The organism is Streptomyces sp. NPDC005774 (assembly GCF_042871645.1).
Classification (GTDB): domain Bacteria; phylum Actinomycetota; class Actinomycetes; order Streptomycetales; family Streptomycetaceae; genus Streptomyces; species Streptomyces pratens.
Genome location: NZ_JBIAIV010000025.1, coordinates 1 through 55663 on the forward strand (window position 1 = coordinate 1; position 55663 = coordinate 55663).

At 71.9% G+C, this 55663-nt stretch carries 49 protein-coding genes and 5 pseudogenes (1 of these 54 cut by a window edge); 21 read left to right on the forward strand and 33 right to left on the reverse strand.

Translation table 11 applies throughout. The features are described 5' to 3' along the window. Positions 1-253 precede the first annotated feature (253 nt). On the forward strand, positions 254-1003 hold the full coding sequence (locus ACFYQA_RS22095) for a hypothetical protein (protein ID WP_388920373.1): 750 nt from the start codon (positions 254-256) through the stop codon (positions 1001-1003). Between the two features lie 133 nt (positions 1004-1136). Here ACFYQA_RS22095 and ACFYQA_RS22100 read toward each other — a convergent pair whose 3' ends face one another. Together ACFYQA_RS22100 and xylB are read right to left on the reverse strand one after the other, a co-directional pair. Further along, positions 1137-2375, reverse strand: a complete 1239-nt coding sequence (locus ACFYQA_RS22100; protein WP_388920376.1) for an ROK family protein — start codon at positions 2373-2375, stop codon at positions 1137-1139. 108 nt (positions 2376-2483) lie between these two features. Further along, the gene (xylB, locus tag ACFYQA_RS22105; RefSeq protein WP_388920379.1) at positions 2484-3929 is read right to left on the reverse strand and encodes a xylulokinase; all 1446 of its coding nucleotides are present in this window, start codon (positions 3927-3929) and stop codon (positions 2484-2486) included. Positions 3930-4043: 114 nt separating this feature from the next. Here xylB and xylA point away from each other — a divergent pair, with 114 nt between their 5' ends. Both xylA and ACFYQA_RS22115 read left to right on the forward strand, forming a co-directional pair. Next, positions 4044-5210, forward strand: a complete 1167-nt coding sequence (gene xylA / locus ACFYQA_RS22110) for a xylose isomerase (protein ID WP_388920382.1) — start codon at positions 4044-4046, stop codon at positions 5208-5210. 481 nt (positions 5211-5691) lie between these two features. Continuing rightward, positions 5692-6066 carry a hypothetical protein gene (locus ACFYQA_RS22115; protein WP_388920385.1) on the forward strand — a complete coding sequence of 125 codons (375 nt, stop codon included), beginning with the start codon at positions 5692-5694 and terminating at the stop codon, positions 6064-6066. A gap of 53 nt (positions 6067-6119) precedes the next feature. Here ACFYQA_RS22115 and ACFYQA_RS22120 read toward each other — a convergent pair whose 3' ends face one another. Next, positions 6120-7565, reverse strand: a complete 1446-nt coding sequence (locus ACFYQA_RS22120) for an SWF or SNF family helicase (RefSeq protein ID WP_388920387.1) — start codon at positions 7563-7565, stop codon at positions 6120-6122. Beyond that, positions 7562-10492 carry a DEAD/DEAH box helicase gene (locus ACFYQA_RS22125; protein WP_388920701.1) on the reverse strand — a complete coding sequence of 977 codons (2931 nt, stop codon included), beginning with the start codon at positions 10490-10492 and terminating at the stop codon, positions 7562-7564. Before ACFYQA_RS22125 ends, ACFYQA_RS22120 begins: the two co-directional genes overlap by 4 nt. A 389-nt stretch (positions 10493-10881) precedes the next feature. Between ACFYQA_RS22125 and ACFYQA_RS22130 the strand changes: the two genes are divergently transcribed. Beyond that, positions 10882-11064: a hypothetical protein gene (locus ACFYQA_RS22130; protein ID WP_055596247.1), complete on the forward strand. Its 183-nt coding sequence runs from the start codon at positions 10882-10884 to the stop codon at positions 11062-11064. A gap of 46 nt (positions 11065-11110) precedes the next feature. Here ACFYQA_RS22130 and ACFYQA_RS22135 read toward each other — a convergent pair whose 3' ends face one another. The 3 genes and pseudogenes from ACFYQA_RS22135 to ACFYQA_RS22145 all read right to left on the reverse strand — a co-directional run bounded on the left by ACFYQA_RS22135 (position 11111) and on the right by ACFYQA_RS22145 (position 13646). Beyond that, positions 11111-12499, reverse strand: coding sequence for a tannase/feruloyl esterase family alpha/beta hydrolase (locus tag ACFYQA_RS22135; RefSeq protein WP_388920704.1), 1389 nt, complete (start codon positions 12497-12499; stop codon positions 11111-11113). Between the two features lie 250 nt (positions 12500-12749). Then, positions 12750-13210: pseudogene (locus ACFYQA_RS22140) on the reverse strand (hypothetical protein); the annotation flags it as partial. A gap of 139 nt (positions 13211-13349) precedes the next feature. After that, positions 13350-13646, reverse strand: coding sequence for a hypothetical protein (locus ACFYQA_RS22145; protein WP_388920390.1), 297 nt, complete (start codon positions 13644-13646; stop codon positions 13350-13352). Between the two features lie 303 nt (positions 13647-13949). Here ACFYQA_RS22145 and ACFYQA_RS22150 point away from each other — a divergent pair, with 303 nt between their 5' ends. Next, a complete protein-coding gene (locus tag ACFYQA_RS22150) occupies positions 13950-14528 on the forward strand; it encodes a restriction endonuclease (RefSeq protein ID WP_388920393.1) in 579 nt (192 codons plus the stop codon). A gap of 189 nt (positions 14529-14717) precedes the next feature. Here ACFYQA_RS22150 and ACFYQA_RS22155 read toward each other — a convergent pair whose 3' ends face one another. Both ACFYQA_RS22155 and ACFYQA_RS22160 read right to left on the reverse strand, forming a co-directional pair. Continuing rightward, a complete protein-coding gene (locus ACFYQA_RS22155; protein ID WP_388920396.1) occupies positions 14718-15317 on the reverse strand; it encodes a class I SAM-dependent methyltransferase in 600 nt (199 codons plus the stop codon). Positions 15318-15494: 177 nt separating this feature from the next. Then, on the reverse strand, positions 15495-15923 hold the full coding sequence (locus tag ACFYQA_RS22160; RefSeq protein ID WP_388920399.1) for a PPOX class F420-dependent oxidoreductase: 429 nt from the start codon (positions 15921-15923) through the stop codon (positions 15495-15497). 88 nt (positions 15924-16011) lie between these two features. Here ACFYQA_RS22160 and ACFYQA_RS22165 point away from each other — a divergent pair, with 88 nt between their 5' ends. After that, entirely contained in the window at positions 16012-16425 is a 414-nt protein-coding gene (locus ACFYQA_RS22165) for a roadblock/LC7 domain-containing protein (RefSeq protein ID WP_388920402.1), read from the forward strand. 123 nt (positions 16426-16548) lie between these two features. Beyond that, positions 16549-17499 carry a DUF6397 family protein gene (locus ACFYQA_RS22170; RefSeq protein WP_388920405.1) on the forward strand — a complete coding sequence of 317 codons (951 nt, stop codon included), beginning with the start codon at positions 16549-16551 and terminating at the stop codon, positions 17497-17499. Between the two features lies 1 nt (position 17500). Here the strand turns inward: ACFYQA_RS22170 and ACFYQA_RS22175 are convergent, their stop codons facing one another. After that, the gene (locus ACFYQA_RS22175) at positions 17501-18367 is read right to left on the reverse strand and encodes an acyl-CoA thioesterase (RefSeq protein ID WP_388920408.1); all 867 of its coding nucleotides are present in this window, start codon (positions 18365-18367) and stop codon (positions 17501-17503) included. Positions 18368-18386: 19 nt separating this feature from the next. Continuing rightward, positions 18387-20900, reverse strand: a complete 2514-nt coding sequence (locus ACFYQA_RS22180; RefSeq protein WP_388920411.1) for a DEAD/DEAH box helicase — start codon at positions 20898-20900, stop codon at positions 18387-18389. 144 nt (positions 20901-21044) lie between these two features. On the opposite strand from ACFYQA_RS22180, the gene ACFYQA_RS22185 reads away from it, so the two are divergent. Then, positions 21045-21839 (forward strand): metal-dependent hydrolase, encoded by a 795-nt coding sequence (locus ACFYQA_RS22185; RefSeq protein ID WP_388920414.1) that lies wholly within the window; start codon positions 21045-21047, stop codon positions 21837-21839. Positions 21840-21895: 56 nt separating this feature from the next. On the opposite strand, the gene ACFYQA_RS22190 is transcribed toward ACFYQA_RS22185, so the two are convergent. The 5 genes from ACFYQA_RS22190 to ACFYQA_RS22210 all read right to left on the reverse strand — a co-directional run bounded on the left by ACFYQA_RS22190 (position 21896) and on the right by ACFYQA_RS22210 (position 27535). Continuing rightward, positions 21896-22150: a type B 50S ribosomal protein L31 gene (locus tag ACFYQA_RS22190; protein ID WP_388920707.1), complete on the reverse strand. Its 255-nt coding sequence runs from the start codon at positions 22148-22150 to the stop codon at positions 21896-21898. 162 nt (positions 22151-22312) lie between these two features. Next, a complete protein-coding gene (locus ACFYQA_RS22195) occupies positions 22313-22783 on the reverse strand; it encodes a DUF5709 domain-containing protein (RefSeq protein ID WP_388920417.1) in 471 nt (156 codons plus the stop codon). 350 nt (positions 22784-23133) lie between these two features. After that, positions 23134-24915, reverse strand: a complete 1782-nt coding sequence (locus ACFYQA_RS22200) for an ABC transporter ATP-binding protein (RefSeq protein ID WP_388920420.1) — start codon at positions 24913-24915, stop codon at positions 23134-23136. Beyond that, positions 24912-26750: an ABC transporter transmembrane domain-containing protein gene (locus ACFYQA_RS22205; RefSeq protein WP_388920423.1), complete on the reverse strand. Its 1839-nt coding sequence runs from the start codon at positions 26748-26750 to the stop codon at positions 24912-24914. The genes ACFYQA_RS22200 and ACFYQA_RS22205 overlap by 4 nt, the downstream gene beginning before the upstream one ends. A gap of 317 nt (positions 26751-27067) precedes the next feature. Next, positions 27068-27535, reverse strand: a complete 468-nt coding sequence (locus ACFYQA_RS22210) for a MarR family winged helix-turn-helix transcriptional regulator (protein WP_388920426.1) — start codon at positions 27533-27535, stop codon at positions 27068-27070. Positions 27536-27680: 145 nt separating this feature from the next. Between ACFYQA_RS22210 and ACFYQA_RS22215 the strand changes: the two genes are divergently transcribed. Together ACFYQA_RS22215 and mltG are read left to right on the forward strand one after the other, a co-directional pair. Further along, positions 27681-29483, forward strand: a complete 1803-nt coding sequence (locus tag ACFYQA_RS22215) for an ABC transporter ATP-binding protein (protein ID WP_388920429.1) — start codon at positions 27681-27683, stop codon at positions 29481-29483. 43 nt (positions 29484-29526) lie between these two features. After that, a complete protein-coding gene (gene mltG, locus ACFYQA_RS22220) occupies positions 29527-30402 on the forward strand; it encodes an endolytic transglycosylase MltG (protein WP_388920432.1) in 876 nt (291 codons plus the stop codon). Between the two features lie 81 nt (positions 30403-30483). Here the strand turns inward: mltG and ACFYQA_RS22225 are convergent, their stop codons facing one another. After that, positions 30484-31575 carry an NAD(P)-binding domain-containing protein gene (locus ACFYQA_RS22225; RefSeq protein WP_388920435.1) on the reverse strand — a complete coding sequence of 364 codons (1092 nt, stop codon included), beginning with the start codon at positions 31573-31575 and terminating at the stop codon, positions 30484-30486. A gap of 107 nt (positions 31576-31682) precedes the next feature. On the opposite strand from ACFYQA_RS22225, the gene ACFYQA_RS22230 reads away from it, so the two are divergent. The 3 genes and pseudogenes from ACFYQA_RS22230 to ACFYQA_RS22240 all read left to right on the forward strand — a co-directional run. Continuing rightward, positions 31683-32105, forward strand: a complete 423-nt coding sequence (locus tag ACFYQA_RS22230; protein ID WP_388920438.1) for a secondary thiamine-phosphate synthase enzyme YjbQ — start codon at positions 31683-31685, stop codon at positions 32103-32105. Positions 32106-32477: 372 nt separating this feature from the next. Beyond that, the gene (locus ACFYQA_RS22235) at positions 32478-33680 is read left to right on the forward strand and encodes a cytochrome P450 (protein ID WP_388920441.1); all 1203 of its coding nucleotides are present in this window, start codon (positions 32478-32480) and stop codon (positions 33678-33680) included. Between the two features lie 570 nt (positions 33681-34250). Further along, positions 34251-34475, forward strand: a pseudogene (locus tag ACFYQA_RS22240) (aldo/keto reductase); the annotation flags it as partial. 100 nt (positions 34476-34575) lie between these two features. Here ACFYQA_RS22240 and ACFYQA_RS22245 read toward each other — a convergent pair. The 3 genes from ACFYQA_RS22245 to ACFYQA_RS22255 all read right to left on the reverse strand — a co-directional run bounded on the left by ACFYQA_RS22245 (position 34576) and on the right by ACFYQA_RS22255 (position 36942). Then, entirely contained in the window at positions 34576-35052 is a 477-nt protein-coding gene (locus ACFYQA_RS22245) for an SRPBCC domain-containing protein (protein WP_388920444.1), read from the reverse strand. Positions 35053-35091: 39 nt separating this feature from the next. Next, complete coding sequence (locus ACFYQA_RS22250; protein WP_388920447.1) at positions 35092-35928, reverse strand: universal stress protein; 837 nt, start codon at positions 35926-35928, stop codon at positions 35092-35094. 114 nt (positions 35929-36042) lie between these two features. Beyond that, positions 36043-36942: a universal stress protein gene (locus tag ACFYQA_RS22255; protein ID WP_388920710.1), complete on the reverse strand. Its 900-nt coding sequence runs from the start codon at positions 36940-36942 to the stop codon at positions 36043-36045. A 366-nt stretch (positions 36943-37308) separates the two neighbouring features. Here ACFYQA_RS22255 and ACFYQA_RS22260 point away from each other — a divergent pair, with 366 nt between their 5' ends. Together ACFYQA_RS22260 and ACFYQA_RS22265 are read left to right on the forward strand one after the other, a co-directional pair. Beyond that, the gene (locus ACFYQA_RS22260; RefSeq protein WP_388920450.1) at positions 37309-37779 is read left to right on the forward strand and encodes a cation:proton antiporter regulatory subunit; all 471 of its coding nucleotides are present in this window, start codon (positions 37309-37311) and stop codon (positions 37777-37779) included. 4 nt (positions 37780-37783) lie between these two features. Continuing rightward, positions 37784-39058, forward strand: coding sequence for a cation:proton antiporter (locus ACFYQA_RS22265; RefSeq protein ID WP_388920453.1), 1275 nt, complete (start codon positions 37784-37786; stop codon positions 39056-39058). Positions 39059-39142: 84 nt separating this feature from the next. Here ACFYQA_RS22265 and ACFYQA_RS22270 read toward each other — a convergent pair whose 3' ends face one another. Then, the gene (locus ACFYQA_RS22270) at positions 39143-40267 is read right to left on the reverse strand and encodes a MerR family transcriptional regulator (RefSeq protein WP_388920456.1); all 1125 of its coding nucleotides are present in this window, start codon (positions 40265-40267) and stop codon (positions 39143-39145) included. A 790-nt stretch (positions 40268-41057) separates the two neighbouring features. Between ACFYQA_RS22270 and ACFYQA_RS22275 the strand changes: the two genes are divergently transcribed. After that, entirely contained in the window at positions 41058-41633 is a 576-nt protein-coding gene (locus tag ACFYQA_RS22275) for a hypothetical protein (RefSeq protein WP_388920459.1), read from the forward strand. Between the two features lie 85 nt (positions 41634-41718). Here ACFYQA_RS22275 and ACFYQA_RS22280 read toward each other — a convergent pair whose 3' ends face one another. From ACFYQA_RS22280 to ACFYQA_RS22295, 4 genes are all read right to left on the reverse strand, one after another. Then, positions 41719-41925, reverse strand: a complete 207-nt coding sequence (locus ACFYQA_RS22280) for a DUF397 domain-containing protein (RefSeq protein ID WP_388920462.1) — start codon at positions 41923-41925, stop codon at positions 41719-41721. Then, positions 41922-42779 (reverse strand): Scr1 family TA system antitoxin-like transcriptional regulator, encoded by an 858-nt coding sequence (locus tag ACFYQA_RS22285; RefSeq protein WP_388920465.1) that lies wholly within the window; start codon positions 42777-42779, stop codon positions 41922-41924. Before ACFYQA_RS22285 ends, ACFYQA_RS22280 begins: the two co-directional genes overlap by 4 nt. 176 nt (positions 42780-42955) lie before the next feature. Beyond that, on the reverse strand, positions 42956-43435 hold the full coding sequence (locus ACFYQA_RS22290; protein ID WP_388920468.1) for a hypothetical protein: 480 nt from the start codon (positions 43433-43435) through the stop codon (positions 42956-42958). A gap of 270 nt (positions 43436-43705) precedes the next feature. Beyond that, positions 43706-44098: a DUF5997 family protein gene (locus tag ACFYQA_RS22295; RefSeq protein WP_388920471.1), complete on the reverse strand. Its 393-nt coding sequence runs from the start codon at positions 44096-44098 to the stop codon at positions 43706-43708. 149 nt (positions 44099-44247) lie between these two features. Between ACFYQA_RS22295 and ACFYQA_RS22300 the strand changes: the two genes are divergently transcribed. Beyond that, the gene (locus tag ACFYQA_RS22300) at positions 44248-45027 is read left to right on the forward strand and encodes a LysR family transcriptional regulator substrate-binding protein (RefSeq protein ID WP_388920473.1); all 780 of its coding nucleotides are present in this window, start codon (positions 44248-44250) and stop codon (positions 45025-45027) included. An 85-nt stretch (positions 45028-45112) separates the two neighbouring features. Here the strand turns inward: ACFYQA_RS22300 and ACFYQA_RS22305 are convergent, their stop codons facing one another. The 4 genes and pseudogenes from ACFYQA_RS22305 to ACFYQA_RS22320 form a co-directional block, all read right to left on the reverse strand. Further along, positions 45113-45862 carry a DUF4142 domain-containing protein gene (locus ACFYQA_RS22305; RefSeq protein ID WP_388920476.1) on the reverse strand — a complete coding sequence of 250 codons (750 nt, stop codon included), beginning with the start codon at positions 45860-45862 and terminating at the stop codon, positions 45113-45115. A 188-nt stretch (positions 45863-46050) separates the two neighbouring features. After that, positions 46051-46713, reverse strand: a pseudogene (locus ACFYQA_RS22310) (glycosylase); the annotation flags it as partial. A 99-nt stretch (positions 46714-46812) separates the two neighbouring features. Continuing rightward, the gene (locus ACFYQA_RS22315; RefSeq protein WP_388920479.1) at positions 46813-47508 is read right to left on the reverse strand and encodes an HAD family hydrolase; all 696 of its coding nucleotides are present in this window, start codon (positions 47506-47508) and stop codon (positions 46813-46815) included. Then, positions 47505-47975, reverse strand: a pseudogene (locus ACFYQA_RS22320) (Lrp/AsnC family transcriptional regulator); the annotation flags it as partial. The gene ACFYQA_RS22315 and the pseudogene ACFYQA_RS22320, both read right to left, overlap by 4 nt. Between ACFYQA_RS22320 and ACFYQA_RS22325 the strand changes: the two are divergent. Further along, a pseudogene (locus tag ACFYQA_RS22325) lies at positions 47974-48288 on the forward strand (FUSC family protein); the annotation flags it as partial. The pseudogenes ACFYQA_RS22320 and ACFYQA_RS22325 overlap by 2 nt on opposite strands. A gap of 126 nt (positions 48289-48414) precedes the next feature. After that, positions 48415-49545 carry a lactonase family protein gene (locus tag ACFYQA_RS22330; protein WP_388920713.1) on the forward strand — a complete coding sequence of 377 codons (1131 nt, stop codon included), beginning with the start codon at positions 48415-48417 and terminating at the stop codon, positions 49543-49545. A 181-nt stretch (positions 49546-49726) separates the two neighbouring features. On the opposite strand, the gene ACFYQA_RS22335 is transcribed toward ACFYQA_RS22330, so the two are convergent. Beyond that, positions 49727-50650, reverse strand: a complete 924-nt coding sequence (locus ACFYQA_RS22335) for a sirohydrochlorin chelatase (RefSeq protein ID WP_388920482.1) — start codon at positions 50648-50650, stop codon at positions 49727-49729. Between the two features lie 84 nt (positions 50651-50734). Further along, entirely contained in the window at positions 50735-51769 is a 1035-nt protein-coding gene (locus tag ACFYQA_RS22340) for an N-acetylglucosamine kinase (RefSeq protein WP_388920716.1), read from the reverse strand. Positions 51770-51988: 219 nt separating this feature from the next. On the opposite strand from ACFYQA_RS22340, the gene ACFYQA_RS22345 reads away from it, so the two are divergent. Further along, positions 51989-52696, forward strand: coding sequence for a uracil-DNA glycosylase (locus tag ACFYQA_RS22345; protein WP_388920485.1), 708 nt, complete (start codon positions 51989-51991; stop codon positions 52694-52696). A 195-nt stretch (positions 52697-52891) separates the two neighbouring features. On the opposite strand, the gene ACFYQA_RS22350 is transcribed toward ACFYQA_RS22345, so the two are convergent. Together ACFYQA_RS22350 and ACFYQA_RS22355 are read right to left on the reverse strand one after the other, a co-directional pair. Beyond that, on the reverse strand, positions 52892-54046 hold the full coding sequence (locus ACFYQA_RS22350) for a WD40/YVTN/BNR-like repeat-containing protein (protein WP_388920488.1): 1155 nt from the start codon (positions 54044-54046) through the stop codon (positions 52892-52894). Between the two features lie 164 nt (positions 54047-54210). Then, positions 54211-55014, reverse strand: a complete 804-nt coding sequence (locus tag ACFYQA_RS22355) for a pectate lyase (protein WP_388920491.1) — start codon at positions 55012-55014, stop codon at positions 54211-54213. A 621-nt stretch (positions 55015-55635) separates the two neighbouring features. Between ACFYQA_RS22355 and ACFYQA_RS22360 the strand changes: the two genes are divergently transcribed. Beyond that, positions 55636-55663 carry the 5' portion of a DUF6214 family protein gene (locus ACFYQA_RS22360; RefSeq protein WP_388920494.1) on the forward strand. 608 nt of this gene lie beyond the right edge of the window, so only the first 28 of its 636 coding nucleotides appear in the window; its start codon is at positions 55636-55638; the stop codon falls past the right edge of the window.

A 55663-nucleotide genomic window follows, 5' to 3' on the forward strand; every position in this document is an offset into this window, starting at 1 on the left:
GCCCATCTGCCCGTGCCTGTTCCGCTTGCGCCCCTCCGACTGCAGAGGCATCGTTCGCACCGCGCCCTGCAGCTCGCGGTGCAGGGGCTCGGCGGGGGGGGGGGGGGGGGGGGGGGGGGGGGGGGGGGGGGGGGGGGCGCCGCCGCCCCCCCCCCCCCCCCCCCCCACCACGCCGTTGAAGGTGCGACAGGCCGCGGGGTTCGCCCGCACGCTCGGGGAACTGGCGGTTCGGCGGTGCGGTGGACCCGACCAGGTGACCGCTCTGGCGGCCCGGGCCCGCGCCGAGGGCGTGCCGCTGTGGATCGCGCGGCGGTTCGCGCAAGGGCCCGCCGGGCCGGTAACCGTCACTGTGGACCGACGGCTGGTGCGCGTGGACGTGTGGGGGCCGGGCGCTCCCGTGGTGCGGATTCGGGCACCGCACGGTTTCCACCCCGACAGCCCCGAACCCGACAAGGGCCTTCGGCTGACCGTCGGCCACGTTGCCGCGGAACTGGTTCTCCGGAGGAAACTGCGCAAGTCCAAGAGTTCCGTGGAAGTGCGACTGCCCGACCGGCACTGGGTGCTGTCGAGGAGGGACGCGGAGAGTTCGCGGCTCCTGCGCGACGAACGGCATGCGGCTCTCCTGACATGTCCTTCGCGCTGGCCGGTGCCGGAACAGGACACGGTACTGCTGCCGTTGGCCCCCGTGCGGTACGAGAGCCCCGACCCGCTGGACGCGATCATGGCGCAGGTCTTCGCCGTCGCCTTCGGGCTCGGGGACACGACCGGCTCGGCCCGGTTCCGGTCGGAACGCCGTCCGGCGGACGGACACGAGCCGGACGGCGCCGATGACGCGTCGTGGGACCGTCCCTGGCTCAGCAACCTCGGCAGGGGGAGGGACGACAACGAGCCCGGCGGCGGCGACGGCTGGGGCTCGGACGGAGGCGACGGCGGGAGCGGCGACGGTGGCGGAGGCGGCGACGGTGGCGGAGGCGGAGGTGACGGAGGCGGCGGCGGGGATTAGCCGCGAGGCCCCCGGCGGCATCGACGTCCCCCTCGCCCGCCCCGGCGACAGCAACCGGCAGCCACGCCCCACTGACAGCAGGCAACCGCGTCCCAGGCAGACCGAACGGCCGGGGCCGGCCGGACAACCCGGCTCAAGCCCGTTCGGCGACGGACGCGGGGTCGTCCAGGACTCCCCGGATCACCGAGTGGGCCGCGCCCAGCAGGGGGCCCTGGGGGCCCAGGGCGGACACCGAGACGGGGCAGGCCGGGCCCGCCGTGCGTCGGGCCAGTTCCGAGCGGAGCGACGGCAGTAGCCAGGGGGCGAGCCCGGACAGCGCGCCGCCCAGCACGACGCTCTCGGGGTCCAGGAGATTGACCGCCCCGGTCAGCGCGATGCCCAGCGCCGTTCCCGCGTCGTGCAGGGCACGTCGTACGGCGGGGTCGCCCTGCTCGGCGCGGCCCGCGAGCAGGCCCACGCGGTCCTCGCCGGGCTCCAGTCCGGCGGCGCGCAGCACGGCCTCCTCGCCGGCGTACTGCTCCAGGCAGCCGCGGCCGCCGCACGCGCACTCAGGGCCGTCGGGCCGGACCGGCACATGGCCCAACTCGCCCGCGAAGCCCCGGTTTCCGAGCAGCAGTCGCCCGTCCACGACCACCGCGGCGCCGATGCCGATCTCGGCCGACACGTGGAGGAAGTCGCGCGGGGTACCCTCGCCGAGCCAGAGCTCGGCCAGCGCACCGCAGTTGGCCTCGTTGACCACGGTCAGCGGGAACCGTGCCGGGAGCAGGGCGCCGAGGTCGGTGTCGTGCCAGCCCAGGTTCGGCGCGCGGACGACAGTCCGGGCGTCGCGTGCCACCAGGCCCGGTACGGCCACGGTCAGCCCGGCCGGCCACAGACCCTCGTCCTCGATCGCGCCGACGACCCGGAGCAGCAGCGCGGTCAGCTCCTCGCTCACGGCCGCGGGGGAGCGGCCGCGGTTCGGGACATGGCGCACGGCCCGCGTCCGGATCTCTCCGCGAAGGTCGACCGCGCAGACCGCGAGATGGTCGACGCCGACCTCGGCGCCGATCCCGGCCGGACCGCGCCCGCTGACGGCGAGTGCCGAGCCGGGCCGGCCCACGCGTCCGGGCCGCTCGGGACCCAGTTCCTCCAGCAGGCCCGAGCGGACGAGCTCGTCCACCAGGGTGGACACCGCCGCCCTGGTCAGGCCGATGCGGGAGGCGACGGCGGCCCGGGACAGCGGTCCCTCGGCGCTGACGGTGTGCATCACCCGCGAGAGATTGCGGCGGCGCATGCCCTGCTGGGTGTCGGGCAGTGCGCGCCGCTCCGGACCCGCCGAGGGCAGTGCCCGCCCCGGGCCGGGCGGGCGGGCCTCGTGCAGCGGTGCGCTCATGCCTCCGTCAGTCCTCGGTCGGGGCCGGGTCGTTCCCGGTCGGTCGTGAACCGGTCGTGAACCGGTCGTGAACCGGTTTCGAACCGGCCCGGAATCTGTTCCTGGCCGTCAGGCGGTGTCTGTGCCGCGCTCCAGGAGCGGGGCCGCGTCGGAGAGTACCCCGGCGATCCTGGCCAGCGTCTCCTCGTCCCGCTCCACCGCCTCCAGCACCGGCCCCGCGGCCGTGTCCCAGCGGCGGGCGACCGCGGCCGGGTCCTCGCCGGTGAGTAGACCGGCCGCCTGCGCCGCCGCCCCCAGCGCGACCAGCTCCCGTGCCTCGGGCACCTGCACGGGCCGCCCCGACAGCCGCCGTACGGTCTGCTGCCAGGCCGTGCCCCGCGAGCCGCCGCCGATCAGCAGCAGGGGCGTCGAGGGGTCCGCGTCCTCGTCGGCCACGCGGTCCAGCGCGCTCAGCAGCGAGTGCACGGCACCGTCGTAGGCGGCTTGGAGCAGCTGGCCACCGGTCGTGTCGTGGCGCAGCCCGTGCAGCAGACCGGACGCGTTCGGAAGGTTCGGGGTGCGCTCGCCGTCCAGGAAGGGCAGGAGCGTGACGCCGTGGCCCGGCTCGACGGCCTCGCGGTCCAGGCCCAGCAGCGTCGCGACCCGGTCCACGGCGAGCGTGCAGTTGAGCGTGCAGGCGAGCGGCAGCCAGTCGCCGCGCGCGTCGGCGAAGCCCGCCACGATGCCGGTCGGGTCGGCAGGCCGCCGTCGCGACACCGCGTACACCGTGCCCGAGGTGCCGAGGCTCATCACCGGCGTGCCGGGCCGTACCCCCAGGCCGAGCGCGGCGGCCGCGTTGTCCCCGGTGCCGCACGCCACCAGGGTGCCCTTGGAGAACGGCAGGTCATGGCCCGCGCGCACGGTCCCGGCCACCTCGCCGGGGCGCACGATCCGGGGGAGCAGCGCCGGGTCCAGCCCCACGTGCGCGAGGATCTCCTCGTCGTACGCCTCGGTGCCGGAGGCCCACCAGCCGGTGCCGGAGGCGTCGCCGCGGTCGGTCGTGCCCTGCCCGGTGAGCCGCTCGGTCAGATAGTCGTGAGGGAGGCGGACGGCCTTGGTGGCACGGACCACCTCCGGCTCGTGCTCCGCCAGCCAGGCCCACTTGGTGACCGTGAAGGACGCGGCCGGCACGCTTCCGGTGCGCTCGGCCCAGAACTTCGCGCCGCCCAGTTCCTCGGTCAGCCGGTGGGCCTGGGGCGCGGAGCGCACATCGTTCCACAGCAGCGCCGGGCGTACCGGCTCGCCGTGGGTGTCCAGGGTGACCAGCCCGTGCTGCTGGCCGCCGATCGACACCGCGGCGGCCTCGTGTGCCGCCTGACCACACTGGCGCAGGGCCTCCGTCAGGGCATCCCACCACTGACGCGGATCGCTCTCCCGGCCCGCTCCCGAGGTCACCGCGTGCGGTGCCTGGCCGCCGGCCACGACCCGCCCGGTGGCCACGTCGACGACCAGCGCCTTGGTGGACTGGGTGGACGTGTCCACACCGACGACGAGCGGACCCTCGGCTGCTGACATCGATTTCTCCCTCTAGCGCGACTCGGCGGGCTGACCATCTTCCCAGAGATGCTGCTGCATACTAATTTGTAAATCGCCATGACGAAATAGTCTCAGCGAGCAAGGAGCCGCAGCATGAACTACCAGCCCACCCCCGAGGACAGGTTCACCTTCGGCCTGTGGACCGTCGGCTGGCAGGGACGTGACCCGTTCGGTGACGCCACCCGACGCGCCCTCGACCCGGTCGAGTCGGTACAGCGCCTGTCCGAGCTGGGCGCCCACGGCGTCACCTTCCACGACGACGACCTGATCCCGTTCGGCTCGAGCGACAGCGAGCGCGAGGGACACATCAAGCGGTTCCGCCAGGCGCTGGACTCCACCGGCATGAAGGTGCCGATGGCGACGACCAACCTGTTCACCCACCCGGTGTTCAAGGACGGCGCCTTCACCGCCAACGACCGGGACGTGCGCCGCTACGCGCTGCGCAAGACCGTCCGCAACATCGACCTCGCGGTCGAGCTCGGCGCCGAGGTGTACGTGGCCTGGGGCGGCCGTGAGGGCGCCGAGTCCGGTGCCGCCAAGGACGTACGGGTCGCCCTGGACCGGATGAAGGAGGCCTTCGACCTGCTCGGCGAGTACGTCACCTCCCAGGGCTACGACATCCGCTTCGCCATCGAGCCCAAGCCGAACGAGCCGCGCGGCGACATCCTGCTGCCGACCGTCGGCCACGCCCTGGCGTTCATCGAGCGCCTGGAGCGGCCCGAGCTGTACGGCGTCAACCCCGAGGTCGGCCACGAGCAGATGGCCGGGCTGAACTTCCCGCACGGCATCGCGCAGGCGCTGTGGGCCGGCAAGCTGTTCCACATCGACCTCAACGGCCAGTCCGGCATCAAGTACGACCAGGACCTCCGGTTCGGCGCCGGTGACCTGCGCGCCGCGTTCTGGCTGGTGGACCTGCTGGAGTCGGCCGGCTACAGCGGCCCGAAGCACTTCGACTTCAAGCCGCCGCGGACCGAGGACCTCGACGGTGTGTGGGCCTCGGCGGCCGGCTGCATGCGCAACTACCTCATCCTCAAGGACCGTGCGGCCGCCTTCCGTTCCGACCCCGAGGTGCAGGAGGCGCTGCGCGCGGCCCGCCTGGACCAGCTGGCCGAGCCCACGGCGGCCGACGGACTCCAGGCCCTGCTCGGCGACCGGTCCGCCTTCGAGGAATTCGACGCCGACACCGCCGCCGCGCGCGGGATGGGCTTCGAGCACCTCGACCAGCTGGCGATGGATCACCTGCTGGGCGCCCGGGGCTGAGTTCCCCCGGCTTCGGGGGCCCGGAGACCTGCCAGAGTCTGCTGCGGGCGTGGGGGAGGGGCTGCGGGCGCGGCCGGCGCGGTGCTTTCACGTGTCGGCCGCGCCTCACCGCGCGGAGACGTCCGGCACCGCGCGGAGACGTCCGGCACCGCGCGGAGGCTGCCGGCACCGCGCGGAGACTGCCCGACGCCGATTTCCGGCCCCCGGCCCGGAATCAGGCGTCCCTCTCCGTGGCGAATTCCGCGCGAGAGGCTCGCGCGAGGGTGCGTCCGAGGCGACCATGGCCGGTATGGCCACGCCACCGGTACCGCCCCAGCCGCCCGGTCCGCCGGGTGACACGCCGCCCCCGGGCGGCGGCTTCGGACCTCCCTCGTACGGTGGCGCACCGCCGCCACAGGACCCCCCTCCGCCACCGGGCCCGCCCGACGACGGGGGAGGCCCGGGACGTGGTTCCGGCGGGCGCCGCAATCTCCTGCTCATCGTGCTCGCCGCGATCGTGGCCGTGGCGGCCGTCGCCGTCATCGTGCTGATGGCGTCGGGAGACGACGACTCGCCGGGCGACCGGCCCACAGGAAGCCGGACCGACGGCTCGCCGGAGCCGTCCTCGGGCATCCCGTCCGAACTCCCCAGTGACCTGGAGAGCCTGCTGCCGACCGGCTTCCCCACCGAACTGCCGTCGGACTTCCCGAGTGAGCTGCCCAGCGGTCTGGAGAGCCTGCTGCCGACCGAGTTGCCGAACCTGCCCACCGACCTGCCCACCGACCTGCCCACCGACCTGCCGAGCGGCGTGCCCAGCAACCTGCCGAGCGGCCTCGAGTCGCTCCCGCCGTCCCTGGGCGAGGCCGCGCTGCGCTGAACCGAGCGGAACGCGCGGCGTGCGAGGGCCGGCACGAAGCTGCTCCAGGAGGGCTACGTCCCGGGGGGCCGCCCCGCCGCCGCGTCCGGCTCCGCGCGGGCCTCCGTTCGCGCCTCCGAGTCCGCTGTGGCCAGGGCCGTCGCCGGGTCCTGGGCGGCGCCTCCGGCCGGGACCCAACGGCCGCGCTCCTTGCGGTACGGCCACCAGCGGCCGTCGCGCCCGAGCCGCAGCTGAATCCGCCCACCGTCGAGGGTCCAGCGGTTGGCGCGGGCCCGGAGCACCGGCCGCTCGGCTTCGTCGCTCTCGGCCCAGGCCGACTGGAGGGCGGCACGTGCGCGTGCGAGGGACTCGGCGTCCACCGCCCACTCCTCGTCGAGCACGGTAAGGGCCGCCGCCCCGCCCTGATGCCAGGCCCGTACCGCCACCGCCAGGCCTTCCCGACCACGGCCCGAACCGTCGGCGAGCCGAGCCGTCACGGCGCGCGGGGGCTCACCGGCGGCCAGCCGCACCGCGTCCCGCGCCACCGTTGGTTCCGGCGCGGCCGGGCGCCGCTCATGCCCGTCGTGGAGCGCCTCCGCCAGCAGACGGTGGGCCTGCACGGCGGTCCGCGCGGCGAGGAACTCCAGGGCGGACGGGTCGACTCCGGCAGAAGGCGGCTCATCCGTGTCCAGAGACGGCGGCACCCCCGGCTCCGCGGGGAGCGGGGAAACGCCGGGCAGCGCCGGCCGGATGCCGCCCGCCGCGAACGCCTCGGCCGCGTCCACACCCTCCGGCCGCGGCCGCTGCTCGGAGGCGGCCGGCGGCCCGCCACGCGACTGGAGCGCGTCCAGCAGGACACGCTCACCGCGTCCCCGCACCAGGAGCAGGACGAACGGGTCCTGGTCCAGCAGCCGGGCCACCTGGTAGCAGAGCGCCGCCGTGTGACCGCAGTGGTCCCACGCTCCGCAGTCGCACTCCGGCTCCAGATCGCCCAGGCCCGGCAGCAGCTCGACCCCGGCCAGCTCCGCGTCCTCCATCAGATGCGGCGGCATCTCCCGGTCGAGCAGCGCCGCCACATGCCCGGCCCGCTCGACGGCCATGTCCAGGAAGCGGTCCCACTGCTCGTCGGACAGTTCCTGCAACAGCACGTCCGCGCGGTACGCCGTGCGGTCACGGTCCTGCACGACGGCCGTGATTCGCCCCGGCCGTACGGACACGGCACCGACCGCTCCCGCGCGGGCGAGCCGGCGGCCCGCCTTGAGCTGTTGGGCGTCCAACGCCGTACCCTCCAGCGCCGTCAGCCAGGCTCGGCCCCACCAGGTCTGCGCGAAACCACGTCCCCGCGCGGGAGGCAGCGCGGGGAACGTCCGCTCCGCGCCGGCCCCGCCGCCGCTCCCCTGCGGGTGGGACCCCTGCGGGTCGGTTCCGTCAGGGCCGGTCCCGCCCGTCGGAGCTCCCTCCGGCTCGTACCAGTCGTCGGTGTCTTCCACTTCAGCTCCGTCACCGTCGTACCGGGTCATCGCGGTCCCCCTTGCAGTGCCACCAGATCCGCCAGTTCCGCGTCCGTCAGCTCCGTGAGCGCCGTCTCGCCGGAGCCGAGCACCGCGTCCGCCAGCTCGCTCTTGCGGACCAGCAGCTCGGCGATACGGTCCTCGATCGTGCCCTCGGCGATCAGCCGGTGCACCTGCACCGGCCGGGTCTGGCCGATGCGGTACGCGCGGTCAGTGGCCTGCGCCTCCACGGCGGGGTTCCACCAGCGGTCGTAGTGCACGACATGCTCGGCGCGGGTGAGGTTCAGTCCGGTGCCCGCCGCCTTGAGCGACAGCAGGAAGACCGGGACCCCGCCCTCCTGGAAGCGCCGCACCATCGCCTCGCGTTCGGCGACCGGTGTGCCGCCGTGCAGGAACTGCGACGGCACACCCCGCGCGGCGAGGTGCCGCTCCAGCAGCCTCGCCATCTGCACGTACTGCGTGAAGACCAGCACGCAGGCCTGTTCGGCGAGCACGGTGTCGAGGAGTTCGTCGAGCAGTTCGAGCTTCCCGGACCGTCCCGCGATCGCCGGTCGCTCCTCCTTGAGGAACTGCGCCGGATGGTTGCAGATCTGTTTCAGCCCGGTCAGCAGCTTCACGATCATTCCCCGCCGCGCCATGCCGTCGGTCCCCAAGACGCCGGAGGTGCCGGAGATCTCGGCCAGGGCCTCGCGGACCACGGCCTCGTACAGCGCCGTCTGCTCCTGCGTGAGCGACACCGCGTGGTCGGTCTCCGTCTTCGGCGGCAGCTCGGGCGCGATCCCCGGGTCCGACTTGCGGCGGCGCAGCAGGAACGGCCGTACCAGCCGGGCCAGCCGCTTCGCCGCGGCAGGGTCCGTCCCACCCTCCACGGCATCCGCGTACCGCCTGCGGAAGGTGCCGAGCCGGCCCAGCAGTCCGGGCGTCGTCCAGTCGAGGATGGCCCACAGCTCCGAGAGGTTGTTCTCCACCGGCGTGCCGGTGAGCGCCACGCGTGCCCGTGCGCCGATGGACCGCAACTGCCGGGCCGTCGCCGCGTACGGATTCTTCACGTGCTGTGCCTCGTCGGCGACGACCATCCCCCAGGGCACCTCGGCGAGCCGGGGAGCGTCCAGGCGCATGGTGCCGTACGTGGTGAGCACGAACTCGCCGTCGGCCAGACCGTCCAGTGAGCGGCGCGCACCGTGGAAGCGGCGCACCGCGGTGCCCGGCGCGAACCGTTCGATCTCCCGCTGCCAGTTGCCCATCAGGGAGGTCGGGCAGACCACGAGGGTGGGCCCGGCGGACGCGGGGTCGCACTGCCGGTGCAGATGCAGGGCGATCAGGGTGATCGTCTTGCCGAGGCCCATGTCGTCGGCGAGACAGCAGCCCAGGCCCGCGGACGTCATGTGGGCCAGCCAGTTCAGCCCGCGCCGCTGGTAGTCCCGCAGCGTGGCGGCGAGGGCCGGGGGCTGCGGGACGGGCTCCTGGGACTCGGGGTCCGCGAGCCGTTCCCGCAGGGTCGCCAGCCAGCCGGTGGGACGTACCTCGAACCGGCGGCCGTCCACCTCCACCGAGCCGGTCAGGGCCGCGCCGAGCGCGTCGACGGGCGTGACCTCGTGGTCCTGGCGCGCGCGGGCGCGGAGCACCTCCTGGGGGTCGATCAGAACCCACTGGTCGCGCAGCCGCACAACGGGACGTTTGGTCTCCGCGAGCCGGTCCAGCTCCGCGCGGGTGAGCGTCCGGTCGCCCAGGGCGAACGACCAGTCGAAGGCGAGCAGCGCGTCGGCCGACAGGAAGGACGGTCGCTGAGAGGTGTTCTTGAAGCCTGCCCGGCCGGGTGGCCGCTCCTCGTCGGCGGGACCGATCTCCGCGCGGGTGGTCAGTTCGCGGATCAGCTCCTTGGGCCAGTGCACGTCGACGCCCGCGGCCGCGAGAGCCCGCGCGCCCTCCCCGAGGAGCTCGGTGATCTCCTCGTCGGCGAGTTCGACCGCGTCGGGCACGGTCGCCGACAGCAGGGGTGTGAGCGGGGCCCAGGCGCGGGCGGCCCGGCGCAGCGCGAGCAGCGTGTCCATCCGGGCCCGCGGCCCGAAGCCGCCGTCCGGGCCGGCTGAGCCGACCGGGCCGTCCTGGCCTTCCGCGGCCCCGGCCCACACATCGGTGGCGTCCGCGACGAGCGAGGGATCGCTCACGCCGTGCACTTGGAGCACGGCCCGGAACGTGACGTCGGTGCCGTCGTCGATGCTGCCGTCGTCCGTGCCGTCGTCGATGGGGCGGGGGGCGGGGCCGGCGTGGTCCGAGGCACCCGGGGCCTCCTGCGTCTCCGGCGCGCCCCAGGTCTCCGGCGCGTCGGTGAGGCCGTGCACTTCGATGCGCAGCGACAGACGTACGCCCGCGTCGTGGCCCGCGGCCACGTCGGCGGCCCAGTCGCGCAGTTCGGGCAGGTGCTGCGGCTCGGGCACGGCGAAGGCGGGGGAACCGGTCACCAGAGGCGCGGCGGGGGAGCGGGGCAGGGTGTCGGCGACCGCGTCGAGGAAGGCGCGCAGCAGCCGTTCGGGGTCGGGCAGCCGCAGGGGCCCTGTGCCGTCCAGCGGCTGGGCGTGCGCCTCGGGCGGCATCGCGGCGGCGAGCCGGCGCACGGCCTCGATGTCCTCCGCGTCCAGCGGGGCGGTGCGCCAGGCGTCGTGACCGGCCGGGGACAGTCCCGGCAGGAGCAGCCCGCGCGCTATCAGACGCAGTGCGTGCACGGCGGCGGCACCCCAGAAGACGGCGGCCGGGTGCCCGGCGCCGTCGGCCCGTGCGCGCGTGAGGGCGGGCAGGGCGGCACGCACCGGCAGCAGCACCGCGGGGACGCTCACCGTCTCCGCGCCCTCGCTGCCGGGCACGACGACGGTCAGCTCCTCGAGCTGGGTCGTGTTCACGACAGGGGGAGCCGACCCGTCGGGCCGCCAGAAGGCCATGCGGCCGGTGCGGGCGGGGTCGCCGGGTACGAACACGGCGGAGCAGCGGGCCAGGTCGGCGTACTGGGCGGGGGAGGGGAACGCGGGAGTCGTCTGCGCAGCGCTCACGGAATCCTTGATTCATCAAACTTGACTAGTGGGGTCGGAGTCGCCGAGAGTACAGCACGGCCGCGGTCGGCCGGGTATGCCTGGGGCGTGAAATGGGACACCATGGACACGCGGTCGTGCTCCGCCCCGAAGGGCCGGCGATTTGGCGAGTCGACGACGGCCTCTGAGGCAACCCTAGGGGGCAAACCTCAGGGACGTCTCAGGGTCGCGGTCGGAACCGCCGGGAGTGCGGGGCCGTTTTCAGGGCAGAGAGCGGCAGTGGCCGCGAAGGAGGCGACACCATGTCGAAGAATGCCAAGATCGCCGCGGGAGGTGTGGCGGCCGGGCTCATCCTGCTCATCTGGCTGCCCTGGTGGGCGGCGCTCCTGATCATCCTGGGAGTCCCGGCCGCCGCGTACCTCACCCTGGACCCCTCGCAGCGGAGCAGGCTGCGCCGCGTTTCACGCAAGGAACTGGGCCGCTGAGACGCAGGGGCCCGTCCCGGAGGGCCGGGCCCCTGCTCGGGCACTGTTACCGCGCCGCCGCCCCAGCACCGTCCAGTGCGCAGGAGTTGACCACGTCACCGTGGGTGGGCCTGCCGATCGTCCGGTCCGCGGGCGGCCCGACTCCACGCTCCACCCATGCGGTCAGAGTGTCGAACGCCGACCGGTAGCAGGGCAGGATCGGCCGCAGCCGGTCCGGATGGGTGTCGTACAGCCCGTCGACGTGGGTGCCGCCCTGCACCGTGTAATAGCGGTGCAGTGGCCCCCGGCCCTTCGCGTCGATCATGCGGGCGTACACGTCGGAGTGGGCGGCCTTCGGCAGCAGGGCGTCCAGATCACCGTGCAGCGTGATCAGCGGCCGGCCGATACGCCCGGTCAGTGCCACCCGGGCCACGGCGCGGTGCACGGAAGCGGGACGCGAGGCGTAGTCGTACGTGGCGTCGGACGCGCACGGCGCCAGGATCTGCTCCACCGTGGTCCCGGCCGAGGGCCCCGGACAAGCGGGATCGTAGGCCGGGTCGAGTTCGGCGCGGTAGATCTTCTGCGTGACACCCCAGTAGGCCTTCTCGTGGTACGGCCACAGGAATTCGGAGCCCGGTGCGAAGCCCGCCGCGTGCAGGTCCTCGTCCCGTGCCGTACCGAACATCCGGGCCACCGTGACCGGCAGGGTGGTGAACAGACCGGTCCCGTCGGCGCTCCACAGTCCGCCCTCCCAGTCCACGCCGCCGTCGTACAGCTCCGGGTGGTTCTCCAGCTGCCAGCGGGTGAGATAGCCGCCGTTGGAGACGCCGGTCATGTACGTCCGGCGCGGGGCATGCCCGTAACGGTGGGCCACCGCGTGCTTGGCCGCCCGGGTGAGCTGCGTGGTCCGGGTGTTCCACTCGGCCACCGCGTCACCGGGCCGGACTCCGTCACGGTAGAAGTCGACCCCGTTGTTTCCCTTGTCCGTCGAGGCGTATGCGTACCCCTGGGCCAGTACCCGGTCGGAGATGGCCTTGTCGGTCGCGTACTGCTTGCGGGTGCCGGGTGCGCCCGTGACGACCAACCCGCCGTTCCACCGGTCGGGCAACCGGATCACGAACTGCGCGTCGTGCGCCCAGCCGTGCGTCGTGTTGAAGCGGGAGGAGTCCGGGAAGTACCCGTCGACCTGGATGCCGGGCACTCCGGACGGCGACCGGGTGGCGGCCGCGGTCAGCCCCGCCTGGTCCGCCAGGTCGGTGTGCGGGGTGCCCGCCAGCCCCGTGGTGGTCAGATCGGCCAGACAGGTGATGCGTTGGTGGGCCGCGCCCGGCACCCGCACACGCTCCTGGCGCGCACAGTGTTCGTCCTCGGCGGCGGCGTCGGCCGGAGCTGGAGCGATGAGGGCTGCCGCCGCGAGGGCGAAGGCGAGCAACGGAACGCCGAGGGGCGGGCGCATGACGGTCTCCAGGAAGGACGGGAAGCGGAAGAGGGCACGGTACGGAGCACGAAGCTGCCCCATGGTGCGGGCCCAACGCTGCCATCATCGATGGGTCGGCGCCCTACGGAACGGTGCCTGCACAGGGGGGTTGGGAACTGCTGGGGTTCGGCCGAGCACGAGTGTGTTCTGGCGTGTATGGGTGAGCAGGGGTGTTTGCGGCCGGGGCTGCCGTGGCGTGTTGCCGGGAGGCGAATGGGGGTCCGTCCGCCTGGAGCGCGATCTCGTCGGCGCCCAGACGCGGCTGCACCGGTCCCCAGACGGCGGAGTCGGGGGCGCCAGCACGGGCCCCTCGACGGCCTCAGGGCCGGGATCGTGCGGCGCGGGCACGTCCGGAGCCGCCACGGCGACCGTGAGGGGCCGGCCGGGCAGCGCTGCGACGACCGTGCGCTCCTCGGGTGACAGGGCGTGCTCCATACCGCAGTCCCAGGAAGCGATCGCGACGGCGGCCAGCGACACGTCGTCGACCGCCACGGTCCACCGGGCGCCCTCACCGTCCTGGCCGAGCACCAGCCCGTACCCGTCGGCGAGCGGGGGGAGACCGAGCGCCGTGCACGCCTCCGGGTAGTCGTCGCCCAGCACGCTCGGGAACTTCGCCGGAGTCAGCAGCGCCGCCGTCAGCACATGGAGCGCGTCGTCCGCGGCGGCGGCTTCCTCGTCCGTCCCGGCCATCCCGGCCTCCCCCGTCGGGTTCGTCCACCGGCGCGCACACCAATCCGACCCCGAGCCCCTTGTCACGACCTCGCAGCCGCACCCGGAGCTGCGGCTCTTTGGCCCGGCGGGGCGAATCGGCCACGCACTCCCGGCCGGATCAGGCTGCCGGAAGCCCCAGCAGGTCCCGCGCGACCGCCCGCGGAGACGCGTCGCGCTCCCGCGCGAGCGCGACGACCGCCCGGCACGCCAACTCGTTCACCCCGAACGCCAGCGCCTCCGGCGACACCCAGCCGGCCGCCTCGTCGATCCGCTCCTGATCGTCCTCCGCACAGGCCGAGACGTACGTCGCGGCGGCCTCGAACAGGTTGTGCGGACGCTCCTCCCGCCCGGTCCTTTCCTCCGTGCGAAGGCTGTCCACCACTTTGCCCCCGATCCTGCGAACCCTGCCCCACATCCGGTCCACCTTCCCCCTGAGCGGTTTTCCTCGCCGACCGTCCATCTCCTGCCACTCAACGTAGAGTCGCGGCGTCCGCGGCAGAAGGGGCAGTGCGGTGAGGTGCTTCGAACGGCTGGAACCGTTCAACCGTCCCCTTCGAGCTCACTCGTTTGCGGAATCAGGGCCCGACCCGGTGTGCCGGAACCCGCCGGCCGCCGCGGAACACCAGTACTTCCTGCCCGGCCGGCCTCGCCGCATGGACCCGCACCCGAAGGGGGAGCGACAAGGCGGCACTCCGACAGAGGGAACAGGGGGAACGGCATGGGGACAGTGCTGCTGGTGGCGTTGGCCGCCGCTGTGGCCGCAGCCGTCACCACAGGTCTCGTACGCGCCGGGCGGCGTGAGGCACGGGCGGAAAGAGGCAGGCTCGCCGAGGAGGCACGACGGCAGGCGCGCCGGTCGCTGGACGTGGTCTGGGCGATGGACGACCGCGAGTTCGAGCGGTACGTCGCCGACCTGTGCCGCCGGGACGGCTGTACCGATGTCACGCGCGTCGGCGGGGCCGGTGACCTCGGGGCCGATGTGACCGGGTACCTGCCCGACGGCCGTCGCTTCGTCATCCAGTGCAAGCGATACGCCAAGCACCGCACGGTCGGGAGCCGTGACCTCCAGACGTTCAACGGCACGGCTCGCGTCGAACACGGTGCCGACGTACCCGTCTTCGTGGCCTCCTGCGTCTTCACCAGGCCGGCCCGCGAGTTCGCCGCCCGCCACCGGCTGTGCCTGATCGACGTCAACCTGCTCGGGTTCTGGAACAGCGGCACCTCGCTGACCTCGTTCCTGGACCTGGACATCAGCCGCTCCGGTACCCACCGCAGGCTCCACCCGGACCACGACTGACAGGAGAACCACTGTGCCGTGAACAGCGTTCTCCCCTTCACACCAGGCGCATCGAGGACCGGGAATGCCGGCGGCCGTGCATCCCGAACATCCAGCTCCGGGCCGACAGGCTGCGAAGTGCCGGCGGAACAGTCGCCCGGGTACTGCCGGCCGGTACGGGCCGAGAGGCACCGGCGCGGGGCCGGGCGCTCAGCCCGCGCGGACGGCCAGCGCCAGGAACCGGGCGTCCTCGTCGACGTACGACGTCATGCGCCAACCCGAACCGGCCAACAGCGGACGGAGGTTCGCCTCCGCGCGGAGATCGTCCGACGTGATCGAGCGGCCCTGACGCGCGGCGAGCGCCGCCCTGCCGATCGGGTGGAACAGCGCGAGCACGCCACCGGGGCCCGCCACCCGTGCGAGCTCCCGGAGATTCTCGGCCGGATGGGGCAGGTGTGCGATCAGGCCCGCCGCGAACACGGCGTCGAGTGATCCCGAGCGCAGCGGCAGCGCGGAGACGTCGGTGAGCAGCAGCACCCCGTCGTGGCCCCGTCCGGCCCGCGCGGCCTCCCGCAGCATGGCCGGGGTCAGATCTGCCCCGAGGACCGTTCCGGAAGGGCCCACGGCCGCACGCAGCGGGGGCAGAGCCCGTCCGGTGCCGCAGCCGGCGTCGAGCACCCGGGCGCCCTCGCGCAGCCCCAGCTCGGCCACCGCCGCCGCGTAGGCCGGACCGTCGTCGGGGAACCGGCGGTCCCAGTCGGCGGCACGCGCGGTGAAGAACTCCTGGACGTGTGTGTGGTCGTCGCTCATACTCGGCATGATCCCCCACCGGACGGCCCGGCCCTCAGCATCCGGCGGGCCTCGGCGACGTACCGCCCCGCGCGAGTGCGCCTCGCCGAGGCAATGGATCCGGCCACGGCCGCCCTTGGCCGTGTCGCCCCGCGTGAGACGACCAGGGCCGCGTCACTTCGTGCCACGGTCCGGCGATCAGTCCGCGACGCCCTTCTCCGACAGGACCTTCTCGACGGTGACACGGACGAGGAGCTCGCCCGGTACGCCGTTGCGCACCCCGAACTCCTCGGCGCGGTCCTGGCCCATGTACCGCGCGGCGATCCGAGTGGCCCAACACACCAGGTCCTCGGGATCCTCCGAGATCCGCGCCCGGCCCCGCAGCACCACGAAGGCGAACGGCGGCCGGTCGTCGTCCACGCACAGGGCGACCCGCCCGTCACGGGCCAGATTGCGTCCCTTCACCGTTTCCCCGCCGGTGTTGAACACCACGTCGTCCCCGTCGAGCACGAACCAGATCGGCGCCACGTGCGGACTGCCGTCGGCCCGCACGGTGGAAAGTTTGGCGGTGCGGGTCCCGTACGAGACGAACCCCCGCCATTCCTCGTCGGTCATCCTCTGTCCCATGGCTCCTATCCTCCTTGCCCGGCGCCCGGCCGTGGGGAAGGCTGGCGGAGGGACCCATACGGGGAAGAGCAAGGGGGAGATTCACGATATGACGCAAAAACGGGGACTCGACTGGCTGCTGGACGACCTGACCCAGAGAGTCGAGGAAGTACGGCACGCGCTGGTCCTGTCCAACGACGGGCTGGTGACCGGGACGAGTACGGGGCTTCGACGCGAGGACGCGGAGTACTTAGCCGCGGTCTCGTCCGGACTGCACAGCCTCGCCAAGGGCTCCGGGCAGCACTTCGGCGCGGGCGGGATGCGCCAGACGATGATCGAGTTCGACGAAGCGGTGCTCTTCGTCACCGCGGCCGGTGCCGGCAGTTGCCTGTGCGTGCTCAGCGGGGCCGAGGCCGACATCGGCCGGATCGCGTACGAGATGACGCTGCTGGTCAACCGGGTCGGCGAACATCTGGACGTGGACGCCCGCCGACCGGAACCCGACGACCCCACAGGTACCTGACCTGCACGTTCGTCGGCCCCCGTGGAGTTATCCACAGGTTCGTCACGAAGGGTGATGGGCCGGATACGGTTTTCTCCGAGCGGCGCACACGGCGCCGGCCCGCACTCCACGGGGGAGACGAGCATGTCCGGAAACACCGCCACACACGAAGCCACGGCCGTCGGTTCCTGGGTCACGGCAGGCCGCGCGGCACGCGAACTCGGCCTCAAACCAGATGAGTTCGACCTCGCCGTGGACCTCGGGCGGATCCGCGCCACCCCCGACGAGCGGGGAGCCGGCCGCCGCGTGGACTGCGTCGAACTCGAACGGCTCCGCGCCCGGCCAGGTCACCCGGAGGGCCTGCGTGAGAGCGTCAGGACCGTGGGCACCACGGAGGGTGCGCTGCTCATGGGGGTGACGAAGGACCGGTTCACGCGACTGGCCCGGCTGGGGCTGCTGGCCCCCACGAGGTTCTACCTCAACCGCTACCGTGCCGTGGTCTGGCTCTATCTCGCAGAGGAACTACGGCAGTTCACGGCCGATGAGAGGAACACCTCACTGTTGAGGGGCCGCACGTCCGACAACCTCAGGGGACAGCTCGACACCGGGCTCGACCTACGGGCCCGTAACTGGCGCACCCGCCGTCTGGCAATTCTGCTCCGCCGGGCCACCGACCCGTGGTCGCGCGCCGGAGCCCTCGCGTCCCTGCTCGACCCGCTGTACATCTGCGAGGTCGTCAAGGACCCCTACGAGCGTTCCCACCTCGGCCGGTTCTGCCCCGAGCGGCCTTCCCACGGTGCTCCGGGCTCACCCGGCGCCGTCCTCACGAAGACCCTCGTGACCGCCCAGGACCCCGACGAGATCGCCTGGCTCCAGGCGGAGCTCGCAGGACTGCTGGCAGAGGCCCGCGAACACCGGCCGGCACCTCGCCCGGGGTTCGCTTTTCACCGCCCCGCACCGGCCGGGCAGGCCCCCCGGGAACCGGAGCGCTCGCGCGGGGCGTTCCGCGCGCTGCTCGCCCGGTGGCGCGGAAGGAACCGAGGACCGGTCGCCCGGTGGCCGGCTGCCCGCCGGCCCGGAGGGCCTGCCCGGTGACCTACAGCGCCCGGAACAGCCCCTCCTGAACGACGGACACCAGCATCCGCCCCTCACGGTCGTAGATCCGCCCCCGGGCCAGACCACGCCCGCCCACGGCGATCGGCGACTCCTGGTCGTACAGGAACCACTCGTCCGCGCGGAACGGTCGGTGGAACCACATCGCGTGATCCAGCGACGCCATGTCGAAGCCGCGCGGACCCCACAGGGGTTCCACCGGGAGCCGAACGGCGTCCAGCAGGGTCATGTCGCTGGCGTAGGTCAGGGCACAGGTGTGCACCAGTGGATCGTCGCCGAGCGGCCCCACCGCGCGCATCCACACGGCGCTGCGCGGTTCGGCGTCCTTGACGTCGTCCGGGTCCCAGCGCAGCCGGTCCGCGTAGCGGATGTCGAAGGGCTGACGGCGGGCCATCCGCTCCAGTTGCTCCGGCAGTTCGCCCAAGTGCTCGCGGATCTCCTCCGTGACGGTCGGCAGCGACTCCGGGTCCGGGACCTCGCGGGCCGGCGGCAGCTGGTGCTCGAAACTCCCCTGTTCAGGTTTGTGGAAGGAGGCGGTGAGAGTGAAGATCGTGCGGCCCTGCTGCACGGCGGTGACCCGGCGGGTCGTGAACGACCTCCCGTCCCGTACCCGTTCGACCTGGTACACGATCGGTACCCCGGGCCGTCCGGGGCGCAGGAAGTACGCGTGCAGCGAGTGCACGGGCCGGCCGCCCTGCGTGGTGCGGCCCGCGGCGACCAGCGCCTGGCCGGCCACCTGGCCGCCGAAGACCCGCTGCAGCGACTCCTGCGGACTGCGGCCGCGGAAGATGTCGACCTCGATCTGCTCCAGGTCGAGCAGGGCGACGAGGCTCTCGGTCGGGTTCGTCATGAGTGCTGATCTCCTGCCGTCACAGCTGTCCGACCTCGGTGACCCGGACGACCGCACGGCCCTCCGCGTCGGAGGCGGTGAGGTCGACCTGGGCGCTGATACCCCAGTCGTGGTCGCCGTTCGGGTCGTCGAAGATCTGCCGGACCCGCCACAGTCCGTTGTCCGGCTCCTCTTCGATCAGCAGCAGCTTGGGACCGCGGGCGTCGGGACCGGTGCCGAGTTCCTCGTACTCGTCCCAGTACTTGTCCATCGCCTCCCCCCAGGCGTCGGCGTCCCAGCCGGCCTCGGCGTCCAACTCGCCCAGCGCCTCCACCTGGTCCAGAGCGGCCAGTTCGACCCGGCGGAACATGGCGTTGCGGACCAGGACGCGGAAGGCACGCGCGTTGGCGGTGACCGGCTTGACCTGGTCGGCCTTCTCCTGGGCCTCCTCGGCGGTCATCTCCGCGGGATTGGCCAGCTGCTCCCACTCGTCCAGCAGACTCGAGTCGACCTGACGCACCATCTCGCCCAGCCAGGCGATCAGATCCTGGAGATCCTCGGACTTCAGATCGTCCGGGACGGTGTGGTCCAGGGCCTTGAAGGCGCTGGCCAGGTACCGCAGCACGATGCCCTCGGTCCGGGCCAGCTCGTAGTGGGAAACCAACTCCGTGAAGGACATAGCCCGTTCGTACATGTCCCGCACCACGGACTTCGGCGACAGTGGATGGTCACCGACCCACGGGTGGCTCTTGCGATAGGTGTCGTAGGCGTGGAAGAGCAGTTCCTCCAGCGGCTTCGGGTACGTGATGTCCTGGAGGCGCTCCATGCGCTCCTCGTACTCGACGCCGTCCGCCTTCATGAGGGCGACCGCCTCACCGCGCGCCTTGTTCTGCTGTGCGGCGAGGATCTGGCGCGGGTCGTCCAGCGTGGACTCCACCACGGACACCATGTCGAGCGCGTAGGACGGCGACTCGGGATCCAGCAGCTCGAACGCGGCCAGCGCGAAGGTGGACAGCGGCTGGTTCAGCGCGAAGTCCTGCTGCAGATCCACGGTGAGCCGCACGGTCCGCCCTTCGGAGTCCGGTGTGTCCAGCTTCTCGACGATGCCGCCGTCCAGCAGGGACCGGTAGATCGCGATGGCCCGCCGGATGTGCCGCAGCTGCTGCTTGCGCGGCTCGTGGTTGTCCTCGAGGAGGTGACGCATCGCCGCGAAGGCGTTCCCGGGCCGGGCGATCACCGACAGCAGCATCGTGTGCGTCACCCGGAAACGGGAGGTCAGCGGCTCGGGATCCGAACCGATGAGCTTCTCGAAGGTCTGCTCCGACCAGGCGATGAACCCCTCCGGCGCCTTCTTGCGGACGACCTTGCGGCGTTTCTTCGGGTCGTCGCCCGCCTTCGCCAGCGCCTTCTCGTTCTCGACGACGTGCTCGGGGGCCTGCGCGACGACGAACCCCTCGGTGTCGAAGCCGGCCCGGCCGGCCCGGCCCGCGATCTGGTGGAACTCACGGGCCCGCAGCGTGCGCACCCGGGTCCCGTCGTACTTGGTGAGGGCGGTGAACAGCACCGTGCGGATCGGGACGTTGACCCCCACACCCAGCGTGTCCGTACCGCAGATGACCTTCAGCAGACCGGCCTGCGCGAGCTTCTCCACCAGCCGACGGTACTTGGGCAGCATGCCTGCGTGGTGCACACCGATGCCGTGCCGGACGTAGCGGGAGAGGTTGCGGCCGAACTTGGTGGTGAAGCGGAAGCTGCCGATCAGGTCGGCGATCCTGTCCTTCTCCTCGCGCGTGCACATGTTGATGCTCATCAGTGCCTGCGCCCGCTCCACCGCCTGGGCCTGCGTGAAGTGCACGATGTAGACCGGAGCCTGCCGGGCCGCCAGCAGGTCCGTGAGCGTCTCGGTGAGCGGTGTGTAGCGGTACTCGTAGGACAGCGGGACCGGCCGGGTCGCCGAGCGGACCACCGACGTGGGGCGGCCGGTACGGCGGGCGAGGTCCTTCTCGAAGAAGGACACGTCGCCGAGCGTCGCCGACATCAGCACGAACTGCGCCTGCTCCAGTTCCAGCAGCGGAATCTGCCACGCCCAGCCGCGGTCCTGCTCCGCGTAGAAGTGGAACTCGTCCATGACGACCTGGCCGACATCGGCGTTCCTGCCGTCACGCAGCGCGATCGACGCCAGCACCTCGGCGGTGCAGCAGATGACCGGGGCGTCGGCGTTCACGGACGCGTCGCCGGTCAGCATGCCGACGTTCTCCGTGCCGAAGATCTTGCACAGCTCGAAGAACTTCTCCGACACCAGTGCCTTGATCGGTGCCGTGTAGAAGGTGACCTCGTCCCGGGCCAGCGCGGCGAAGTGGGCAGCGGCCGCGATCATGCTCTTGCCCGAGCCGGTCGGGGTCGAGACGATCACGTTCGCCCCGGAGACCACCTCGATCAGCGCCTCCTCCTGGTGGGGATAGAGCGTGAGACCACGTTCCCCCGCCCACGACTCGAAGGCTTCGTAGAGGGCGTCGGGGTCGGCGGTCGGCGGCAGCTGATCGATGAGGGTCACGTCCCCATCTTGCCTGCCGCCGGGCCCTGCGCGGGAATCGGATTCGGGTATGAAGATCGTGAACGCTACGCTGTGTCGCCGGAGGGGCGTCAACGCCCCTGGTCAACTGGACAGCGGCACAAGCGGAATGGGCGGGCAACGGGGATGATGGGACCAGCACACTCACTGTCGGGTGCCGCGGCATGGCTCGGTACGGGGGCGGCGATGACCGCCGCCGGAAAACCGATGCCCTGGCCGGTGCTTCTGGTCGGCGCTCTGATCTGTGCCGGTGCCGCCCTCGCCCCGGACCTGGACCACAAGGCGGCGACGATATCGCGGTCCTTCGGCCCCGTGTCCAAGAGACTGTGCGAGATCGTCGACAAGCTGTCGTACGCCGTCTACAAGGCCACCAGGAAACCGGGCGACCCGCGCCGTTCCGGTGGTCACCGCACGCTCACCCACACCTGGCTGTGGGCGGTCCTGATCGGCGGGGGCGCTTCCGCTCTGGCGATCACGGGCGGCCGGTGGGCGGTGCTGGCCATCCTCTTCGTCCACATGGTGCTGGCCATCGAGGGTCTGCTGTGGCGGGCTGCACGGGGTGCCAGCAGTGACGTCCTGGTGTGGCTGCTGGCCGCGACCAGCTCGTGGATCCTCGCGGACATTCTGGACCAGCCGGGCCACGGCGCCGCCTGGCTGTTCACGGCACCGGGCCAGGAGTACCTGTGGCTGGGGCTGCCGATCGTCCTGGGCGCGCTGGTGCACGACATCGGGGACGCCCTGACGGTCTCGGGCTGCCCGGTCCTGTGGCCCATACCGGTGGGACGCAAGCGCTGGTACCCCATAGGCCCGCCCAAGGCGATGCGGTTCCGGGCGGGCAGCTGGGTGGAGCTCAAGGTACTGATGCCCGCGTTCATGCTGCTCGGCGGAGTGGGCTGTGCGGTGGCACTCAACGTGATCTGAGACGCGGACGACCGGCGGTCGTCGCCGGCGGACGCCCGACGGCCGCCGGCGTCGGCTCAGCCGGGGCTTTCACCGCCGTAGCGGCGCTGGAAGCGGGCGACGCGTCCTTCCGTGTCCACGGTCCGTGCGGTGCCCGTGTAGAAGGGATGGCTCTCCGAGGAGATCTCCACCTCCACGACCGGATAGGTCTCGCCGTCGTCCCACTCGATCGTCTGCTCGCTGGTCGCGGTGGACCGGGTCAGGAAGGCGTATCCGGCGGCCCGGTCGCGGAAGACGACGGGACGGTAGTCGGGGTGCTTGTCCTGCTGCATGGACGCTCCTCGTACGACATGGGCGATGCGTGCGGTGCCCGCGATGTGATCGATCCGGACGGCCTGGACGTCCTGGACGCCCGGAACGGTTCGGGCGACGGCCCGGGTGGCCCGCGCCGTCCGGACGGGCATGACGGCCGTGACGGCAGTGGAACGACGAGGTCAGCCGGGCAGGGTGTCCTCGTCGACGACATGCATGGCGGCCTCCTCGGCCGAGGCCGCAGCCCCGTCGATGCCGATGTCCGTGGCGACCAGGGCGCTCTCCTCGTCCTCGTGCGCCCCTTCGTCGGGGGCCACGAGCCGGCCGGAGCGCACGGCACCGACCTCGTTGTCCAGGAGCTCGCCGTCGGTGCCCTCGCTGTCACCGAGGTCGTCACCGTCGGCGGTGGCGAGATCGGGCAGCTCCTCGGCGAGCCGCTGGTCCAGGGTCTCGCCCGCCCTGCGCTCCGACGCCGTCACACCGCGGTGCTCCACGGCCCACGGCCGCTCGGGAGGGGACCAGCCCCGGTCGAGGGGATCGTCGACGCCGTCGTTCTCGAGGGTGTCCTCGGCGTCGAGCAGTCCGGCGTCGTCCTGGACCTCGGACCCATCGGGCTGGTAGACGTCGTCTCCCCAACCGCCGGCTCTGTTCACGGGGACCTCCAGGGAGTGGGGACGGGCGCGTTCCCGCCGTGGCCCGTCGCGGGCCGCGCCTGCACGGGCACTGGCGTCACCCACACTCCGGTTCTCCGGAGCCCCGGGCGTCCCCCGAGCCGGTGCCTGATTCCACCCTTCCACCCAGGTTCGGCTCCGCGCAACGGCACGGTCCGTCACCGGCCGCCGCCGGTGACGGACCGTGCACACGGCGCATCCACCCCCCGGGTGCGCCTCACACCGCGGCCGGGGGCCCGCCGAACACGCCCGGCCGCGCAGTCCGCCGTGCCGTCCCCCGCGTGCTCACCCCTCGCCTCCCCGAGGCCTCGTCCGCACCCTCACCTGGGTCCTCACCCGTGCCAGGAGCGCCACAGTGCCGCGTACGCGCCGCCCGCGGCGACCAGCTCGTCATGGCTGCCCAGCTCGCTGATGCGGCCGTCCTCGACGACGGCGATGACGTCCGCGTCGTGGGCGGTGTGCAGGCGGTGGGCGATGGCGACGACGGTACGGCCGTCGAGGACACGGGCCAGCGAGCGTTCCAGGTGCCGGGCCGCGCGGGGATCGAGCAGCGAGGTCGCCTCGTCCAGCACCAGCGTGTGCGGGTCGGCCAGCACCAGCCGTGCCAGCGCGATCTGCTGAGCCTGGGCCGGGGTGAGCGCCAGCCCGCCCGAGCCGACCTCGCTGTCGAGGCCGTCGTCGAACGCGCGCGCCCAGCCGTCCGCGTCGACCGCGCCGAGGGCCGCCCACAGCTCGGCGTCCTCGGCATCCGTCCGGGCGAGCCGCAGGTTGTCACGCAGGGACCCCACGAAGACGTGGTGCTCCTGGTTGACCAGGGCCACCTGGGTACGGACGCGTTCCGCGGTCATCCGGGAGAGTTCGGCGCTGCCCAGGGTCACCGTGCCGTCCCTGGGCGCGTAGATCCCGGCGAGCAGCCGCCCCAGGGTGGACTTGCCCGCGCCGGAGGGGCCGACCAGCGCCAGCCTGGTGCCGGGCGCGACCTCCAGCGACACCTTGCGCAGCACGTCGACGCCCTCGTGGTAGCCGAAGTGCACCTGCTCGGCGCGCACATGGCGCCCGTCGGGGGTCAGCGCGGCGTCACCGGCGTCGGGCTCGATGTCCCGGACGCCGACCAGCCGGGCCAGCGACACCTGGGCCACCTGCAACTCGTCGTACCAGCGCAGGATCAGCCCCACCGGGTCGACGAGCATCTGCGCCAGCAGCGCACTGGTCGTCAGCTGGCCGACGCCGATCCAGCCCTGCAGGACGAAGACGCCACCGATCATCAGTACCGAGCCGAGCACGGTCACATGGGTGATGTTGACGACGGGGAAGAGCACCGACCGCAGCCACAGTGTGTAGCGCTCCCAGGCCGTCCACTCCTTGACCCGCTGGTCCGACAACGCCACCCGGCGCTCGCTGAGGCGGTGCGCCTCGATGGTCCGTCCCGCGTCCACGGTCTCGGCGAGTACCGCGGCCACGGCGGCGTACCCGGCGGCCTCGGAACGGTACGCGGCCGGCGCCCGCCGGAAGTACCAGCGGCAGCCGGCCACGAGCAGCGGAACGGCGAGCAGTACGGCCGGCGCCAGTTCGGGTGCGGTGACGACCAGGCCGCCCAGCAGCAGCACCACCCACACCACACCGATGGCGAGCTGGGGCACGGCCTCGCGCATCGCGTTGCCGAGCCGGTCGATGTCGGTCGTGATCCGGGACAGCAGATCACCCGTCCCGGCCCGTTCCAGCACACCGGGCGGCAGCCCGACCGACCGCACCAGGAAGTCCTCGCGCAGATCGGCCAGCATCCGCTCGCCGAGCATCGCCCCGCGCAGCCGCACCTGCCGCACGAACACCGCCTGGAGGACCAGCGCCACCACGAACAGTGCGGCGGTGAACCCCAGGTGGAGCTCCCGCGTGCGGTCCGAGACCCGCTCCACCAGGCCGCCCAGCAGATACGGGCCGACCATCGAGGAGATCACCGCGACGGTGTTCACCATGATCAGGAGCACGAAGGCCTTGCGGTGCCTGCGGAGCAGCTCGCCCACATAGGCGCGGACGGTGGCGGACGCGCCCACGGGCAGGGTGCCGGCCGTGGCCGGGGCCGCCGGGTCGTAGGCCGGTGGCGCCACGCCGATCATGCTGTCTCCTCGATTTCTACGAGCGTGTCCAGGTCGGTCAGATCGTCCGCCCCGAGCCCTGCTCCGGCCTCTGCCCCGGTCTTCGCCTCGGCCTCCGTCTCCCGGGTCACCACGGCCCGGTACCGGGGCTCGGTACGTACCAGCTCGCGGTGGCCGCCGACCGCCACGACCGTCTCGTCGTGCAGGAGGACCACCTGGTCCGCCCGGTCCAGCAGCAGCGGCGACGAGGTGAACACGACGGTCGTCCGTCCCGCCCGCAGTTCCCGTACGCCCTCGGCGATGCGGGCCTCGGTGTGCGAGTCGACGGCGGAGGTGGGTTCGTCCAGGACGAGGACCTCCGGGTCGGTGACCAGTGACCGGGCCAGCGAGAGCCGCTGCCGCTGGCCGCCGGAAAGGGACCGTCCACGCTCGGTGAGCCGTGCGTCCATCGGGTCCGCGGCGTCGAGCGAACCCTGCACCAGCGCCGCCAGTACGTCTGCGCACTGCGCGGCGTCCAGCGCCTCGCGCGCTCCGACGGCCCCGGACGCGGGTACGTCGAGCAGTTCGCGCAGCGTGCCGGACAGCAGTACCGGATCCTTGTCCTGGACGAGGACGGAGCCACGGGCGGAGTCCAGTGGCAGATCGTCGAGCGCCACGCCGCCGAGCAGCACCGAGCCGTTCCGCGCGGCGTGCGCCGCGTGCCCGCCGAGCCGTTCGGCCAGGCGTCCCGCCACGTCCGGATCCCCGCACACCACGGCGGTGAGCCGGCCCGCCGGGGCGAGCAGACCGGTCACCGGGTCGTACAGGTCTCCGGAGGGCCTCCCGTGCCTCTCGGAACCGGGCGTCCCGGCGGTGTCCACGGCCCGTTCCAGCGACAGTACGCGCGCCGCACGCTTGGCCGACGGCCGGGAGAAGGAGTAGGCCATCGCGATTTCCTCGAAGTGGCGCAGAGGGTATGCGAGCAGCATCACCGAGCTGTAGACGGTGACCAGTTCGCCCACGGTGATCCGCCCCTGACGGGCCAGATGAACGCCGTAGCAGACCACCGTGATCAGCAGGATTCCCGGCAGCAGCACCTGGATCGCGGCGATCAGGGACCACATCCGGGCACTGCGCACGGCAGCGTGGCGGACTTCCTGGGACGCGCGACGGTAGCGGTCGAGGAACAGCTCCTCGCCGCCGATGCCGCGCAGTACACGCAGTCCGGCGACGGTGTCCGAGGCGAGTTCCGTGGCCCGTCCGGCCTTCTCCCGCTGGGCGTCGGCCCGCCGGGTGGCGTGGGGCAGCAGCGGCAGGACCGCGAGCGCCAGCAGGGGCAGGCCCACGACGACCACCACACCGAGCGCGGGCTGGTAGACGAGCAGGCCGACGCAGACCAGCACGATGGTGACCACGGCCGCGGTGAACCGGGACAGCGCCTCGACGAACCAGCCGATCTTCTCGACGTCGCCGGTGGAGACGGCCACGACCTCGCCGGCCGCGACCCGGCGGGTCAGCGCGGAGCCCAGCGTCGCGGTCCTGCGGGCCAGCAGCTGCTGGACACGGGCGGCCGCGGTGATCCAGTTGGTGACGGCGGCCCGGTGCAGGAAGGTGTCGCCGACCGCGTTGCCCAGGCAGGCCAGCGCCATGAGCCCGCCGGCCAGGGCGAGCCGGGAGCCGGAACGGTCGACGGCGGCCTGGACGCCGATGCCCACACAGAACGGGAACGAGGCGACGGAGGCGAAGTGCAGCAGCCCCCAGGCGAGGGACTTGAGCTGGCCCGGGAGTTGGTTCCGGAAGAGCCACCGCAGGAATCGGGGGCCCGAGCGGGCGTCGGGCACGCCCGGGTCGGGATACGGAAGGTCTTGGATCTGCATGACGTCCCAGTGGCTCGCGGAAGCGGGGCCGCGCTCCGCCCTCGGACGGCGCGACAGCAAACCGTGACAGATTGACGCCGTTGCGTGCCGTAAAGCAAACGGTTTTCCATGGCAGCGCACAGAACCGGCTCGACGTACGGGGCGGGAACCTCGACGTACGGGCGGGAACCTCGCGGCACACCGGACGACCGCGGCGCGGCACCTCGGTCGGCCCCGTCACGGCGCACGGCCGACAGGTGCACGGCTCCCGGGCGACCCCGGCGGGTCCACCGGCCGGCGACGGCACGAGGCCCCCGCAGCGACTCCGACGCGGTGTCTCAGCAGGGCGCGTCGCGGTCCCGAGGGGTGGCGGTCGCCCCGTCGACCAGCGTGTTCAGCAGTTCGCCGAGAACCTCACGCTGTTCGTCCCCCAGTGGAGCCAGGATCTCCTCCGCGGCGGCCCTGCGCGCGGCGTGCAGCTCCCGCAGAGCCGCGTGTCCGTCGTCGGTGAGCTCGATCCGGATCACCCGCCGATTGGCCGGATCGGGCACCCGCCGCACCTTGCCGCTCGTCTCCAGCCCGTCGACCAGCGTCGTCACGGCGCGCGGTACCACCTCCAGACGCTCCGCCAGGTCGGTCATACGGGGCGGTGAGGCGTAGTGGGCGAGGGTGCGCAGCAACCGGGACTGGGCGGGGGTGACGCCCAGTTCGCGCCGCACCAGATGGCGCTTCTGGATGCGGTGCACCCGGCGGGTCAGCCGAAGCAGCTGCTCGGCCAGCAGGCCGTCGGGGTCGGGGGTGGTCATGTGCGGAACAATATCAGGACACCGTTCATTGTGAGTACAGGTAACAATGAGCTAGGCTCCGCTGGCCCGGCATCCTCATGGCATCCCCGTGGTGGTGCCGGGCTCTCGCGCCCCGCTTTCCGCTCCCGAGCCCTCGAAGGAGACCATGCACCCCGACCGTGAACCCGCCTGGAGCGCACCCGCGGGCACCGAGGAGCAGCCCCGGCAGGTGCGTCGCATTCTGAGACTGTTCCGCCCCTACCGGGGCCGCCTGGCGATCGTCGGCCTGCTGGTCGGAGCGGCGTCGCTCGTCTCGGTCGCCACCCCGTTCCTGCTCAGGGCGATCCTCGACGTCGCGATCCCCGAGCGGCGTACCGGCCTGCTCAGTCTGCTGGCCCTCGGCATGATCCTCAGCGCCGTCCTCACCAGTGTCTTCGGCGTGCTCCAGACGCTGATCTCCACGACCGTCGGCCAGCGCGTCATGCACGATCTGCGCACCGCCGTCTACGACCGGCTCCAGCGCATGTCGCTCGCCTTCTTCACGCGCACCCGCACCGGCGAGGTCCAGTCCCGCATCGCCAACGACATCGGCGGCATGCAGGCCACCGTGACCTCCACGGCGACCTCCCTGGTCTCCAACCTCACCAGCGTCGTCGCCACCGTCGTCGCGATGCTCGTCCTCGACTGGCGGCTGACCGTCGTCTCGCTGGTCCTGCTGCCGGCCTTCGTGTGGATCAGCCGTCGGGTCGGCAATGAACGCAAGAAGATCACCACCCAGCGGCAGAAGCAGATGGCCTCGATGGCCGCCACGATCACCGAGTCGTTGTCGGTCAGCGGCATCCTGCTCGGCCGCACCATGGGCCGCTCCGATTCTCTGACCAGGGCTTTCGCCGACGAGTCCGACCTTCTGGTGGACCTGGAAGTGCGGTCGAACATGGCCGGCCGCTGGCGCATGGCCGTCATCACGATCGTCATGGCCGCCATGCCCGCCGTCATCTACTGGACCGCGGGCATCACCCTGCGGACAGGCGGACCCGACGTCTCCATCGGGACGATCGTCGCTTTCGTCTCGCTCCAGCAGGGCCTGTTCCGGCCTGCCGTGAGCCTGCTGTCGACCGGGGTGCAGATCCAGGCCTCGCTCGCGCTGTTCCAGCGCATCTTCGAGTATCTCGACCTTCCGGTCGACATCACCGAGCGGACGGACCCGGTCCGCCTCGACCGGGTCCGCGGCGAGGTCCGGTTCGAGAACGTCACCTTCGGCTACGACGGCAAGGGCGGCCCCGTCCTGGACGGCATCGACATCACCGTCCCCGCCGGCACCGCTCTCGCGGTGGTCGGCTCGACCGGCGCCGGCAAGTCCACGCTGGGCCACCTCGTGCCACGGCTGTACGACGTCACCGGCGGGCGGGTCGCCCTCGACGGGGTCGACGTGCGCGACCTCGACTTCGACACCCTGGCGCGCGCGGTCGGCGTCGTCTCCCAGGAGACGTACCTCTTCCACGCCTCCGTGGCCGACAACCTGCGGTTCGCGAAGCCCGACGCCACGGAGGAGGAACTCCACGCGGCGGCACGGGCGGCACAGATCCACGACCACATCGCAGCCCTGCCCGACGGGTACGACACCGTCGTGGGGGAGCGCGGCCACCGCTTCTCCGGCGGTGAGAAGCAGCGCCTGGCGATCGCCCGGACCATTCTGCGCGATCCGCCGGTGCTCGTTCTCGACGAGGCCACCAGCGCGCTCGACACCCGCACCGAGGCCGCCGTCCAGCAGGCCATCGACGCCCTGTCCGCCGACCGCACCACGCTCACCATCGCCCACCGGCTCTCCACCGTTCGCGGCGCCGACCAGATCGTGGTGCTCGACGCGGGGCGTGCGGTAGAACGCGGCACCCACGAGGAACTCCTGGAGCGGGACGGGAGGTACGCGGCCCTGGTCCGCAGGGACGCCCAACTGGAGCCGACAAGATGAAAATATGCCGGGTTTATGGCGATATGCGGGTTACCGTGCCCGCATGCAGACGAATACTCCGTCACGAAGCATCAGTCGACTGACGCGCCGGGGGCGGCTCGCCCTCGTCGTGACCGGGGCCGCCGTGGCCGGTACCGCCGTGGCGGCGCCCCCGCTCATCCTGGGCGACGACGGCGACTCCCGCCCCACCACCCTGGTGATTCAGGAAGGCCGACGGGCGAGCCAGGTGTACGCGGACGTCGACAAGGCCCTCGAACTGCCCGCGGGGAGTACGAAGAAGTCCCTCGCGAAGGCCGGCCTCAAACTGCCGGGCGACGCCGACGGGAACCCGGAGGGCTACCTCTTCCCGGCGACGTATCCGCTGAAGGAGAAGGCGACACCGGAGCAGTTGCTGGCGCTGATGGTCGAGACGGCCGACAAGAAGTTCAACGGAGCCCCGATCGCCGCCGGTGCGCAGCGCAACGCGATGAACGTCTATCAGGCCGTCACCATCGCGAGCATCGTCCAGGCCGAGGCGTCCGCCAAGGCCGACATGGGCAAAGTCGCCCGGGTGATCTTCAACCGTCTGGAGCGCGGGATGCCACTGCAGACGGACTCGACGGTCGACTACGCCCTGGGCCGTTCGACGCCCGGCGTCGAGGAGAGGGACATCGAGGCCGACAGCCCCTACAACTCCTATACGCGTATGGGGCTGCCGCCCACCCCGATCGACAACCCCGGCGAGGAAGCGATGCGCGCGGCGATCAACCCGACGCCGGGCGACTGGCTGTACTTCATCACGGTCAAGCCCGGTGACACCCGCTTCACCGCCGACTACACCGAACACCAGAGCGATCTCGCCGAGTTCAACGCGCGGCAGCAGAAGGGGAAGCAGGGGCAGAAGGGAAAACAGGAGCAGGCGGAGCCGGGGGAGGGATGAGGCGGAGCCGGGGGGAGGTGAGGCGGATCGCACCGGTCGCCGGTGTCGGACCGTGACGCGCTCCTCCGCCGTCGGCCGGCATCAGGCCGTGACGCGCTCTTCCGTCAGTAGACGCCTGATGTCCCGTACGGCCGCGCGCCCGGCGCGGTTGGCGCCGATGGTGCTGGCCGAAGGGCCGTAGCCGACGAGGTGGACGCGGGGGTCGGCGACCGCCCGGGTGCCCTCGACGCGGATGCCGCCACCGGGTTCCCGCAATCGCAGCGGAGTGAGGTGGTCGATGGCCGGACGGAATCCGGTGGCCCACAGGATGACGTCGGCCGCCACCCGCCGCCCGTCCTTCCACTCCACCCCCTCCGGCGTGATGCGGTCGAACATCGGCTGCCGGTCCAGTACGCCGTCGGCGAGACCCTGGCGGATCGCGTCGTTCATCGGCAGCCCCGTCACCGAGACGACGCTGCGCGGCGGCAGCCCCTGCCGCACCCGCTCCTCGACCAGCGCCACGGCCGCCCGCCCCGCCTCCTCGTCGAAGGGGCCCTCGCGGAAGACCGGGGGCCGCCGGGTCACCCAAGTGGTGTCCGCCGCGTACGGGGCGATCTCCAGCAGATGCTGCGTGGCCGAGGCGCCTCCCCCCACCACGACGACCCGCTGCCCGGCGAACACCTCGGGGCCTGGGTACTGCGCGGTGTGCAACTGCCGACCCAGGAAGGTCTCCTGCCCCTCGTAGCGCGGCCAGAACGGCCGGTCCCAGGTGCCGGTGGCGTTGATCAGCGTCCGCGTCGGCCAGGTGCCCGCCGAGGTCTCCACGAGCAGCCGCCCGCCGGCGCCTTCCCGTACCGTCCGCACCTTCGCCGGCCGCCGCACCCGCAGGTCGAACGTCCGCTCGTAACGGTCGAAGTACTCGGTGATGACCTCGGAGGACGGCCGCGCCGGATCGGCGTCCGTGAGTTCCATACCGGGCAGCGAGTGCATCCCGTGCACTCTGTCGTACGTGAGCGAGGGCCAGCGGTACCGCCAGGCCCCGCCGGGGCCCGGGTTGTGGTCGAGCACCACGAAGTCGCGTCCCGGCTCGAAACCGGTGCGCCGCAGGTGATAGGCGCTGGACAGTCCTGCCTGTCCGGCGCCTATGACGACTGTCTGGACCTCGGCCGCCTCAGCCTCACTGGTGTAGTTCACATTTCTACTAACGCTGTCGGGGGTGGAGATCTTCCCACGAGCCGTTACCGCCACCCGGGGGGCTTCCTTCCTCGAAGTCCCCCGGCGCATGGGCCAGGATGGAAGCCATGTCAGATGCCTTCAACACCCGGGTCCTGAACGTCGCCACCGGCTCCGCAGAGCGGATCGTCGACCTCACCCGTGACTGTGAGTCCTTCCTGCGGGAAGTGGCGGCCGGCCGCGACGGACTGCTCAACGTCTTCGTGCCGCACGCCACCGCCGGCATCGCCGTCATCGAGACCGGTGCGGGCAGCGACGACGACCTCCTGGCCGCCCTGCACAGCCTGCTGCCGGCCGACGACCGCTGGCAGCACCGCCACGGCAGCCCCGGCCACGGCCGCGACCACGTCCTGCCCGCCCTCGTCCCGCCGCACGCCACCCTGCCCGTACTGGACGGCCGACTGGAACTGGGCACCTGGCAGTCCGTGTGCCTGGTCGACACGAATAGGGATAATCCCAACCGTCACGTGCGGCTGAGCTTCCTCGGGTAGGTGCCTGATGAGACTGTAGGGGTGAAGTCCGGCCGCGCCGAACGGGGTGGCCAGGGGTCGGGAACCGTCCCTCTCCGAGTGGGCGCGCGTTGAATGCTGTCGGAAGTCTTCCAACAGATTCTTCGTCTGCTGGTGGCACACATGAGGCGCCTTGTCTGCCCCCCGGGAACGGGCACCTTGTCCATGGCCGGCGGCTACTTGGTCCGGGAATGGCGCGAGTACGTCGGCCTGCCGAAGGCCGACTCGGGGGTTCCGTCCGTACCGGTCCTTCCGGCGGCCGGATGATGAACTGGCCCCGCAACGGGGAGGGAAGGTGTGTTCGGCGCGCCGGCTCCGCCGTGGCGGAGATTCCGCCTGATTAGGGTGGAGTCCATGTCCACGACAACGCCCAGTCAGCCGCCCCTCGTTGACCCCGTAGAGCTGGCCGCGGACCCGTACTCGGTGTACGCGAGGCTTCGCGAGGCCGGGCCCGTCCATCGCATCGCCGGAACGGACGGGCTTCCGGCCTGGCTGGTCACGCGCTACGACGACGTACGCCAAGCCCTCGCCGACCCCCGGCTCTCCCTCGACAAGCGCAATGCGACGCCCGGCGGCTACCGTGGGCTCGCGCTGCCGCCGGCGCTGGACGCGAACCTGTTGAACATGGACCCGCCGGACCACACCCGCATCCGGCGTCTGGTGTCCCAGGCGTTCACCCCGCGCCGCATCGCCCGCTTGCGTGAACCCGTCAGGAAAACCGCTGACTCACTGCTCGACGCCATCGAACCGTACGGCCGCGCCGACCTGATCGCTTCATACGCCGCGCCACTGCCGATCACCGTGATCTGTGACCTGCTCGGCGTGGCCCCACACGATCGGCACGACTTCCGGTCCTGGACCGACGCCATGGTGGTTCCGGACCCGGCGCAACCGGACCGGGCAAAGGAAGCCGTCCGCGACATGCTGGCTTTCTTCACCCAGCTCATCGCCGACAAGCGCGCGTCGCCCGACGACGACCTGCTCTCCGCCCTGATCGCTGTACGCGACGACGAGGACCGGCTGAGCGAGGACGAACTCATGTCCCTCGCCTTCCTGATCCTTTTCGCCGGGTACGAGAACACGGTCCACCTGATCGGCAACTCCACCCTGGCCCTGCTCAGCCACCCCGACCAACTGCGCGCGCTCCGTGCCGATCCCAATCGACTGGGCGGCGCGGTCGAGGAGTTGGCCCGCTACGACGGTCCCGTACCCCTGGCCATCCGGCGCTTCCCCACTGAGGACATCACCATCGGCGGTGTCGGCATTCCGGCCGGTGAAACCGTCCTGCTGTCCCTGGCCGCCGCGCACCGGGACCCGCACCGCTTCACCGAACCCGACCGGCTCGACATCGGTCGTGACGCCACCGGTCATCTCGCCCTCGGCCACGGCATCCACTACTGCCTAGGCGCACCCCTGGCCCGGATGGAGACCGAGGTCGCTCTCGCCGCGCTCCTTGACCGCTTCCCCACTCTGGCCCTCGACATCGCGCCGGACGAACTGCGCCGGCGGCCGTCCATGCGCGCCCGCGGACTGCTCGACCTGCCGGTGCGCTACTGACCACAAGTCGTTGATCCAGCTCGTAACAGCGGTTTGTATGAGTTCTGTGGGTTCGCGGGATCCGTAAGAGTCCAGGTCAGAGGCTGCTAAGTGTTCCAGAAGGGTGTGGGCCGGCATGGCTGCGGGCGGACCGATTCGCCAGGCTGTTGTGGGCGGTTCGGGAACGTGGCGGAGAGCACCCGCGGATGGGCCGGCCGTGGTGCCTGTGCCGCTGGCCGAGTGGGTACTGCTGGTGGCCGTGTGTCACCGGCCCAACCTGACCAGAACGGGCTCCGGTCGGACCTGGAGGAACCGCGCGGTATGCGCCCGACGGTATCGGAGGACACGGCCTGGATGCTGTACGAGGCCAGCCGAGAGGTTAGCCATCTACCTCTGATCTTGGCCGGTGCTCCGCCCTTCGGGGCGGGGGTGAAGGCCATCCCTGGCCCGGAGGCGCGGGGCGCCGGAGTGCTCTTCGTCTCCGGGGTGACGGTCAGTCGGGACGCTGCCGGCTTTCGATGTACTGCTTGACGACGGTCAGGGGTGCCCCGTCGCATGATCCTGCGAAGGAGGAGCCGGACCAGAAGTGTCCGCGTCGCCCAGCTGGCCATCGCCTGGGTGGCCGCACAGGGTGAGGACATCGTGCCGCTGGTCGGCGCCCGCACCCGCGAGAGGCTGACCGAGGCACTGCCCGCGATGGAGCTGGACCTCACCGCGGACGACCTCGCGGAGATCGAGAAGGCGGTGCCCCCGGGCTCGGCACGCGGCGACCGCTACCCGGCCGCGTTCATGCCGGGCCTCGGCGTGGGCAACTGAGAGCGGCTCTCCGGCGGGCCCCGCCCCGAAGAGGGTTCCGCCGGAGAACGGACAGAGCGGGAAGAGTTACGCAGGTCCGGAGAGGGCGGGACGGGCGGCTTCAGGAGGAAGCGGCGCCGCCCGATTCCACGAACCGGGCGAGATGTGTCAGTGCCCAGCGTGACCCCGCCTCGTTGTCCGCGGCGGGCACGGCGTCGGGGACGCCCTCGTGGACCACCAGGACGTCGGTGCCGCCGCCGTCGGCGTCCGTGAGCGTGGTCGTCATGGTCATCGTGCCGCGCAGCGCCGGGTCCTCGGTCTCGAACTCGAGTAGCTCCACCACCATCTCGTCCGGCACGAGCCGCGCGAAGCTGCCGTGGTAGGTGTCGGTGTGTGCGGCCGACCTGCCGACCGTGCCCGGTGCGTCGTACGTGAGCGACATCCGGAACCTGCCGCCCTCGCACGCCTCGAACTCGTGTACCTCGCCCCGCATGCCCGGCGGCACCCGCCACCGCGCGATCGCGTCCGCGCTCACCAGCGCCCGGTAGACGGCCGGCCGGGGAGCGTTCACCCGACCCGAGACCCGCGTCGTGTACATGGTCCTGTCGTGCAGTCGTCCTGTCGTGCCGTCGACGGATCACTGCTTGCCGCGGACGACGGTGACCGGGCAGTCGGCGTGGTGCAGCAGCGCCTGGCTCACCGAACCCAGCAGCATCCCGGTGAATCCGCCGTGTCCCCGGGCCCCCGCCACCAGCAGCTGGGCCTCCTTGGCGGCTTCCAGCAACGCGTGCCGCACCCGGGACCGCTCCAGGAGCGGTTCCACGGACACCTCCGGATGGGCGGCCCGCCAGGGAGCCAGGGCCTCTTCCAGCCGGCGCCAATGCTTCTCGCGGAGCTGGTCCAGGTCGACCACCACGTTCAGCGGGTTGGCGGGGCCCTCGTGCGGGGTCTGCTCGCTCCAGGTGGTCCACACGTGCAGCGCGATCAGCGGGGCTTCCCGCAGCGCCGCCTCGGCGAAGGCGAACTCGCCCGCCGCGACCCCGGCGGGCGAACCGTCCACGGCGAGGAGTACGGGCCCCTGCGGATCGGGGCGTCCCCGCACCGCCATGACCGGGCAGTGGGCGTGGGCGGCCAGCTGCACGACCGTCGAGCCCAGCAGCAGATCCCCGAACCGGTTGTGGCCCCGCCCGCCGACCACCGCCAGCACCGCGTGCCGCGACTCGCTCCGCAGCACCGTCAGGGTGTCCCCGGACGCCACGGTCCTGGACACCTCCAGACCCGGTGCCACCTCAGCGGCCCGCTGTTCCGCCTGGGCCAGGACGCCGTGGATCATCGGGGCCAGGTCGGACGGGCGACTGAAGGCGTGCACGATCCGCAGCGGTGCGCCGCGCAGCCGTGCCTCACGGGCCGCGATGTCCACAGCGGCGAGACTGGACGGCGATCCGTCCACTCCGACCATCACCGTGTCATTCACTGTTCACTCCCGTCCCGGCCGGTCCGTTGCGGGGGCGTCCCGGTCACGCCCGTGGGTACCGAAGTACCCGCGGGCGGGACACCGTACCGGCGCATAAGACTCGAAGGAAGCGGGCTACGCGTCCCCGTCCTTCTCCCCGCCGCTGCCGCGGACGACCGCCACCGGGCAGTGGGCGTGGTGCAGCATCGCCTGGCTGACCGAGCCGAGCAGCAGTCCGGTGAACCCGCCCCGCCCCCGGGCCCCGACCACCAGCAACTGCGCCGTACGGCTCGCCTCGATGAGTGCTTCACGCGTGCCGCCGTGCACGACCTCGTGCCGCACCTTCACGCCGGGGTACCGCTCCTGATACCCGGCCAGTGCCTCGGACAGCAGACGCTCCTCGCCCGCCCTCAGCTCGTCGGGCTCGCTCGCGTAGGGGGCCTCCTCGTCCTGCGGCGGCGGCGCCGGCGCGTTCCAGGTGGTCCAGGAGTGCAGCGCGACCAGTTCGGCCCCGCGCAGCGACGCCTCGGCGAAGGCGAAGTCGATTGCCTTCGCGCCCGCCGGGGAACCGTCGACCCCGACCACCACAGGCCCGTCCGGGGCGCCGGTCTCCCGTACGACCAGCACCGGGCACTGTCCGTGACTTGCCAGGTGCACGGCCGTCGAACCCAGCAGAAGTCCGACGAAACCCCCCATGCCACGGGACCCGACGACCACCAGTTCCGCGTTGAGGGACTGCGCCTCCAGCACGGTCAGCGGTTCGCCCGTCACCACGGCGTGCGAGACCTCCACGTCCGGTGCCACGGACTTGGCGTGCTCCACCGCCTCGGCCACCAGCTTCTCGACCATGGTCTGCAGACCGCCTCCGGGCGGTCCCAGCGGTGAGGGGCCCAGCGGCACATGCATGGCCGGCCAGAGGAAGGCATGCACCACCCGCAGCCCGGCCCCGCGCCGCCGTGCCTCCTCGGCCGCGGCCCCCACGGCGGCGAGGCTCGATACCGAGCCGTCGACTCCCACTATGACCAGACCGCTCATCATGCCTCCAGAATCGGTACGTCATACACATCGTTCCACGGGTGTGCCGCGCCGCCACGGGGCCTACGTGCCCCACCTCGCGGCCGACCGGCCCAGAAGGTCTCCGGAGCCGCCTGTTGTCCAGCCCCCGCACACGGAACGTCCCGCGTACGGCATGGCACCGCTCCAGGGCCCCGGCGGATGATCGACGGCCGTCGCAACTGTTGTCCATCCGTGGCATCACCCAATCTCTCGACGAGATCGCGGGATGACACGATGTCCCCCACGGGGGCTGACCATCAGCGCGATGAGGATGAGGGGCCCCACCCATGGACGGATGATCAGAAGAAAAAATCGGGAAGGGGACGGGCTGTGCCTGCTCCACGGATGAGCACCACGCCACTGCCGGGCATCGGCGTGAAATACGATCTCACCACGCGTGAGCGCCAGCACCTGTCCGTGATCGCGCACCGGGACGGCGCACGCACGGTCAACGTCTACCGCTCCGACGACCCGGACGCCTGCGCCCAGTCGCTGCGGCTGAACGTCGCCGAATCGGCCGCCCTGATCGACGCGCTGATGCCCGCTCATCACAGCCCGAACGTGTTGCACACGACCGACCTGGGGCTGGTCGCCGAGCGCATCGAACTGTCCGCCGCCTCGTACTGGAACGGCAGGGTGCTGGGCGAGACCAGGATCCGTACCGACACCGGCGCCTCGATCGTGGCCGTGCTGCGCCGGGCCGAGGCGATCCCGTCCCCGACGCCCGCCTTCCGCCTGGCGGGCGGGGACACACTCATCGTCATCGGCACCCGTGAGGGCATCGAGACCGCCGCCGAGATCCTCGGGCGGGAATGAGCGCGTGCATTCTTCCGCAATTTTCCTGATCGAGTTCGGCGCGATCATTCTCGGGCTCGGTCTGCTGGGCCGCCTTGCCGGGCGCCTGCAGTTCTCCCCCATCCCGCTCTACCTGCTGGCGGGTCTGGCTTTCGGCGAGGGCGGGCTGCTGCCGCTCGGCGCGAGCGAGGAGTTCGTCGCGATCGGCGCCGAGATCGGCGTGGTCCTGCTGCTGCTCATGCTCGGCCTGGAGTACACGGCCAGCGACCTGGTCTCCAACCTCAAGACCCAGTATCCGGCCGGCCTGGTCGACATGCTGCTGAACGCCGTGCCCGGCGCGATCCTCGCCCTGCTGCTCGGCTGGGGCCCGGTCGCCGCCGTGGTGCTGGCCGGGGTCACCTGGATCTCCTCCTCCGGCGTCATCGCCAAGGTCCTCAACGACCTCGGCCGGCTCGGCAACCGGGAGACCCCGGTGATCCTCAGCATCCTGGTGCTGGAGGACCTGGCGATGGCGGTCTACCTGCCCATCGTCACCGCGCTGCTGGCCGGTGTCGGCCTGGCCGCGGGAAGCGTCACGCTGGCCATCGCGCTCGGTGCCGCCGGACTCGTCCTGTTCGTCGCCGTCCGCTACGGGCGGGTCATCTCACGTTTCGTCTCCAGTGAGGACGCGGAGAAGCTGCTGCTGGTGGTCCTCGGCCTGACCCTGCTCGTCGCCGGTATCGCCCAGCAGCTTCAGGTGTCCGCCGCGGTGGGAGCGTTCCTGGTGGGCATCGCCCTGTCCGGGGAGGCCGCGGAGGGCGCGCACAACCTGCTGGCCCCGCTGCGCGACCTGTTCGCCGCGGTGTTCTTCGTCTTCTTCGGACTGCACACCGACCCGCAGTCCATCCCGCCGGTGATCCTGCCCGCCTTCGTGCTCGCCGCCGTCACCGCGCTGACGAAGATCGCCACCGGCTGGTGGGCCGCCCGCCGGGCCGGGATCTCCGGGAAGGGCCGTTGGCGCGCGGGCGGCACGCTGGTCGCCCGCGGCGAGTTCTCCATCGTCATCGCCGGGCTCGCGGTCACCGCCGGCATCGAGCCCCAGCTCGGTCCGCTGGCCACCTCGTACGTTCTGATCCTGGTCATCCTGGGACCGCTCACCGCCCGCTACACCGAGCCCATAGCCCTCCGCCTGACCAGGAAGAAGTCCTCCGCGGACGGTATTGCCACCCCCGTCGGGACCATGCCCGTCCCCGCTTCCGCCATGGCCCCCGCCCTGGAGACGCTGGAGCCGGTGGAGAACGGGAAGACCGAACGGTCATAGAACCGGGACCGCTCTCTCTGCCGCACGGGTCCCGTGCTCCCAGTCCTGACCGGGGCCGTGGAGCACGGGACTTCTGCTGAGGCCCTAGCCGTCCAGCCGGACCGGCATCAGCAGGGAGAACGTGTCCTCGTCGTCCGGCCGGCGGATCGCGACGGGCGCCGTGGGGGCGCCGAACTCCAGGACCAGCCGGTCACGGGCCCCGGCGTCGAGGGCGTCCAGCAGGAATGCACGGTTGACCGCAACACGGCCGCCGTCCCCGTTCCCCCCGCCACCCCCGTTCACACTGCCGTCCGCGTCCGTACCGTCGTCGCAGACCCGCACCGTGCCGTCGGCGCCGGCCCCGATCACACTGACGTCGAAGACCGCCCCGTCCTCCTCGCGCACCTCGCCCGTACGGACGGGACCCTCCTGCACCGCCTCCCGGAAGGAGGCCACGTCGACCACGGCGCGGCGCCCGGCGGGGAGGCTGACCAGACGGAGATAGTCCGGGAAGTCGTGATCGAGGGACCGACCGGCCACCTGGCGGCCGCTCCCGGTCTCCAGCGTCACCCGGTCCCCGTCCACGGCGAGCCGTACGGGCTCGGGGCCGCCCGCCAGCGCCCGCATCGCGTCGACGAGCGGCAGCGGCACGACGACCTGCACGCGGGGCCCGCTGTGCCCGGTGACCGGGACCCGCGCGACAGCCAGCCGGTACCGGTCGGTGGCCACGAGGCGCAGCGCGTCGCCCTCGATGTCGAAGAGGACTCCGCCGAGCATCGGCAGCTCGGGGTCGGTACCGGCCGCGAAGCGGACCGCGTCCAACGCGGCGGCCAGTTCGGGCGAGGTGAGGGCAGGCCGGGCCGTGGCGGTACGGAGCGGGGTCATGGGTTTCTCCCTGTCGTCGAGTAGGGCTCGGAGCATGGAGAACTCACCGCGGGCATCGGACAGCCCCCGCTCCAGGCGGCGCAGGTGCGCCTCAAGGAGCTGCTGTACGAGATCGGTGTCCGCGCCGGTCCAGCCGGCCAGCACCAGCCGGATGTCGGCCAGGGGCATGCCGGCCCGCCGCAGCCGCGCCAGCAGCCGGGCCTCGTCCGATTGCCCGGGGGCGTACCAGCGGTAGCCGCTCACCGGATCGACCCAGGCGGGTACGAGCACACCGGCACGGTCGTAGAACCGCAGGGCGCTCACGCTCAGGCCGCTGTCCCGGGCCGTCTCACCAATGCCGCGCATCTCGCTCTCCACACCCGGAACCCTCATGCCTCGACAAGGTCGAGGGTCAACCCGGGCCCGGAGCCCGGCTCGCTTCTCCGCCGGGGACATGTTCAACGGGGGCCGCGCCGACCGTGACATGCCTCCGGAGCCGTACAACGCCCGTACGGAGACCCGTACGGCACTGGCCCCGTGATCAGTAAGGTGGGGATCTTCGGGCGGCGTTGGTCCCCGGAGTCCCCGAGGTGACCGTTCTCGATGGCGCGTCGCTCGATGAGAGACCATACCGATGCCCCCGTGCAACGGTGTGGAGCCTGCCTGTTGCCGATGCCTTGCGGGGACGCAAGGCTCTGTGGTGGAGCGTCTGACCGGCAGGCGAGCTCGGGGTCATGCTGGTCCACCGGCGGTACTCGGAGCGCATTCGGCACGTCAAAGGGCGGGCCAGGTGGTGGCCGAAGGGCATCCCGTTCACCGGCGAGCTGGTCACCGTCACCGGGCAGGAGGAGCGGCGCAGCACCGTGGAGGGCATCCGGGTCCGGCCCAGTCACCTGGCGCTGCTCCCGGATTCACGCTTCCCGCTGGTGTGCGGACGTACGTCCCGGAGCAAGACCGGCGGCCTCTGGAAGCCCAACGCCGTGGTGTTCTCGCCCTCGGGGACGCCCGAGAGCGAGTTCTGCGTCGGCGACGACATCCCCGCCCTCATCACCGACCGCGACGGAGGGATCCGGACGGCCTACGGCGAGAAGGTATCTATGGTGATCACCCCGAGTCCGGGGCCGGTCTCGCGGGCCGGACCACCGAGGGCCGCGCAATGTGGACCCCGGGCGACCGTCTGCCCGCCCACCCGCTGGAAGGCTGCACCGCCGCGACCGAGGGCGACCGGGTCTGGCTGGTCTGGTACACCCGCAGCCGGTCGGGCACCTACCTGACCCGCACTACCCCGTCCACCGGCGAAGTGATCAGCCACCTCAGCCCTGTTCACCAACCGGACGGGTCCGCCGTCCGTGGCAACCGGGCCGTGCTGGTTCGCCAGGCCCACCACCGGCGGCCCGTCGAACTCACCCGTGCCGAGTTCGACGGCACCACCTGGACGGTGACCGACCGCCGGGACGACGGCGGGATCCTGGACCGGCCGTCCTTCACCGTGCGGGCCGCGGCCTACCGGGGCAAGCCGGTGGTCCACATCCACGTGGAGGCGTCGGCCGCAGTCTCGTGCCGCTCGCGCACGACGCCAGAAAGCCCATGTTCGATCTGCATGTTCGATCTGAAGGCCGCCGACGGCGCGCTCGGCAGCACCCAGAAGTACGTGCAGACCTGCTACCGCGAGTTCCGCGGACTGGCGGAAGGCGTCCTGGCCCGTGCCCAGGAACTCGGCGACAGCGAGTGACGCCGGGTCGGCGTCACCGTCATACCCGCGTTCGTCGCGGCGGACCGCAGCGCAGCGCAGCGACGGGCTCGGAAACCCGGCGACGCTACAGGGCCGCGAGCGCCACGAACACGGCCCACTCGTCCCGGCCGACCCGCAGCACGGACCCGTCGCCCACGGCCTTCGAGTCCCGTACGTACACGACGTTCGTGCCGGCAGCCACCTCTACGCAGTCCCCGCCGTTGGTTCCGCTGTGGCTGCTCTTGAACCACGTCAGCTCGCCGGTCCGCTCAGTGTGCTGTTCGATGCTCATAGCACCCCTGCCATGCGCTCGATGAACCGTGCAGACTCCTCGGTGTTGAGGGCCTGTGAGCGCAGCATTCCATACTGGAGACAGAACTCACTGACCTCGTTCCGGTCGGATCGGATGTTCACGATCCCCTGGGACTCGATGGACACGAACTGTCGGCGTTCAAGGGTTTCCAGCAGGACCATCTGACCGTTGACACCACTGTGCGCGGCCCGCTCGGTCGGCATCACCTGGATTTCCACGTTCCGCATGAGCGTGCAGTCTCGCAGCCGTCCGAGCTGTTCCCGCATGACGGTCCTGCCACCCACCAGCCGGTGGAGTGCGCCTTCTTCGAGGACGAAGCAGAAGACGACGCACGGGTTCTTGCGCGCCAGAAGGGATTGCCGGGCGAGGCGGGCGCTCAGGTGCTGCTCGATGGCCTCCTCTTCGAGGGGCGGGAAGTGCGCCTCCAGGAGGGCACGAGCGTACGCCTCCGTCTGCAGCAGCCCCGGAACCAGCATCGGATCGTACGAGAAGCGACTGACCGCCTCGGCCTCCAGCAGAGCAAAGTCCTGGAAGAACAGAGGTAGTTTGGCCCGGTCCACGTCCTCCTGGAGCACCCGCAGCGCCCCGCCCGTCTCCAACACCCGCTCCGCGGCCTCCGTGAAGTCCGCCTTCGCCGGTCTCCGCCCCTGCTCGACGGAAGCGACCTGCTCCAGCGAGTAGCCGATCGCCTCGGCGAGAGCCTGTTGGGTGAGACCGGCGCGTTCGCGGAAGAGGCGGACGAGCTTGCCGTAGGCGCTCCAGGCCGCGGGGCGTTCCTTCTCCGGGCTGCGCCGGCCGGTGGTCCCGCATTCCCGCTGGGTCGTCCTGCTCATCGCGCCCCTTTTCCGCGCAGTGGTCCGTCGTGAGAGCAACGACCGGTGTGCCGTTCCGGCAACGAGTGTCGGCCCGTACATCCGCCGTACGAAGCCGTACGAAGCCGTACAGCCGTCGTATGACGTGCCGGGTAGTGGCGAGTCCCGGCAGGGGGGTGATCACCTCGGCGAGGAACTCACCAGCCTCCCGGCTCCGCCCCCGCCGGGGTCAGGACGGCGAGGGTGGCGGTGGCTGTGCGGAGGGCCTGTTCGAGGGGGACGGGGGAGTGCAGGGTGCCGGTGCCGTCCGGGGGGACGAGCCATTCCAGGCGGCCGCTGGGCCGGTACGGCGGCGGCACCGCCACCCAGGAGCCCCGGCCGACGTGCCGTACGCCGAACCCGATCCACTCGCCGGCCGGGTCGGGCGGCAGGAAGAAGCCGACGCGGCGGGCGGTGACGTCCACCAGCGTGGGGCCGGGCACCTTCAGTGGATCGTTCCACAGGAGGTCCAGGGCGAGCAGTCCGAGCCGGTCGGGAACACTGAGCACGTCCCAGTAGCGTCCTGCCGCCAGCAGTGCCGTCCCCGTGCCGTGGTCCCACTGCCGTTTGCACTCACGGGGGTCCCGGGCCGCGGCGGCCAGCCATTCGACGGCCTGTTTCCATCCGGCGCTCTGCATGTCCCACCCCGGGCACGGTCGGCCGCGCCACCACGGGCGCGTACTGGGTTCGGGCCGACGGCTTCACGGGCGTGCACGCCGGCCCGGCGTGCAGCCATGGTGATAGATATTTCTATGCGCCGGAAGGGGTGCTGCAGGCTTGCGTTGCCTCGGTTCCGCGTCATGCGGCGTCCATCCGAACGAGAACACCCCCGACGGGAAAGCCCGTTCGGGGGTGTTCGACGCCAGGGGGTGTGACGTGAGAAGAGGGGAGCGGAGGGGGCGCCGTGGTCAGTTGTCGTGCCTCGCGCGCTCCGAGTTCCGCTGCTTGATGCGCTCCGCCTCCTTGCGGACCTCGGCCTGAGTGGCCTGCTCACGCTCCAGCCACTCGGGGCGTTCCTCCCTGAGGGCGTCGATCTGCTCCGTGGTGAGCGGCTCGGTGACTCCGCCGCGGGCGAGACCGGCGATGGAGACCCCCAGCCTCGACGCGACCACGGGGCGGGGGTGCGGGCCGTTGCGCCGCAGCTCCTGCAGCCACGGGGGCGGGTCGGCCTGGAGCGCGTTCAGCTCGGCGCGTGAGACGACACCCTCCCGGAACTCGACGGGGGTGGCCTCGAGGTACACACCCAGTTTCTTCGCCGCGGTGGCGGGCTTCATCGTCTGGGTGTTTTGGTGCGACGTCATGGTGTCCAGGGTATCGACCGTAAGCGCGACCGCCGACCACGACCGACGACCGCGGCCCCTCGGCATGATCACCGACCGGGGCCGGTGGCCGTGACCGGCCGCCGTGATCGGCGGTCCCGGCCCGTGGCCACGGACGGTAACCTGGCCGGGTGACAGGCTCGGATGTATCCCCATCGTTCCGGCTCGTGTACGCGCCCGGGGTGATGCCCGGCAAGTGGGTGCGCGTCTGGAACGAGCGGCTGCCCGGTGTCCCGCTGACCCTCACCCAGGTGCCCGCCGCGGAGACGGGCGGCATGCTGCTGGCCGGGGACGCCGACGCGGCACTCGTCCGGCTGCCCGTCGACCGGACGGTGCTCAGCGCGATCCCCCTCTACACCGAACAGACGGTCGTCGTGGTTCCCAAGGACCACCTCGTGACGGCGGTCGACGAGGTGTCCCCGGAGGACCTGGCCGACGAGCTCGTGCTGCACCCCCTCGACGACGTCCTCGCCTGGGAGACCCTGCCCGGGAAGCCCGCCCTCGAACGTCCCGCGACCACCGCCGACGCCGTCGAGCTCGTCGCGGCCGGGATCGGCGTGCTCGTCGTACCGTTGTCCCTGGCGCGGCTGCACCACCGCAAGGACCTCACCCACCGGCCGCTCAAGGACGCCCCCGAGTCCAGTGTGGCGCTGGCGTGGCCCGAGGCCGCGACCACCGACCTGGTGGAGGACTTCATCGGGATCGTCCGCGGCCGGACCGTCAACAGCACCCGGGGCCGCACCCAGCCCCGGCCTTCCGCGCAGGAGAAGCAGGAGAAGGCCGGCCGTGCCGACAAGGGCGGTGCCGGGCGCCGGCAGGCAGCGGGCGGGCCGGCCGGCCGTGGCCGTCGGAAGGGCACGGGCGGAACGCCGAAGGACCCGCGACGGGGCAAACCCCGCCGCGGGTCCTGATATCTGCCGCCCGGCGTCCGCCGCCGGGCCCTGCGGGACGCCGGACCGTAAGATCCGGTAGCCGTGTATTCCGGTATCCGGGCGTCTACTTCACTTCGGAGGCCGGTGTCGGCGCCGGAGAGACCGTGTTGAGGTCCTTCAGTTCCTCGGGGATCTCGAGCACCAGCACCGGGGAACCCGCCTGCGGGGCCGGCGGCGTCACCTGCTCCAGGGGCATCTTGGGCGGGCTGGTCTGCTGGAAGTTGACCTGTTCGTGATTGACCAGTCCGGTCTTCTCCAGGACCGTGATGTGGTCGAGCACCGTGTCGTTGGCCTGGTCGGCCAGCTGCCGCACCAGGGTGTTCCTGGTGTTGGCCCGGACCTTGGCGATCACCGAGAAGATCTGGCCGTGCGTCACCCTCATAATGTTCACGGCCGTGGTGTCGAACTCCTTGTCATTGGTGGACTTGATGGTCTCCACGAACTGCTGCTGCTGGGGCGAGGCCTGGTTGGGCAGGGTGATGCCCAGTTCGAGGGAGATCCTGCGGCAGCTCTCGTCGAGCCGTCCGTGCCCGACGACCAGGTGCTCTCCCGCCTCCTTCATCTCCGGCGTCGTACCCCGCTCCATAGCCAGCAGGCCCAGGGGGTGTTCCCACAGTCCGGCCGCGCGCACCTTGACCACGAAGTCACGGTCGGCCTCGGTCAGCTGGCCGTACTGCGTGTTGGCGACGACCCGGTCCTGGGTGCTCGATGTGGTCTGCACGCCCAGCATGGTGGGGTAGGCGAGCGCGCTGAGGGTGAGAACCATGGCTCCGCCCACGAACGCGGTTCCTGCCGTGCTGCGCGAGATGCGCATCGTTCCTCCTGGTGTATCAACAGCCCAACACCAGTGAGTACGGATGGAAGCGGCAGGACAATCACCGTTCCGGAAGAAATCTTCTGCCGGGAGGCGGCGGCGTTTCCGACGGCGCTTCGGCGGGGCGTCCGACGGCGACGACCGGCGCGGCCGTACGACATCGGATGCCCCTTTTCGTGAACTCGGGCCGCGTACGAAGCGTTCCGTGCCGTACGCACCACCTTGTCGCCGTCCGCTCCGCTCGGCAGGCCGGTGGACACCCAGTCGTCGACCGTTGCCCGTACCCACGTGACCAGCGCGTTCCTGCTGCCGAAGGGGGCTCCCGCCCAGATCTCGTCCAGCAGGGTCACATCGTCGCTCCGGGCGGGGTCGGCGACACCGGAGTCGGAGGTGCCGAAGATCACACGCGGCTCCGAGCGCCGGAAGCAGGCGTGTGTCGCATCCGAGGTCCCCTCGGTGAAGGGCGCGAACTCGACGCCGTTCAGCGTGTGATGCAGCGGCTTCCCGGCGACCGGGGTGAGCGAGGGCAGCAGATCGCCGGAGAGACCGGCGTTGCCGTACAGCGCGCACCGCAGGAGCCCGGTCGACGGGTGGCGGGCGACCAGGTTGACCGGGCCGGGGAACAGGGTCTGCAGCGTGGGGCCGTCGAGCGTGCGCTCCGCCCTCAGCCGGAACGGGACCAGGACCCGCACGGTGTCACCGGTCCACCAGGTCCGGGAGACGCCGAAGTAGCCGCCGGGGGCCGGAGTCCCGGGCACTGCCCGTCCGCTGACGGTCACCCGGAAGCCGGCGGTCGCCCAGGACGGCACGCGCAACAGCAGGGTGAACGAGGCGGGCCGGGACGCCCGGATTCTGGACCGCGTCCATCGTGCCGCGCGGCCCCGTAGGGCGGGCGCCCGTCAAACCGGCCGGATGCCGGCGGGGCGTCGGTCGGGTTGGCGGGGCGCCGGTCAAACCGGCCGGGCGGAGCGCGTCAGCCACTCGTACGCGGCCCGTGCCGTGAACTCCCGCTGCCCGCCGCGCAGCAGCAGCGCGGCGGTGGCGAACTCCGGGGCGCCGGCCTGCGCCGCGACGTACGGGATCGCGATGCAGCGCATACCCGCGGAGTGCGCCGCGGCGACACCCGGGACGGCGTCCTCCAGGACCACGCAGTCGGCGGGGTCCGTCCCGAGACGACGGGCCGCCTCCAGGAAGACGTCGGGGGCGGGCTTGCCACGCGGCACCTCCTCCGCCGAGACGACCGCACGCAGATGGGTGTCCAGGCGCGTGCCGGTCAGGATCGCCTCGATCGCCTCGGGCGAGGAACCGGAGGCCACGGCCATCGGTACGCCCTCGGCGGCCAGCAGCTCGACGAACCGGCGCATCTCGGGGTACACCTGCGTCGAGGCGCGGGCCAGCCGGAGGTAATGGCCGTTCTTGACCTCCAGCAGGTCCTCCACCGAGGTCCGCAGCCCGTACCGTTCCCGCCAGTCGGCGATCGTCTCCCGGGTGCTGATCCCCACGTAGCGCTCGTGCTCGGCCCAGGAGAAGTCCGGCACGCCGTGCTCGGCGAGGGTCAGCCGCCCCGCCTCGTAGTAGTTCGGCTCGCTGTCCACGAGTGTCCCGTCGAGATCGAAGACGACCGAGAGTGCGTCGAAGGTGCTCATGGGGCCCCAGGATGCCAAGCTCCGGCCGGCAGAAGGACTCCAGGGGCGGGCAAGGAGTCCGGGAGCGAGCGAGGACTCCAGGAACGAGCCGTCCGGCCGATCGACTCCACCAGCGGCAGCAGCCGGTGCGGGACGCGCTCGCGCAGGGCCACCTCGGTGCGGGTGCGGACCACTGTGGGCAGATTGATCAGCTTCTGGACCACGTCCTCGAGATGCGCGTTGCCGCGCGCCACGACCCGGGTCAGCAGATCTCCGTCACCGGTGATCGAGAACGCCTCGACGATCTCCGGCACGGCGGCCAGTTCGTCACCGACCTCGTCCAGATGCCCCTGCGTGACCTCGATGTGCACGAACGCCGGCACCGGATGCCCCAGCGCGGCGGGGGATAGGGCCGGCCCCGTCCCGGTGATCACCCCCTCGCGCTCCATCCGGTCGAGACGGGCCTGGAGAGTGCCGCGCGCGATCCCCCTCATGCTCGGCCGCAAGCGGCGCGCCCGCGCAGTACCGGCGCTGCTCGACGACTGCGCCCGGGAGATCCGGGGCCGGGTCCTCGTCGCCGCCGACCCGGAGGCCTCCCACGACGACCGCCTGGCCGCCGCGTGCCGACGCGTGGAGAGGGCGGTCGTGGCGCTCACCGACGGCAGGGGCGGCATCGCCGTGCGGACGCCCCCGGCGGCGACGGGGCCGACCCTGGCCCAACTCCACGGCCTGGAGCGGGCCCTCGCCGAACTCGCCGCGCCCCTGCGGGCGTCGTCCGGGTCTCCGCTGGTCGGGGCCTGAGGGCGATGGCCCGAGGGGCCGGGCAGGGTTGCCTTTCTGGTCCAGACCTTCAGAGGTCGACTGCTAGCGTCACCCCGGCCGGCGGGAAACGAGAGGGGAACAGGCGTGAGCGTGGGGGACACGGGCGTGACGGACGGCAGGCGGCGGGCGTTCATAGGATCGTTCACGACGGCGGGCGGTCCGGGCATCGTCACCGTCGCCCTCACTCCCGACGACGGCGCCCTGGCCGTGCTGAGCACCGTGAACGGCCTGCCCGACCCCTCCTGCCTGACGCTCTCTCCCGACGGACGGACGCTCTACGCGGTCAGTGAGACAGACGAAGGGGCCGTGGCCGCGTTCCGGGTCCCCGGTGCCGGTGCCGGGGGCGCGGGGGACGCGCCGGAGCAGATCGGACCCGCGGTGCCGGTCCACGGGAACGGGCCGACCCACCTCTGCCTTTTCGCCGGACACGTCCTCACCGCCAACTACGGTTCGGGCAGCGTCACCGCCGTCCCCGTCCGCCCCGACGGGAGCCTGGCGCGCTCCGCGTCCGGGGTGTTCCCGCCCACCGGCTCGGGGCCCCGCCCGCACCGCCGACGGCCGCACGCCCATCAGGTGCAGCCCGACCCGAGCGGCCGCTGGGCGGTCGGCGTCGACCTCGGCACGGACTCGGTGCAGGTGTACACCCTGACCGACGGGACTCCCGCGCGGCACCGCGAGGTGGCACTGCGCCCCGGCTCGGGCCCGCGCCACCTGGCCTTCCATCCGGACGGCACGCGCGCGTACCTCCTCAACGAACTCAGCCCCACCCTGACCGCCTGTCGCTGGGACGCGGTCGAGGGCGTGCTGCGGCCGCTCACCGAGATTCCCGTGCTGCCCGGTGTCCCGTCCGGCGACGCCTACCCGTCGGGGGTCGCCGTCTCGCCCGACGGCCGCTTCGTATGGACCGCGACCCGCGGAGAGGACGTCCTGTCGGTGTTCGCGGTCGAGCAGGGCGCGGACCGCGCGGACCGCCTCGACCGCTCGGCCGGAAGCGACGGTGCGGCCGGAAGCGACGGTGCGGCAGGGACGGAGGGGGCGGCCGGGCTGCGGTTGATCGCCACTGTTGCCTGTGGCGGTCACTGGCCCCGCGCACTCATCGAGTCCCACGGCTTCCTGTACGTGGCGAACGAGCGCTCCGGGGACGTGACCTGGTTCGCGGTCGACCCGGACACCGGAATGCCCCGGCGCCGCGGCTCGATCCCGGTGACGGCGGCGTCGTGCGTGGTCGTCGGCTGAGCGATTCCCCGTGTGTGCCGAGCGATTCCCGCAGGTACGGAGCCCGAGCGGCGGGGCCGCCCCCGCACACGGCTCGGGGACACCGGGTCGATCCCGGCCGTACACGCCGAAAGGCCCGCCCCGGTGGTCGGAGCGGGCCTGTTCGGCGTCTGCGTCGTGGAGCGGGTGAGCCCGCCCGGGGTCAGTTCGCCGGAGTGCTCTGCGCCTGCTGCTGGCTGATGCCCAGGGCGGAGGTGTACTTGGCCAGAACGAGCTTGCCGATCGCCGGGTAGGGGCCCAGCGCCTCGGCGGCGGAGCAGCCCACCTCCCTCGCGGCCTCCTCGACCAGGCTCGCGTCGATCTCGGGGCCGATCAGGTACGGCGCGAGCGCCAGTTGCTGCGAACCGGAGTCGCGCAGTTGCTCGGCCACCGACGCGATCGAGCCCTCCTCGTCCAGGGCCGCCGCCATCACCGGCACGGCAAGACGCGCGGCGAGCAGCATGCCGGTGATCCCGGCTGCCTGTACGGCCTCGTCACCGCCCACGGAGGCGAGGACGATACCGTCCGCGGCGGTCGCCACGGTGAACAGACGGGCGCGGTCGGCGCGAGCCAGTCCGGCCTCGGACAGCCGTACGTGCAGCGCCTCCGCGAGCAGCGGGTGCGGACCGAGCACGTCGGTCAGCTCGGCGGCGACACGGCTGTCCATCAGGGCCTGACGGACCTGGCGCAGCAGCGCGCCGTCCGGACCGGCGAGCAGCGGCACGACGACGCCGACGGGGCCGTCCGGCTCCTTGGCGTCCAGGCCGGCCGCGCGCGCCTGCTCGAAACGGGCGGCGCGCTCCTCGGCAGCGTGCGCCAGTACCGACTGCAGCGTGGGAAACTCCGCATCGTCCCCGTCGAGGTAACCGATCCGGGCGTCCAGGCCCGGCAGTTCGGAACGGGCGATGCTGATGACCTCGTCGGCGAGGGAACGGGTGGCGCTGCTGGGAGTACCCGGCACGGCGAGGACGAGTGCGGGCGCGCCCTCGGGAGCCACCAGGGGCTCGGGACGGCGGTGCCGTCCGGGCTGGCGGGGGCGCGGCATTCGTACTGGCAGGCCGGACGCGGGCCCAGTGGGGGTGCTCATGGAGCGGAATGTTAGTGGTTTCCTGGACTCCCCTGTTCGGGGAGGGTGCGCCTGCGCGGACTACATCCGTTTTTGTCTGATGTGTCAGGTGTGGAGATCGGGCGCGCCGACGCCCCCCTCACCTGCCGGACTCGTCACGCACAGCATCTTCTCGTCACCCGGAAGGGTGAACGAATCGGTCGTGAGGTCGGTGGCGATACGTACCGCCCCCTGCAGCGGATCTCCTTCCGCCGCCACCTGCCGTGCCCAGGGCAGCCGTTTCGTCAGCTCCTCGCCCAGGGGTACGAGGAGGGGGCCGCCCAGGTTGAGCAGACCACCGGTGAACGCCACCAACGGCACGCTCACGTCCGGGCCCCCGCCCGGCCTCGGCCTCCCACCCCGTCCCGAGCCCGGCTCCGGGCAGACGGCCGCCGCCGAGTCCGCCATGTGCCGGGCGGCCGCCCGCAGAATGCCCGCGGCGACGGCGTCACCGTCGGCGCACTCGGCCACCCGGGGCGCGAAGGAGGCGAGGACGGCCGCCCGGTCGGTACGTGGATACAGGCGGCCGGGAAGCGCCGCCGCCGGCCCGAGCATCTCCTCGGCCAGTTCCAGCAGGCGGCCGGAGCCGCCGGCCCGTCCGTCGTGGGCGCGCAGCGCCGCCTCCAGGCCGGCCCGCCCGATCCACGCGCCGCCGCCGCAGTCGCCGAGTAGATGCCCCCAGCCGTCCGCCCGGCGCCAGTCGGCCAGATCGGTGCCGACGGCGATCAGCCCCGTACCCGCGGCGACCACGGCGCCCGGCCGCGGTCCCAGGGCGCCGACGTAGGCGGTGACGGCGTCGGCGGCCAGAGCGACGCGGCACACGCCCAGTTCCCGGGCCAGTGCTGCCGGCAGTTCGGCGCGCAGCGCGTCCCCGAGACTGGCCAGCCCCGCCGCACCGACGACCGCCGTGTCCAGCCGCCCGATGCCGGCCTCGGCGGCCAGTCCCCGGGCCATGGGCACCAGTTGCTCCATCAGGTGCCCGGGGTCGATCCCCCGGGAGCCGGTCCGCACCGGGTCCCCGGACGCACCCCGGGCGAGCGGGCCGCGTCCGGCGGTACCGACGACGACCCGCAGCCCCGAGCCCCCGGAGTCCACGGCGATGAAGCCGGGCCCGGCGACCGTCGTGCCTGTCGTCGCCGCCCCCTGCCGGGTAGGCGGACCGCTCGTCGGCGGACCGTTGACGGACGGACGCAATGGGCTCCCCTCTCTTCCCGGGCTCGACCTCGACGGGGAGGAAGGGTAGCGCCCCAGGGCGCCCCCGACGCATGAAACGGACTGCCGGGCCAGGGGTGTCGGTGCGAGCCAGTAGAGTGATCCACCGTGGCACCACGACCCTTGCACGAACTTGTTGAGCCCGGCTGGGCAAAGGCCCTGGAACCGGTGGCCGGACGCGTCGCGGCCATGGGGGACTTCCTGCGCGCGGAGGTCGCGGCCGGCCGGACGTACCTCCCGGCGGGAGCGAACGTCCTACGCGCGTTCCAGCAACCCTTCGACGACGTAAGGGTTCTGATCGTCGGCCAGGACCCTTATCCGACACCGGGAATGGCGATCGGGCTGAGCTTCGCGGTATCGCCGGACGTGCGGTCGCTGCCGGGCAGCCTCGAGAACATCTACCGGGAGCTGGACACCGACCTGGGCATGCCCAGGCCCGTCAACGGTGATCTGACCCCGTGGACCGAGCAGGGCGTCCTGCTGCTCAACCGGGCGCTCACCACCGCCCCGCGTAAACCCGCCGCGCACCGGGGCAAGGGCTGGGAGGAAGTCACCGAGCAGGCCATCCGCGCCCTTGCCGCGCGGGGCGGGCCGCTGGTGTCGATCCTGTGGGGGAGGGACGCGCGTAATCTGCGCCCGCTCCTCGGGGATTATCCGGCCATCGAGTCGGCTCATCCCTCGCCCATGTCGGCGGACCGCGGCTTCTTCGGCTCGCGCCCGTTCAGCCGGGCCAACGACTACCTGGTCCAACAGGGCGCCGCCCCCGTGGACTGGCGGCTGCCGTCCGCCCAGGAGGCGAACACGCCGGCCGGATAGGACCGTTGGGGCGAGGGCCCGGCCCGGCTCCGGGCCCGACGCGCCGACGCCTTCGGGTCCCGGGCGCCGTGAGCCCCGGTCGCGAGCCGCCACCCGCCAGGGTGTAGGTCTTCCCGCTCGTCTGCGCGGTACGCATGACGGTCCCCCGTGTGCGGCCGTCCGGTCCGAGTGCTCCGCGTGTTCAGCCGATCCGTTTCACGGGAGAACCGCGGCTCGGACGCACAGCACGTCCGGCAGATGCGCGGCGAGCTGCTGCCAGTTGTCGCCGTCGTCGGTCGACGCGTACACCTCGCCGTTGCGGTTTCCGAAGTACACGCCCGCCGGGTCGGCGCCGTCGTGGCACATCGCGTCGCGCAGCACCGTGCCGTAGTGGTCGCCCTGCGGCAGGCCCGCGCCGAGCGGCTCCCAGCTCCGGCCCGCATCCGTCGTGCGGTAGACGCGGCAGCGCCGGTCGGCCGGTACTCGGTCGGAATCGGCGTTGATCGGGAACACGTATGCCGTGTCACCCCAATGCGGATGGGCCACGACCGCGAAGCCGAACGTCGACGGCAGCCCGGCACCGATATCGATCCAGTGCGCGCCCGCGTCGTCGCTGCGGTACACACCCCAGTGGTTCTGCAGATACAACCGGTCCGGTGTCACCGCGTCCCGGGCCACCTTGTGCACGCACTGGCCGAACTCCGGGTTCGGATCCGGCAGGAACACCGCGGAGACTCCGGAGTTGGACGGGGCCCAGGTCGAACCGCCGTCCAGCGTGCGGAACACGCCCGCCGTGGACACGGCGACCGTCACCGCCCGCGGATCCCGTTCGTCGGTCAGCACGGTGTGCAGGCCCTCACCGCCGCCGCCCGGCACCCATGTGGAGCGGGTCGGATGCTCCCACAGCGGCCGGACCAGATCGAAGGTTTCCCCGCGGTCCTCCGAGCGGTAGAGCGCGGCCGGTTCCGTGCCCGCGTACACCACGTCCGGCTCCGCGGCCGCCGGATGGAGCTGCCAGACCCGCTCCAGCGAGGCCCCCGTGTCCTTGGGGAACTTGACGGCGGGCCGCGCCGGTTCGGTCCAGGTCCGCCCCAGGTCGTCGGAGTGGAACACGGACGGACCCCAGTGTGTGCTGTCACCGCCGACCAGCAGCCTCGGTGCCGGACCGCGGGTGTCGAGGGCGACCGAATACACCGCCTGCGCGTTGAAGTAAGGGTTTTCGTCGAACTCCCAGCCGGTACCCCGCCGGCGCCCGATGAACAGACCTTTGCGGGTGCCCACGGCGAGCAGTACCCCGGACATGCCGATCACCTCCGCGACGTCTTCGTCGACGCCCTCGTTTCCGATGCCCGCCAGTCTGCACCCCACCACTGACAGTCACCTCCGGACCGGGCGTCGGCGCAGGTCGAAGCGGTGGGGCGGAACGTGAGGCGGGTGCGGAACGGCTTCCGGACGTGGACGGCGGCCGTGCACAGCGCCGCGCGGGCGCCCTGCACGGCCGCCGCCCTCACCGCGGGGGGCTGTCGGCGGCGGTCCTACTGGTAGGTGATGTCGGACGACGCGTACTTGCAGTAAGTGCCGTCGGCGCCCGAACCGTTGCTGCCGGGCTCGGCACCGGTGTTGTTGCCGATGTACTTCTGGCAGGGGACGATCTTCTTGCTGCTGTCCCCGACGATCTTGATGTTGCGCAGGGTCGCGCTGTCACCGTAGTTGGTGTTGATGCCGGCGATCCTGCCGCCCTTCCAGCTCACCTCGATGGTGTTGAGGTTGATCGTGCGCTTGTACTGCGTCGAACAGTTGCCGCAGGAGCGCACGAAGGTGCCGAAGTTCTTGACCGCGAAGTTCGACACGTTCAGCGTGCCGGCGCCGTTGAACTGGAACACCTTGTCGCTGGCTTCCTTGGCCCCGCCGCCGCTGACGGTGTAGACCGAGGACGACGACTTGCCCTTGAACGTGGCCGCGTCCTCGCCGACGTCCTCCCACCACACGTTCTGCAGTGTGCAGGAGCCCTTGCAGTGGACGCCGTCAGCCGCGGGAGCACCGAGGATGACGTTCTTCAGGACCGCGCCGTCCGCCAGTTCCAGAATCGGACCCTGGTCCTCGTCCTGGCTGCCCGAGCCCAGGGCGCCCGTGCCGTAGAGGCGCTTCATCCCGTAGTCCTTGGTGCCGGACACCGAGATGGTGGAGGAGACGCCCTCGCTGCCGTTGGGGGTCGGCCAGGTGGCGGCGCTCGCCGAGGATGCTCCGGTAGTCATGATCATGCCAACCGAGAGGCCGAGGGTGGCCAGTGCTCCGGTCAGGGCGCGCCCGCGGGCGCGTGGTCGTGTCGCGGAAGTCATGTTCCGGTTCCTTCTGTCGTGGTGTTGGGGGATATGGCGAGGTGGAGGACGTGGGGGCGGCATGCCGTCCGGTCCGGTTCACATCACTGAACGGAACGTAGAGGGTAAGCGCTTTCTGGTCAACGCCCTGGACGGTCATATTCGGCCTTCTGTTGGAGTGGTGAGCGCATTCTTTCAAGGGTCTGGGAGTGTCTCCATGGAGTACATGTCCATGCCGCTGAGCGAGCCGTGTCACCGCACCCCGGTAGCCCTTCCGCGCAGCCGCCCTCCCTCGTGCAGGAAGGATCCAGGCGTGTCGCCCCGCTCCCCCGGTTTCCGGCGCGGTGGCGGCGGTCGGCGTCTTGCGTAGCGGCGCGATCGTCCCCGGTGTGAGCGTGAGTGCAGGCATCGGGTACCGGATGAGCCGCGATGGCGACGGAGCGGCCCGGGTGCCTTCACTCCCGACGGGTCGGGGTGCGGGGGATTTTCGCGGCGCCCATGGCATCCGCTGCGCTGACAGGGTGCCGTCCGCCGGCCGGAGTGCGTGTTCGTTCGTACGGAAAGTGATCGCATGGTTACGTAGCGCGCGTGCTTGAGGAATCTTTTCTCCATTTTTCCGATCGTTCTCCGGCGGACGGGGCGGTGTCCGTGTGGCCCGCCTGGGAGGTGC

Bases quoted from the DNA above. Each gene is read 5' to 3' on its own strand.
- ACFYQA_RS22100 (WP_388920376.1), bottom strand. From the start codon at position 2,375: ATGAGCGCACCGCTGCACGAGGCCCGCCCGCCCGGCCCGGGGCGGGCA.
- xylB (WP_388920379.1), bottom strand. From the start codon at position 3,929: ATGTCAGCAGCCGAGGGTCCGCTCGTCGTCGGTGTGGACACGTCCACC.
- xylA (WP_388920382.1), top strand. From the start codon at position 4,044: ATGAACTACCAGCCCACCCCCGAGGACAGGTTCACCTTCGGCCTGTGG.
- ACFYQA_RS22120 (WP_388920387.1), bottom strand. From the start codon at position 7,565: ATGACCCGGTACGACGGTGACGGAGCTGAAGTGGAAGACACCGACGAC.
- ACFYQA_RS22125 (WP_388920701.1), bottom strand. From the start codon at position 10,492: ATGGCCTTCTGGCGGCCCGACGGGTCGGCTCCCCCTGTCGTGAACACG.
- ACFYQA_RS22130 (WP_055596247.1), top strand. From the start codon at position 10,882: ATGTCGAAGAATGCCAAGATCGCCGCGGGAGGTGTGGCGGCCGGGCTC.
- ACFYQA_RS22135 (WP_388920704.1), bottom strand. From the start codon at position 12,499: ATGCGCCCGCCCCTCGGCGTTCCGTTGCTCGCCTTCGCCCTCGCGGCG.
- ACFYQA_RS22145 (WP_388920390.1), bottom strand. From the start codon at position 13,646: ATGTGGGGCAGGGTTCGCAGGATCGGGGGCAAAGTGGTGGACAGCCTT.
- ACFYQA_RS22150 (WP_388920393.1), top strand. From the start codon at position 13,950: ATGGGGACAGTGCTGCTGGTGGCGTTGGCCGCCGCTGTGGCCGCAGCC.
- ACFYQA_RS22155 (WP_388920396.1), bottom strand. From the start codon at position 15,317: ATGAGCGACGACCACACACACGTCCAGGAGTTCTTCACCGCGCGTGCC.
- ACFYQA_RS22160 (WP_388920399.1), bottom strand. From the start codon at position 15,923: ATGGGACAGAGGATGACCGACGAGGAATGGCGGGGGTTCGTCTCGTAC.
- ACFYQA_RS22165 (WP_388920402.1), top strand. From the start codon at position 16,012: ATGACGCAAAAACGGGGACTCGACTGGCTGCTGGACGACCTGACCCAG.
- ACFYQA_RS22170 (WP_388920405.1), top strand. From the start codon at position 16,549: ATGTCCGGAAACACCGCCACACACGAAGCCACGGCCGTCGGTTCCTGG.
- ACFYQA_RS22175 (WP_388920408.1), bottom strand. From the start codon at position 18,367: ATGACGAACCCGACCGAGAGCCTCGTCGCCCTGCTCGACCTGGAGCAG.
- ACFYQA_RS22185 (WP_388920414.1), top strand. From the start codon at position 21,045: ATGATGGGACCAGCACACTCACTGTCGGGTGCCGCGGCATGGCTCGGT.
- ACFYQA_RS22190 (WP_388920707.1), bottom strand. From the start codon at position 22,150: ATGCAGCAGGACAAGCACCCCGACTACCGTCCCGTCGTCTTCCGCGAC.
- ACFYQA_RS22200 (WP_388920420.1), bottom strand. From the start codon at position 24,915: ATGATCGGCGTGGCGCCACCGGCCTACGACCCGGCGGCCCCGGCCACG.
- ACFYQA_RS22205 (WP_388920423.1), bottom strand. From the start codon at position 26,750: ATGCAGATCCAAGACCTTCCGTATCCCGACCCGGGCGTGCCCGACGCC.
- ACFYQA_RS22210 (WP_388920426.1), bottom strand. From the start codon at position 27,535: ATGACCACCCCCGACCCCGACGGCCTGCTGGCCGAGCAGCTGCTTCGG.
- ACFYQA_RS22215 (WP_388920429.1), top strand. From the start codon at position 27,681: ATGCACCCCGACCGTGAACCCGCCTGGAGCGCACCCGCGGGCACCGAG.
- mltG (WP_388920432.1), top strand. From the start codon at position 29,527: ATGCAGACGAATACTCCGTCACGAAGCATCAGTCGACTGACGCGCCGG.
- ACFYQA_RS22230 (WP_388920438.1), top strand. From the start codon at position 31,683: ATGTCAGATGCCTTCAACACCCGGGTCCTGAACGTCGCCACCGGCTCC.
- ACFYQA_RS22235 (WP_388920441.1), top strand. From the start codon at position 32,478: ATGTCCACGACAACGCCCAGTCAGCCGCCCCTCGTTGACCCCGTAGAG.
- ACFYQA_RS22245 (WP_388920444.1), bottom strand. From the start codon at position 35,052: ATGTACACGACGCGGGTCTCGGGTCGGGTGAACGCTCCCCGGCCGGCC.
- ACFYQA_RS22255 (WP_388920710.1), bottom strand. From the start codon at position 36,942: ATGAGCGGTCTGGTCATAGTGGGAGTCGACGGCTCGGTATCGAGCCTC.
- ACFYQA_RS22260 (WP_388920450.1), top strand. From the start codon at position 37,309: ATGAGCACCACGCCACTGCCGGGCATCGGCGTGAAATACGATCTCACC.
- ACFYQA_RS22270 (WP_388920456.1), bottom strand. From the start codon at position 40,267: ATGCGCGGCATTGGTGAGACGGCCCGGGACAGCGGCCTGAGCGTGAGC.
- ACFYQA_RS22275 (WP_388920459.1), top strand. From the start codon at position 41,058: ATGTGGACCCCGGGCGACCGTCTGCCCGCCCACCCGCTGGAAGGCTGC.
- ACFYQA_RS22280 (WP_388920462.1), bottom strand. From the start codon at position 41,925: ATGAGCATCGAACAGCACACTGAGCGGACCGGCGAGCTGACGTGGTTC.
- ACFYQA_RS22285 (WP_388920465.1), bottom strand. From the start codon at position 42,779: ATGAGCAGGACGACCCAGCGGGAATGCGGGACCACCGGCCGGCGCAGC.
- ACFYQA_RS22290 (WP_388920468.1), bottom strand. From the start codon at position 43,435: ATGCAGAGCGCCGGATGGAAACAGGCCGTCGAATGGCTGGCCGCCGCG.
- ACFYQA_RS22295 (WP_388920471.1), bottom strand. From the start codon at position 44,098: ATGACGTCGCACCAAAACACCCAGACGATGAAGCCCGCCACCGCGGCG.
- ACFYQA_RS22305 (WP_388920476.1), bottom strand. From the start codon at position 45,862: ATGCGCATCTCGCGCAGCACGGCAGGAACCGCGTTCGTGGGCGGAGCC.
- ACFYQA_RS22315 (WP_388920479.1), bottom strand. From the start codon at position 47,508: ATGAGCACCTTCGACGCACTCTCGGTCGTCTTCGATCTCGACGGGACA.
- ACFYQA_RS22335 (WP_388920482.1), bottom strand. From the start codon at position 50,650: ATGAGCACCCCCACTGGGCCCGCGTCCGGCCTGCCAGTACGAATGCCG.
- ACFYQA_RS22355 (WP_388920491.1), bottom strand. From the start codon at position 55,014: ATGACTTCCGCGACACGACCACGCGCCCGCGGGCGCGCCCTGACCGGA.